Annotated in this window: 48 protein-coding genes (1 of these 48 running past the window's edge); 29 read left to right on the top strand and 19 right to left on the bottom strand. The window is 43.6% G+C overall.

Annotated elements, in window-relative coordinates:
* The 4 genes from C7Y69_RS17915 to C7Y69_RS17900 all read left to right on the top strand — a co-directional run.
* On the top strand, window positions 1-627 hold the final stretch of the coding sequence (locus C7Y69_RS17915; RefSeq protein WP_126873679.1) for an EAL domain-containing protein. The gene continues 1,317 nt to the left of window position 1, outside the view; only the last 627 of its 1,944 coding nucleotides appear in the window; its start codon lies off the left edge, out of view; the stop codon is at window positions 625-627.
* A 115-nt stretch (window positions 628-742) separates the two neighbouring features.
* Window positions 743-1,321 carry a hypothetical protein gene (locus tag C7Y69_RS17910; RefSeq protein WP_126873678.1) on the top strand — a complete coding sequence of 193 codons (579 nt, stop codon included), beginning with the start codon at window positions 743-745 and terminating at the stop codon, window positions 1,319-1,321.
* Window positions 1,322-1,385: 64 nt separating this feature from the next.
* Window positions 1,386-2,798 carry an O-antigen ligase family protein gene (locus C7Y69_RS17905; RefSeq protein ID WP_126873677.1) on the top strand — a complete coding sequence of 471 codons (1,413 nt, stop codon included), beginning with the start codon at window positions 1,386-1,388 and terminating at the stop codon, window positions 2,796-2,798.
* A gap of 77 nt (window positions 2,799-2,875) precedes the next feature.
* Entirely contained in the window at window positions 2,876-3,286 is a 411-nt protein-coding gene (locus tag C7Y69_RS17900) for a 3-phosphoshikimate 1-carboxyvinyltransferase (RefSeq protein ID WP_126873676.1), read from the top strand.
* Window positions 3,287-3,303: 17 nt separating this feature from the next.
* On the opposite strand, the gene C7Y69_RS17895 is transcribed toward C7Y69_RS17900, so the two are convergent.
* From C7Y69_RS17895 to C7Y69_RS17875, 5 genes are read right to left on the bottom strand one after another with little or no spacing between them, the layout of a single operon-like run.
* Window positions 3,304-4,077, bottom strand: coding sequence for a VpsP family polysaccharide biosynthesis protein (locus tag C7Y69_RS17895; protein ID WP_126873675.1), 774 nt, complete (start codon window positions 4,075-4,077; stop codon window positions 3,304-3,306).
* Window positions 4,064-4,792, bottom strand: a complete 729-nt coding sequence (locus C7Y69_RS17890) for a tyrosine-protein phosphatase (RefSeq protein ID WP_126873674.1) — start codon at window positions 4,790-4,792, stop codon at window positions 4,064-4,066. Before C7Y69_RS17890 ends, C7Y69_RS17895 begins: the two co-directional genes overlap by 14 nt.
* A gap of 7 nt (window positions 4,793-4,799) precedes the next feature.
* Window positions 4,800-7,016, bottom strand: a complete 2,217-nt coding sequence (locus C7Y69_RS17885; protein WP_126873673.1) for a GumC family protein — start codon at window positions 7,014-7,016, stop codon at window positions 4,800-4,802.
* A 30-nt stretch (window positions 7,017-7,046) separates the two neighbouring features.
* A complete protein-coding gene (locus C7Y69_RS17880; RefSeq protein WP_208805119.1) occupies window positions 7,047-7,547 on the bottom strand; it encodes a polysaccharide biosynthesis/export family protein in 501 nt (166 codons plus the stop codon).
* A 44-nt stretch (window positions 7,548-7,591) separates the two neighbouring features.
* The gene (locus C7Y69_RS17875; protein WP_126873672.1) at window positions 7,592-8,794 is read right to left on the bottom strand and encodes an outer membrane beta-barrel protein; all 1,203 of its coding nucleotides are present in this window, start codon (window positions 8,792-8,794) and stop codon (window positions 7,592-7,594) included.
* Window positions 8,795-9,526: 732 nt separating this feature from the next.
* Between C7Y69_RS17875 and C7Y69_RS17870 the strand changes: the two genes are divergently transcribed.
* Both C7Y69_RS17870 and C7Y69_RS17865 read left to right on the top strand, forming a co-directional pair.
* A complete protein-coding gene (locus C7Y69_RS17870; protein ID WP_013784590.1) occupies window positions 9,527-10,981 on the top strand; it encodes an undecaprenyl-phosphate glucose phosphotransferase in 1,455 nt (484 codons plus the stop codon).
* 227 nt (window positions 10,982-11,208) lie between these two features.
* Window positions 11,209-12,174 (top strand): hypothetical protein, encoded by a 966-nt coding sequence (locus C7Y69_RS17865; RefSeq protein ID WP_126873671.1) that lies wholly within the window; start codon window positions 11,209-11,211, stop codon window positions 12,172-12,174.
* Window positions 12,175-12,274: 100 nt separating this feature from the next.
* Here the strand turns inward: C7Y69_RS17865 and rplT are convergent, their stop codons facing one another.
* The 4 genes from rplT to thrS all read right to left on the bottom strand — a co-directional run bounded on the left by rplT (window position 12,275) and on the right by thrS (window position 15,523).
* Window positions 12,275-12,631 (bottom strand): 50S ribosomal protein L20, encoded by a 357-nt coding sequence (rplT, locus tag C7Y69_RS17860; RefSeq protein WP_013784592.1) that lies wholly within the window; start codon window positions 12,629-12,631, stop codon window positions 12,275-12,277.
* A gap of 17 nt (window positions 12,632-12,648) precedes the next feature.
* Window positions 12,649-12,846, bottom strand: coding sequence for a 50S ribosomal protein L35 (rpmI, locus tag C7Y69_RS17855; protein ID WP_012518091.1), 198 nt, complete (start codon window positions 12,844-12,846; stop codon window positions 12,649-12,651).
* 113 nt (window positions 12,847-12,959) lie between these two features.
* Entirely contained in the window at window positions 12,960-13,508 is a 549-nt protein-coding gene (gene infC / locus C7Y69_RS17850; protein ID WP_126873690.1) for a translation initiation factor IF-3, read from the bottom strand.
* Between the two features lie 98 nt (window positions 13,509-13,606).
* Window positions 13,607-15,523, bottom strand: coding sequence for a threonine--tRNA ligase (thrS, locus tag C7Y69_RS17845; protein ID WP_126873670.1), 1,917 nt, complete (start codon window positions 15,521-15,523; stop codon window positions 13,607-13,609).
* A 577-nt stretch (window positions 15,524-16,100) separates the two neighbouring features.
* On the opposite strand from thrS, the gene C7Y69_RS17840 reads away from it, so the two are divergent.
* Both C7Y69_RS17840 and C7Y69_RS17835 read left to right on the top strand, forming a co-directional pair.
* Entirely contained in the window at window positions 16,101-16,976 is an 876-nt protein-coding gene (locus C7Y69_RS17840; protein WP_221885334.1) for an SDR family oxidoreductase, read from the top strand.
* A gap of 19 nt (window positions 16,977-16,995) precedes the next feature.
* A complete protein-coding gene (locus tag C7Y69_RS17835) occupies window positions 16,996-18,279 on the top strand; it encodes a DUF3080 family protein (RefSeq protein ID WP_185864195.1) in 1,284 nt (427 codons plus the stop codon).
* Window positions 18,280-18,404: 125 nt separating this feature from the next.
* On the opposite strand, the gene C7Y69_RS17830 is transcribed toward C7Y69_RS17835, so the two are convergent.
* On the bottom strand, window positions 18,405-19,709 hold the full coding sequence (locus C7Y69_RS17830) for a mechanosensitive ion channel family protein (protein ID WP_126873668.1): 1,305 nt from the start codon (window positions 19,707-19,709) through the stop codon (window positions 18,405-18,407).
* Between the two features lie 376 nt (window positions 19,710-20,085).
* Window positions 20,086-20,715 (bottom strand): CPBP family intramembrane glutamic endopeptidase, encoded by a 630-nt coding sequence (locus C7Y69_RS17825; protein ID WP_126873667.1) that lies wholly within the window; start codon window positions 20,713-20,715, stop codon window positions 20,086-20,088.
* A 424-nt stretch (window positions 20,716-21,139) separates the two neighbouring features.
* On the opposite strand from C7Y69_RS17825, the gene C7Y69_RS17820 reads away from it, so the two are divergent.
* The 12 genes from C7Y69_RS17820 (at window position 21,140) to C7Y69_RS17765 (ending at window position 36,820) form a co-directional block, all read left to right on the top strand.
* Window positions 21,140-21,997, top strand: a complete 858-nt coding sequence (locus C7Y69_RS17820) for a MurR/RpiR family transcriptional regulator (protein ID WP_057792570.1) — start codon at window positions 21,140-21,142, stop codon at window positions 21,995-21,997.
* 195 nt (window positions 21,998-22,192) lie between these two features.
* Window positions 22,193-22,756: a DUF924 family protein gene (locus C7Y69_RS17815; RefSeq protein WP_126873666.1), complete on the top strand. Its 564-nt coding sequence runs from the start codon at window positions 22,193-22,195 to the stop codon at window positions 22,754-22,756.
* 262 nt (window positions 22,757-23,018) lie between these two features.
* Entirely contained in the window at window positions 23,019-24,311 is a 1,293-nt protein-coding gene (locus tag C7Y69_RS17810) for an amidase (protein WP_126873665.1), read from the top strand.
* 69 nt (window positions 24,312-24,380) lie between these two features.
* Entirely contained in the window at window positions 24,381-25,958 is a 1,578-nt protein-coding gene (locus C7Y69_RS17805) for a gamma-glutamyltransferase family protein (RefSeq protein WP_013784602.1), read from the top strand.
* A 204-nt stretch (window positions 25,959-26,162) separates the two neighbouring features.
* Entirely contained in the window at window positions 26,163-26,981 is an 819-nt protein-coding gene (locus C7Y69_RS17800; protein ID WP_013784603.1) for a sulfite exporter TauE/SafE family protein, read from the top strand.
* 9 nt (window positions 26,982-26,990) lie between these two features.
* The gene (locus C7Y69_RS17795; protein ID WP_013784604.1) at window positions 26,991-28,226 is read left to right on the top strand and encodes a pyridoxal-phosphate-dependent aminotransferase family protein; all 1,236 of its coding nucleotides are present in this window, start codon (window positions 26,991-26,993) and stop codon (window positions 28,224-28,226) included.
* Entirely contained in the window at window positions 28,219-29,451 is a 1,233-nt protein-coding gene (locus C7Y69_RS17790) for an allantoate amidohydrolase (RefSeq protein ID WP_126873664.1), read from the top strand. Before C7Y69_RS17795 ends, C7Y69_RS17790 begins: the two co-directional genes overlap by 8 nt.
* A 74-nt stretch (window positions 29,452-29,525) precedes the next feature.
* Complete coding sequence (locus tag C7Y69_RS17785) at window positions 29,526-29,891, top strand: AraC family ligand binding domain-containing protein (RefSeq protein ID WP_013784606.1); 366 nt, start codon at window positions 29,526-29,528, stop codon at window positions 29,889-29,891.
* A gap of 224 nt (window positions 29,892-30,115) precedes the next feature.
* The gene (locus C7Y69_RS17780) at window positions 30,116-31,591 is read left to right on the top strand and encodes an adenosine deaminase family protein (RefSeq protein WP_126873663.1); all 1,476 of its coding nucleotides are present in this window, start codon (window positions 30,116-30,118) and stop codon (window positions 31,589-31,591) included.
* 2 nt (window positions 31,592-31,593) lie between these two features.
* Window positions 31,594-32,967 carry a uracil-xanthine permease family protein gene (locus C7Y69_RS17775; protein ID WP_126873662.1) on the top strand — a complete coding sequence of 458 codons (1,374 nt, stop codon included), beginning with the start codon at window positions 31,594-31,596 and terminating at the stop codon, window positions 32,965-32,967.
* A gap of 257 nt (window positions 32,968-33,224) precedes the next feature.
* The gene (locus C7Y69_RS17770) at window positions 33,225-35,642 is read left to right on the top strand and encodes a TonB-dependent siderophore receptor (RefSeq protein ID WP_126873661.1); all 2,418 of its coding nucleotides are present in this window, start codon (window positions 33,225-33,227) and stop codon (window positions 35,640-35,642) included.
* 95 nt (window positions 35,643-35,737) lie between these two features.
* On the top strand, window positions 35,738-36,820 hold the full coding sequence (locus C7Y69_RS17765; RefSeq protein ID WP_126873660.1) for a purine nucleoside permease: 1,083 nt from the start codon (window positions 35,738-35,740) through the stop codon (window positions 36,818-36,820).
* Window positions 36,821-36,864: 44 nt separating this feature from the next.
* Here C7Y69_RS17765 and C7Y69_RS17760 read toward each other — a convergent pair whose 3' ends face one another.
* The 3 genes from C7Y69_RS17760 to C7Y69_RS17750 form a co-directional block, all read right to left on the bottom strand.
* Window positions 36,865-38,877, bottom strand: coding sequence for an ATP-binding protein (locus C7Y69_RS17760; protein WP_126873659.1), 2,013 nt, complete (start codon window positions 38,875-38,877; stop codon window positions 36,865-36,867).
* A 144-nt stretch (window positions 38,878-39,021) separates the two neighbouring features.
* Window positions 39,022-39,939, bottom strand: coding sequence for a diguanylate cyclase (locus C7Y69_RS17755; RefSeq protein WP_126873658.1), 918 nt, complete (start codon window positions 39,937-39,939; stop codon window positions 39,022-39,024).
* A 126-nt stretch (window positions 39,940-40,065) separates the two neighbouring features.
* Entirely contained in the window at window positions 40,066-42,174 is a 2,109-nt protein-coding gene (locus tag C7Y69_RS17750; RefSeq protein ID WP_126873657.1) for an EAL domain-containing protein, read from the bottom strand.
* Between the two features lie 365 nt (window positions 42,175-42,539).
* Between C7Y69_RS17750 and C7Y69_RS17745 the strand changes: the two genes are divergently transcribed.
* The gene (locus tag C7Y69_RS17745) at window positions 42,540-42,890 is read left to right on the top strand and encodes an Hpt domain-containing protein (RefSeq protein ID WP_126873656.1); all 351 of its coding nucleotides are present in this window, start codon (window positions 42,540-42,542) and stop codon (window positions 42,888-42,890) included.
* Between the two features lie 26 nt (window positions 42,891-42,916).
* Here the strand turns inward: C7Y69_RS17745 and C7Y69_RS17740 are convergent, their stop codons facing one another.
* The gene (locus tag C7Y69_RS17740) at window positions 42,917-43,921 is read right to left on the bottom strand and encodes an adenosine deaminase (protein WP_013784616.1); all 1,005 of its coding nucleotides are present in this window, start codon (window positions 43,919-43,921) and stop codon (window positions 42,917-42,919) included.
* Window positions 43,922-44,210: 289 nt separating this feature from the next.
* Between C7Y69_RS17740 and C7Y69_RS17735 the strand changes: the two genes are divergently transcribed.
* Window positions 44,211-45,542 carry an NCS2 family permease gene (locus C7Y69_RS17735; RefSeq protein WP_126873655.1) on the top strand — a complete coding sequence of 444 codons (1,332 nt, stop codon included), beginning with the start codon at window positions 44,211-44,213 and terminating at the stop codon, window positions 45,540-45,542.
* A 124-nt stretch (window positions 45,543-45,666) separates the two neighbouring features.
* Here C7Y69_RS17735 and C7Y69_RS17730 read toward each other — a convergent pair whose 3' ends face one another.
* Genes C7Y69_RS17730 through C7Y69_RS17720 form a run of 3 tightly spaced genes read right to left on the bottom strand, consistent with a single transcriptional unit; the run spans window position 45,667 to window position 47,551 of the window.
* Window positions 45,667-45,924, bottom strand: a complete 258-nt coding sequence (locus tag C7Y69_RS17730) for a DUF3862 domain-containing protein (RefSeq protein WP_126873654.1) — start codon at window positions 45,922-45,924, stop codon at window positions 45,667-45,669.
* Window positions 45,925-45,975: 51 nt separating this feature from the next.
* On the bottom strand, window positions 45,976-46,902 hold the full coding sequence (gene puuE / locus C7Y69_RS17725) for an allantoinase PuuE (protein WP_126873652.1): 927 nt from the start codon (window positions 46,900-46,902) through the stop codon (window positions 45,976-45,978).
* Window positions 46,892-47,551, bottom strand: a complete 660-nt coding sequence (locus C7Y69_RS17720) for a TetR family transcriptional regulator C-terminal domain-containing protein (RefSeq protein WP_126873650.1) — start codon at window positions 47,549-47,551, stop codon at window positions 46,892-46,894. The genes puuE and C7Y69_RS17720 overlap by 11 nt, the downstream gene beginning before the upstream one ends.
* Before the next feature lie 309 nt (window positions 47,552-47,860).
* Between C7Y69_RS17720 and xdhA the strand changes: the two genes are divergently transcribed.
* The 7 genes from xdhA to C7Y69_RS17685 are packed head-to-tail and all read left to right on the top strand — an operon-like array spanning window position 47,861 to window position 55,877.
* Window positions 47,861-49,336 (top strand): xanthine dehydrogenase small subunit, encoded by a 1,476-nt coding sequence (gene xdhA, locus C7Y69_RS17715; protein ID WP_126873648.1) that lies wholly within the window; start codon window positions 47,861-47,863, stop codon window positions 49,334-49,336.
* The gene (gene xdhB, locus C7Y69_RS17710; RefSeq protein WP_126873646.1) at window positions 49,329-51,665 is read left to right on the top strand and encodes a xanthine dehydrogenase molybdopterin binding subunit; all 2,337 of its coding nucleotides are present in this window, start codon (window positions 49,329-49,331) and stop codon (window positions 51,663-51,665) included. The genes xdhA and xdhB overlap by 8 nt, the downstream gene beginning before the upstream one ends.
* Window positions 51,662-52,516, top strand: coding sequence for a xanthine dehydrogenase accessory protein XdhC (gene xdhC, locus C7Y69_RS17705; protein WP_126873644.1), 855 nt, complete (start codon window positions 51,662-51,664; stop codon window positions 52,514-52,516). The genes xdhB and xdhC overlap by 4 nt, the downstream gene beginning before the upstream one ends.
* Window positions 52,513-53,031, top strand: coding sequence for a 2-oxo-4-hydroxy-4-carboxy-5-ureidoimidazoline decarboxylase (gene uraD, locus C7Y69_RS17700; protein WP_126873643.1), 519 nt, complete (start codon window positions 52,513-52,515; stop codon window positions 53,029-53,031). The genes xdhC and uraD overlap by 4 nt, the downstream gene beginning before the upstream one ends.
* Complete coding sequence (gene uraH, locus C7Y69_RS17695) at window positions 53,031-53,351, top strand: hydroxyisourate hydrolase (RefSeq protein WP_126873641.1); 321 nt, start codon at window positions 53,031-53,033, stop codon at window positions 53,349-53,351. Before uraD ends, uraH begins: the two co-directional genes overlap by 1 nt.
* Before the next feature lie 5 nt (window positions 53,352-53,356).
* Window positions 53,357-54,673, top strand: a complete 1,317-nt coding sequence (gene guaD / locus C7Y69_RS17690; RefSeq protein WP_126873639.1) for a guanine deaminase — start codon at window positions 53,357-53,359, stop codon at window positions 54,671-54,673.
* Window positions 54,660-55,877 carry a urate hydroxylase PuuD gene (locus C7Y69_RS17685; RefSeq protein ID WP_126873637.1) on the top strand — a complete coding sequence of 406 codons (1,218 nt, stop codon included), beginning with the start codon at window positions 54,660-54,662 and terminating at the stop codon, window positions 55,875-55,877. The genes guaD and C7Y69_RS17685 overlap by 14 nt, the downstream gene beginning before the upstream one ends.
* A 118-nt stretch (window positions 55,878-55,995) precedes the next feature.
* Here the strand turns inward: C7Y69_RS17685 and C7Y69_RS17680 are convergent, their stop codons facing one another.
* Window positions 55,996-57,351, bottom strand: a complete 1,356-nt coding sequence (locus tag C7Y69_RS17680; protein WP_260563651.1) for a diguanylate cyclase — start codon at window positions 57,349-57,351, stop codon at window positions 55,996-55,998.
* Window positions 57,352-57,671 lie beyond the last annotated feature (320 nt).

The following is a 57,671-nucleotide window of genomic DNA, read 5'->3' as shown; positions in this document are numbered from 1 at the left end:
GAAGGGTTCGCGCGCTTTAAAGACGTGTCTACCAATACCGATATACCTATGTCGCAGTTAATTCCTGCATCGGAGCGGCTGCACCTTATTCCTCAAGTAGATAGATTGGTAACGTCGCTGGTAGTCAGTAAACTCATGGCCTCTCCTCACACAGTAGCGGTGAACATTGCCACTGCATCAATTGCGAATGCCGAATTTTGCCAATGGCTTGGTGGTTATCTTCTTGAACACAAGTCCTTGTGCGACAGATTAGCGTTTGAAATTGAAGACTCCGCCATTATTTATTATAGAGAAGCTACCCTTAAATTCTGCGACATGGTTAAAAAAGCAGGATGCACCATTACTATTGAACATTTTGGCGACAATCTTGCATCATTAAGTGGGTTAAGGGCTATTCAGCCCGATTTTGTAAAAATATCCGGCAAATTGACCAAGGATATTCATGAAGACAAAGACAATCAGCTATTTGTTAGCAGCTTAGTAAGTATTGCTAATGGGTTACACATTAAAGTGATAGCCGAGCTGGTTGAAAGCGAGTTAGAAAGTAATACACTTAGTAAGCTGCAGGTTGTTTATCAGCAAGGCTATCACTTTGCTAAGCCCACAGCTTGGCGCTTAGGGAAATAATTTAAGTAGCTAGTTTGTTTGCGGCTTTCACAGCAAATAAAGCTAAGACAACGGGCGTTCATTTGGTATACAATACCCAATGTATGCAAACCAATTTTTCGAAGTAGGAACTATTATGCGTAATAGATTTATTTTTTCATTAGTAATGAGTGTGCTTATTGCTATTTCACCAGTGGCTATTGCACAAGACAGCGCAGGTAGCGTTCCAGGTTTGCAAATTAGAGCCCAATTAATTGATGCTATCGATGGTGGTACCGCAGCTGAAACTGCAGCCGCGTCAATCAGCAATGATGTTTTAAGTAATGGTATGCCAACCATTTCACAATCAAACCTTTCATATCTTCAAACTAAGCCGACTGAGTTTGAAAACATGACAGGTTTATTAAGCGACAGCGCGACTGGATTCGAGCTTGCAATCGCTGGGTTCGGATCTTTACCAGAGCAGCCATCTGAAGTGGTGACTATATCTATGATCTTGTTCCCTGAAGATGCCAACGAAATTTACAACATTGCTTTGCAAACTGGTGTAATTAGCGCAGAAGATGCACTTTTGGCTGCGATTAATGCAGGTATCGATACCTCAACACTTACCGCAACTGCGGCAGGGGCTGCTGGCAACGATGTATCTCCATTAGGTGTAGGTACTGGTGCTGCTGGTGCGGGTGGTGGCGATACCACGGTTTCAGCAAACTAAGTTTGTATTACATTTAAACTCTGTGTTGGTGATCGTTAGTGGTAGTAAGAAGTGGCGATAGTGAATGCTGAGTATTAATAATAGAAAAACCGAAAAGCTTCTTTTCGGTTTTCTTTTATTTACCCTTTTTTGGCTGCCTATTCCTTTAGGTGCTAACAGGCCGTGGGCTTGGGCTCTTATGCAAATTTCCATTTTTTGTATAAGTGCATCGTTAATGGCCTTTCATTTTCGTACCGTTACTGTTGTAGTTCGCCAATATCGTGTTTTTGTTCTGCTTTGGATATTGTTTCTTGCTTGGCAGTTATTAAACTTAATTCCCCTACCCGCCTCACTTGTTGCCAATTTACGGCCAGAAAAGCTCTTACCCGCTTACGCTAACGTACCGGCCGGTGCTAGTTGGTTACCCCTTAGCTTTGATGTTGGCCAAAGCCAAATAGTATTTTTAAAATCTCTTTGTTATTGCCTGCTTTTTTTCAGTGTTTTAGCCTTGGTGCGCTCTACGTCTCGGTTGAAACTAGTGTTAATAACCATTAGTGCAAGCGGTATATTTCAAGCCATTTATGGGTCGCTAGAGGTATTGTCGGGCATTGAGTACAGCCTAGTATTCAAACAACCGGTTACGCACATTGCTACCGGCAGCTTTATTTACAAAAACCATTTTGCAAACTACTTGCTGCTTTCGTTAAGTGCTGCATTAGGGTATCTGATTGCCAGTTTAGGTGATGACGATGGGCTATCAAAACGAGAGCGCCTTAGAAAATGGCTTAAGTTTTGGCTAGGCAATAAAGTGCTGTTTCGTATTGGCATAATTATTATGGTTATTGCACTGGTAATGTCGCGTTCACGAATGGGCAATACGGCATTTTTTGTTAGCATGACAATAACCGCAGCCATAGGTTTGTGGTATTTCAAACCTAGACAAAAAAGCTACATTGCCCTGTTTATTAGCATGTTAGTTATCGACATTATGATAGTAAGTAGCGTGTTTGGGTTAAACGAAGTGAAAGAACGTCTTGAGCAAACCGATTTAACCCATGAAAGCCGAGACGAAGTGGTTACCGATGCACTGCCCTTGTTAATGCAGTACCCTTTAATAGGTACAGGTGGCGGAACCTTCTATACTGTGTACCCCCAATATCAAAGTGAGAGTATTCAACACTTTTACGACCATGCTCATAATGAATACTTACAGTTTAGTATTGAGTTTGGCGTTATTGGCGCACTACTAATGGGCGTATTTGTATTAATTTGCGGCATTAATGCGTTCAATGCTTTTCGTCAGCGCCACCACCCTCTTCCACGCGGTGCGGCATTTGCGTGTTTTATGGCTATTATTGGTATGGCAATGCACACCAGCGTAGACTTTCCCTTACAAGCGCCTGCTAACACTGCTATCTTTATTACTCTACTTGCACTTGGAGCCATGAGTAATCGAATTCGGGTTCGACAATCAACAAAACGTAATCGTAAGCCGTAAAGTTAGGTTTTTTGTAAGTGCCTAATTAGGGATTTCAATAAGTATTTACTAATGGATTCAGTTATGGAAAATCAGTCGTGGTGTTAAAAGTTAATCACCCTATTCAGGAAGAACCCAACGTAAAGCACATGCTAGAAAGAATGCCCAAGCATGTGGCGAACTCGTTTAGTGAAGAACAGCTTACCCATATTAATACCGCGTTAGCAGGCAGGCGCTGGGGCAAGCATAAGTTAGATTTACGTGGCACCCTTGGCATTGGGCATAGCCGTTTTTATTTTGTGCTGTTAGGTGGTAAAGATAAACGCGATCCTTCCAGAATAGAAAGTAAAATTGGCCAACTTACGTTAGCTTTCGGCTTTACCCTGTTTATTCTATTCTCATTACTGGTGGGTATGGTACTGCTGTACATACTAAAATCGTGGCTGGGTATTAACTTATTCGAAAACTATTCACTAGGCTTATGGGATTGGTTTAAAAGTAAGTTTTAAATGCTAGTTTAATACTACTAGTCGTAAGTAATGCAGTTGGGAATGCGTTTTCTCACTGGGTAAGGGGCCAAGCGCATCCATCGGCACGCTGGCTCTTCTACATTATAACTCACAATACTTTGCACTATTGCGTCTCTGCTATGAGGGTTTATTAACCCCAACTTCATATGGTGTTTCAACGGCTGAATAACCTTAATGTATTCAGGCGACCGTGCGGCATAATTCGCTAAGCCGTACTCTACTATGAATTTGTGAACTATAGCGTCTTGTGGGCCTACCTGAATGGCTCTATTCATATATTGATAGAAAGCGTCGTCTACTTCATTACGCTTCCATTTCACCGATGCTAACCCTATCCAGCTTGCTGGCCAAAGCGGGCGCAGCAATAAGCTGTGCTGGTAATTACTAAAGGCCAGTTTCAAACTATTTGTCTTCTCGTTTTCAGCAGCGTTTTCAACAGCACTTTCAGCAGCGCTTTGATCTGCGTTTTGAGAGACAAACGCTTGCCATTCGTAAAGCTGGCCACGCATTTGATAATAAAGCGCGTTATTGGGAAACATGGAAATGGCTGAATCTATTTTAGTAATAGCATCGCTTACTTTGCTAGCAGTTACGCGCTCAGGATTATTCTGCCAAGCCTCTAATTGGTTGTTTACCCGATAATAATAGTTACCCGATATAAAAAACTGTGCGCTCCATATTACGCCCCATGCCGCTGTGATAAAAAACACAGTGCGCACCACACGTTTTATTAATAACTGATGACGCTCATACACGTTAGATAACGACACTAGGTGCCTCTACTATTTCACCCGGTGTAGTAACGAAAACTTGCTGGGCGTAAGCAGCGTCTACTGCCGACACCACCGCAAATGCCTCACCCATATCGTTAGGTCGCCTAACCGTGTCATGGGTGTCTGAAGCCACTACATGAAAGCTTTGGTTGGCAAGCAAGGTTAACGCAAAGTTCTGTACAGGCTCTCCAAATCGGCCTGTGAGAGCGCCTGCTGTCACCTGAAACCAGCAGCCTATGCGCTGCAACCAGTCAAACTTGTGTTGCTCGCGCAATAGCTCTCGGTTACGTTCAGGGTGGGCAATAAGCGGTTGCACGTTGTTTTTTAATAACCATTTTACTAACGGTTCCATTCCCGATGGCACATTACTGTGAGGCATTTCAAGCAACATCACGTTTTTGCCGTTAATCTGGCCTAAAAAAGGCACCGCATTTTGTTTTATCCATATAGGAATGTGCTCCGAGACACGAAGCTCGGCGGCATAAGATAAGGTAAGGGGAATGTTTTCTTGTTCAAGCGCTAACACAAGTTCGTTATACGCGTTTTCAATAATAGCGGGCGTATTATCGAAGAACCCTGGGTGTATATGTGGGGTACAAACTAAATGCGTCACGCCGCATTCAAGTGTTTGTTTGGCCATGTCAATCGACATGGCCATGGTTCTGGCACCATCGTCAATGCCAGGTAATATATGACTGTGAAGGTCTATCAATTAATTATTAGCTGTCCTTATGACTAGTATAATCATACTGATCATAAAACCCGCCGTACCTCTGTGCTACATCAGACTTTCGTAAGTCTACTTGATTTAGCACTACGCCATCAAGGCGATGTCCCACTTGTAAGAAACGAGACAACCCAGTATTAATCACTTTTTCGCTGGTACTGTCGGCGCGTACTACGTAAATAATAGAGTCGCACGAGTTAGCAATTACCATTGAATCACTTACCGCTTGAGTAGGCGCGGTATCTACTACCACATATTTGTATTGGGTTTTTAATTCTTTAATTAACGCATCGAACCCTTTATCCGCAAGAAGCTCTTGTGGGTTAGACGGTATTGTACCTGCCGAAAGAATATCGATATTCGCTTGTTCGTCACGCACCAAACATTCATCGAAACTGTGAGTTTTAAGAATAAGGTTAGCAACACCTGGCTGGTAATTTGGAATATTAAACTGCCTACCAATGCTTGGGCGGCGTAAATCCGCATCTATAAGAATGGTTTTATCTAACTGACCTAACGCGAACGCTAGGTTAATAGACACAGTAGTTTTACCTTCTTTAGGCACACTAGAGGTAACCATAATAGCCTGATTGTCTTTATCTAAATTTAACAACGACAAACTGGTACGTAAGGTTCTAACCGACTCTGCAAACTGATGCTTTTTACCGTCGAAATAAGTGCGAATAGGTAAATTGGTTTTCTTTTTATGGGCAAGCCAAGGAATTAAACCCAACATACGCTGGCCTAACTTACGCTCTACATCTTCTACCGAACGAATACCGCTATTAAGTGTTTCCATGGTAATGGCCAAGAACACACCAAACCCAATACTAAATACAAAAGCCGCCCCAATTAGCAATTTTTTATTCGGTTCAGAAGGTACCGATGGCACTACAGCGCTATCTAAAATTCTGGCGTTTGCCGATTCAAAACCACCTAGTTCGTCGGTTTCTTTTAAACGGGTAAAGAATGAATTGTACAACTGCTGATTAATATCAACATCGCGCTGAAGGGCTTTACGTTGATTGTCTAACGCAGATAAGCCACGGAATTCAGCTTTTGCCACTTCAACTTCTTGTTTCAATTGCGCAACGCGCTGCTCTGAAACTTGGTATTGGGTAGTAATACTAGAAATAAGATCGCGAGTTTGGGTAGTTAACGTTTCTCGAATGGAAGACAACTCAGCATTAGCAGCTATCATTTTAGGGTGCTTAGGGCCGTAAACTTTGCTAAGTTCAGACACGCGGGTCATAGCTTTCGCTTCGTCGCGGCGTACACCTTGAATGGTAGGGTGATTCAGAACTTCAGGTAACCGTGCAATGTCTTCAAGGGTCACATTGTTACGCGTTTGACGATATATTACCGCGTTTAACTTTAATGCGGTTTGTGCATCAAGCAATTGCGTACTTAAACGCTCTAGTTCGTCGGCAGCAAGGCCTACTACGCCATCTATGTTTACCACTTGATTACGTTCATAAAACTGCGAAAGGTTCTTTTCAGCAATATCTAGCTTATCTTTCAAGCCTTCTAAGCTTTCGGTAAGAAACGACGTTGCTTTTGCTGTCATATCTAGTTTAGCTTGAAGGTAATTCTCGATGTAAACATCGGCAATAGTATCGGCAATTTGAGCCGACAAAGAAGCAGATTCGGTAGTAACGGAAATCTTCATTACCTGGGTGTTATCCACCATACTGACTTCTACGGCACGCATTAATCTGAATACTGCGGAACGTTTTTTTGCTGCAATAATTTGTGCTTCGGTACGCTCTACCACTTCTTCTTGCGGTAGAAATGGCAGCATATCTTTTGCACTGTCTATTAGCGAATCGATAGCACTTGGGCCTTCTTCAGGCGGCATAAACTTATCGTTTAAGTGTAAATTCATCCCCTCTACGGTACGCTCGGCAATTTGGCGCGAACGCAATATTTCGTATTGGGTTTGCATGTAGTCTTTACGCTTAGTGTCTAAGCCATACACTTCTTCTATAGATACCACATTGGCATTTTCAGAATCGACCAATATAGTGGTAGACGACGTATAAAGTGGCGTCATCCGCATTACCAGCAAAGCCACCAATATAGTAAAAGCGATGGCTAACGAAACAATGCGAAAAGCGTAGCGTTTCAATATGCCAAGATAGTGTGCAATATCGATAGTTTCACTATCTAGCACGCCATGATTCACGTCGTCCCTATGATTTACTGCCATGTTATTTTTGTATCCTGAAATTTTTGCTAATTAGAAAAAGCGTTGGTTAACAGTAATAATGTCACCGGGCTGTATCATGTCGCTTACCGTTACGGTAAAACTACGTGTAGTGCCATCTTTTTCTCGAACTATTGTTATTTTGTCTCGTGCGGCGCGCTCGGTATAGCCGCCTGCTAACGCTGCAGCTTTGTTTACCGACAAACCTGGCTGGTAAGGGTAACCACCTGGGCGTTTTACTTCACCGTCTATAAAGAAGGGGCGGTAATCGATAATGGTTACTGATACCGACGGGTTTACTAAGTAATCCCCTTTTAAACCTTCATAAATAAGCTGTTCTACTTCGCCTAGTGTTAACCCTACCAATTTAACTTCACCCATAAACGGGTAATTAATAGTGCCAACATCGGGTAAACGTACTTCCATCGACAAGTCGTCTTGCCCAAATACATTTATACTAATTCTGTCACCTGAGCCTAATTGGTAGCGGCTCATGCTCAAATTACCTTCCTGTGCTAGAGCATTGAACGACATCACTACAACAAAAAGGAAGGCGAAAATACTGTTTACACTTTGCTTCACAGGCTAACCTCGGCAGATAAACCAATTACACTTCTGTCGTAACCAATGGCATCTCGGTTACTGTCTCTGTCATTTAATGTGTAATACAGCGAAAAGCTTAAATAACGGCGTGCTTGATAGTTTACTGCAGCGGTATAACGCATTAAGTCATCTTCACGGTTAGCAATGCCTTCATCGTCTAATACATATTCATCAGTAAGTTTGCTGATACTAGTAGACGTGCTTAAGCGCTGAAGCCATTCATGTTCCCACGATGCTGTATAATCGCGACCACGAATAAAGTTACCCTCACCGTTGGTTTCACGTGTATCGGCACTGGTAGAAAAACGAAACGTTGAATAAGTAACAGGCTGCCATTCAACACCCGCTTCCCAATCCACCCCATAGAAAGTACTACGGGTTGCAGATTCAAAATCTTTTTCTGTGTAACCTACTTTAGCAAAGCCTGTAGTTGCAGCGGTGCTTTCCCAGGTAATACCGCCTAAAACACGTAGCGTGTCACTGTCTAGACTAGATGCTTCTGACAACTGGCGGTCGTAGCGAGTGTATGTATTGGTTACATCAATCACCAACGCTGTTGAAGGTGCAATTTTATAAGCAAACTCAGCACCTATTTGATTCTTGGCACGATCACGAAGCAGGTAAGCTTGTTCTTCTCGGTCATAATCTAACGTTTCACGATTTGCCTTGAGCGTTAACATGCCGTTTGAGGTTAACGCGCCGTAACTATATTCTCCACCCGCATACATACTTTTAAAGGTATCAGGCGAAGTAATGTCGTCGCCGGCACCTAGTGAGAACCCCGTACCACGGTCTTCGTGACCATCTTCATATTGCGCGGTGCCGCTTAAGCGATGACGGCTATTTAGTTCGTATTCACCGGAAGCTTCAAAAAAGTGATCGGTGTAATCGTCGGCGCTGCTTGAAAAATACACACCACGCTCTAATCGGTATCCAAATTGAACAGGGTTACCATCAATTTCTGTGGCGGCAATAATTTCTGGCGAAAATGTGGCGCGCCAGCTATAAATTTTAGGTTCACCATCGCGAGCATAAGCAACGTTATCTACATAACTCATCGATGTATTGAATGTGGGGATAATGTCGAATTGGCCTGCTTCAATACGGCCAGCCTCTTGTGCGTTCGATATGGCGCTAATTACCGACAGTGCAACAAGGCTTGTTGTCCTTTTAAACATACTCGCTCCTAAAATTTTTGTCTTATGCAGTTAAATATTGGGGTAAAACAGTGCAACATCAGTTTTGATGCTCACAAAAGCAACACCAATATATTTATTTAACCGCTTTGAGTGTGATATTTATAATTTTTCAGCTATTGGCCGGATGGCATGCTAATTCTGTGCCATACAGGGCGTAGTGCGCGTGCAAACACTTTGCTTTAATAACGTTTTATTGCCAACACATTCAATTATTCCCGTTAGCTTAACGAAAAATTATTGCAGCAATGTGTCTAACTTACAGGCTTGCTGGTTAAGCAAAAACAACGTTTTACTACATGACCTAATAAACGATTCAATACATGATCTAATACATAATTGAATACAAGACGTAGCGTTAATTTAATTGCTGTAAGTTTAAAATCTTTGGCACGCAGTATAATGGTTATATGTTATCTTACAATATCAATTGGGTAATTGCTTTCAATAGTTTTGTAATAAAATTACAACCTGCTTATACTATACTTTAGCAGTACAGGGATTGATGCTTTTTCGCGGGTGACAAGTTTTTTATCTTCACACCCTTTCGTTAGTATATGTTTTTGCACCAAATGTCATTTTTCTTTTTTTCACTTTTTCGGTACATTTTTTGCTTTATCTGGCTATAAGTTAAAGCTAATAATTAACGCAGTGGTCTTTTGCTTTATTGACAATTGAAGTCGGCGTGACTTTTTATTTTAAAGAGATACACACATGGATAATAAAGTAGCACCTAACCAAGTCCTCAAATCTCACGAGGTTGAACCCAATGCTTCGGGCGGGCTAATAGTTAGGAACCAAAGTGGCTTTTCAACCATTTATAGGCTTATCGATTTATGCCTTGTCACCTTACTTTATTACGCTTCAGCATTTTATTACGACAGCCCTGTAACGGCTGGTAGCCTTCTATTCCTGTTTGTTTACGTTATAAGTTTCCAATTTTCTGGTGAATGCGTAGAGCTTTATCGTTCTTGGCGTGGTCACAGAACGAATGAAATGCTTCGTGCAGCTGCTATAGCATGGGCACTGAGTATGTTAGCTACGACTGCTTTTGGTTTCTTTTTCTTTGGCGATTTAAAAATTACGCCTCCCGGCGTTTTACTGTGGGCCGCATCTTCATTTGTTGTTGTACTGGCTTGGCGCTTCGTAATGCGAAAATTTCTTTTTCGACTTCGCCGCAGCGGGTTAAACTCTAGAAAATCGATTGTTATTGGTGCAACCCAGTTGGGTTACAACATGGCTAATCAAATCGTTTCAAATGAACATTTGGGTATTCGCTTCTTAGGGTTGTTTGATGATAGAGGCGAAGACCGCTTACCTCATGAGTTTAAAAATCAAGTACTAGGTAATATTGAATCGGCCATTGAAATGGCTAAACGCAATGAAGTGGATTACATCTACATTGCCCTGCCAATGAGTGCAGAGAACCGTATTCGTCACATTCTTGAAAAGTGCAGCGACACAACGGCTAATGTTTATATTATCCCTAACTTCTTTATGTATAACTTGCTTAATGCCCGCTGGCAATCGATTGGGTCGGTACAAGCGTTAAGTGTGTACGACACCCCGTTTCAGGGTGCTAGCGACGTTTTAAAACGCTTTGAAGACATTGTGTTAAGCATCTTAATATTAATGATGTTAGCCATCCCTATGTTAGGCATAGCGGCGGCGGTTAAACTGACTTCTAAAGGCCCCGTTATTTTCAAACAAAAGCGTTACGGCCTAGATGGAAAACAAATTACCGTTTATAAGTTCCGGTCTATGACTACGCAAGACAACGGGGCAGTGGTTAAACAAGCCACCAAGAATGATGCGCGCCTAACCAAGATTGGTGGCTTTTTGCGACGCTCTTCTATTGATGAACTTCCGCAGTTTATTAACGTTCTGCAGGGCAGAATGTCTATTGTGGGCCCCCGCCCTCATGCAGTAGCCCACAACGAAGAATACCGTAAGCTTATTACCGGTTATATGCTACGCCATAAGGTGAAGCCAGGCATTACCGGCTGGGCCCAGGTAAACGGCCTACGTGGCGAAACAGAGACAGTGAACAAAATGGTACAACGTGTAGAGTACGATTTAGATTATATTCACCGTTGGTCTGTTTGGTTCGATATTAAAATTGTATTCATGACGGTATTTGGTGGGTTGGCGAATAAGAACGCCTACTAATACTGTTCGTTCCCATTTAGTTAGTTCAGGATTGTAAAATTTTGAGACACAAAGCCTCTACACCCTGTGTTGAGGCTTTTTTGTTTTTACAGTGTTGGGCCCGCGTTTAACGTTAATTGCAAAGATCAGCAGCAACGCTCAGGCCGTTTGAGTGGTTATTTTACATTGAAGTTTTCAGTGCCTTGCGTGTATAAATAAGCAACACCTATTACATTTTAAGGCACGTAATGAAGTACCTATTACTGGTTAGTACGTCATTTTTACTCACTGCGTGTTACTTATTACCCACACAAAAGCCATCGCCTTGGCTGGTGATTGATACTTTTAATACTAAAACGCTAACCGGTTGGCAATTAGCAGACACGCAAAATAACACTATCCCCTTTTTAGAGAATGCCCAAGTTACTGAAATTCGGCCTTTCGATTTAACTTCAGATTTAGCTTCAGCGTCAGATTCAGTATCAGCTTCAATTAAAGGTGCCACAGCTAATGCGCCCACTACTGATAATGCGCCCACAGCTGAGCCTAGGCCTGTGCCTAATCCAGTTCTAAGTGTTAACAACGGCTACCTAATTAAAAAGCCCGCGCCAGATGGTGTGGTAGGCAATAGAAAAGCCCTTTCGTTTAAAGCGTTACCCAAGCCCGTACCTGTAGGTGAAACTTATACTTTTTATACCAGAATTCGCGTTGAGCGCTTTCCTAATAACCATGCTTTTGGGATAAGCAACATGCACCCTGCCGACATAATCAAACATGGTTACAACGCGTTTGAACCTACCCTACGGGTTACCGACAAGGCCGAATCTAATGGTTTTAAAAACAATGGTAGTCTGATGGTTAAAATAGATAGCGAGGACAAATACCGCCAATATGCCAATGTAAAAAATATTGACACCAACAAGGATGCTAAGCCTTTGCAAGAAGGTGAATGGTATAGCATTTGGTATGTGGTTAATAACGCCACCGTTAAAAATGGTGGGCAAGTATATAGTGTTTATGTAAAAGGCGGCGAGTTCGCAAGCCAGTCGTTAGTTTACGAAAATGCCAATTTTAGAATGAAGCGAGAGTTACCGCTTATTTACTTTTTGGCTAACTGTAATACAGGGCCACTTAAGCAACCTTATGGCAATGGGGGTTTGGCTTATGACGATATTTATATGAGCGAAGGGATAAATTTAACCGTGCCCTACTAAGTTAAAATTTAACATAGCGTTTCATAAACGCCAGAAACGAAAAAAGGCGAGCATCCTGCTCGCCTTTTTCCGAAAGAACTTAAACTTAATTAGTTAATAATTAAGCTAATGCGCCTTTAGCCGCATCGACTAGTGCGCTGAAAGCCGCTTTGTCATGTACAGCGATGTCGGCAAGGATCTTACGATCGATTTCAACAGACGCTTTTTTCAAACCGTTAATGAAACGGCTGTATGACATACCATTTTGACGTGCCGCAGCATTAATACGTGCAATCCACAATTGACGGAATTGACGCTTGCGCTGACGACGGTCACGGTAAGCATATTGACCAGCTTTAGTTACGGCTTGTACCGCTACGCGATAAACACGTGAACGAGCACCGTAATAACCTTTTGCCTGCTTGAGGACTTTTTTGTGACGTGCACGTGCTACCGTGCCGCGTTTTACTCTAGCCATTAATCAGTCTCCTAAGTCTATACGTACGGCAACATGCGCTGAACCAATTTGGTATCAGAATCATGAACCAGTTTTTTGCCACGAAGGTGACGTTTACGCTTAGAGCTCTTCTTAGTCAAAATGTGACGTAAGTGAGACTGTTTGCTTTTAAAGCGGCCAGAACCCGTTTTCTTAAAACGTTTGGCGGCACCGCTTACAGTTTTCATTTTAGGCATTGCTAAAACTCCGCATTGTTAATATCGACGCTAGGTATGCAGTTACCGGTTGTCGGTTAATGTTTAGCCGCAGGGTGTTTTGAGATTGCAGTACCTCAAAAACTTTTAGACCACTACGACTTCTTAGTTGGGGCTAGCACCATGATCATTTGGCGGCCTTCCACACGACGTGGGAAAGACTCGCACACAGCAATCTCTTCCAAATCCGCTTTAACACGGTTAAGAAGTTCAATACCGATCTCTTGGTGCGCCATTTCACGTCCGCGGAAACGGATCGTAACTTTGGCTTTATCACCACCTTCAAGAAAGCGACGCAGGTTGCGCAGTTTTACCTGGTAATCGCCTTCATCAGTGCCAGGGCGGAACTTAATCTCCTTGACCTGAATTTGCTTCTGTTTTTTCTTCTGCTCTTTTTGAGCTTTACTTTTTTCAAAGAGGAATTTGCCATAGTCCATAACTTTACAGACTGGCGGCTCAGCATTCGGACTGATTTCTACTAGATCAAGACTGGCTTCCTCAGCAAGTTTCGTCGCTTCTGCTAACGTCACAATGCCGGCTTGTTCACCGTCTTTACCAATTAAGCGAACTTCTTTGGCTTTAATTTCATCGTTTATGCGGGCTTTGTCGCCCTGAGCCTTGTTATTAGCGCCTTTAATGTGCATTCCTCCAAACATTTAATTCTTCTGTTTGCTTACCATCTGGATAATGTTCAGTACTGGTAAGCAAACACCGTCGTGTAGTATACACGAAAACCCTCAAACTACTTAATGGTCTTTTCTGCCACTTCCTGATTTGCCATGGCAATAAAAGATTCCAGGCTCATTTTGCCTAGGTCGTCGCCACTGCGAGAGCGTACTGCTACTTCGCCAGCTTCCATCTCTTTATCACCTACTACTAGCATATACGGAACACGCTTGAGAGTGTGCTCGCGGATTTTAAAGCCAATCTTCTCATTTCTCAAGTCCGACTTTGCTCTAAATCCACTTTTTTGCAGTTTTTTTACACATTCCTGTGCATATTCGCCTTGGCTATCGGTAATATTTAGAATTACCACCTGCTGAGGGGCTAACCACAGCGGGAAAAAGCCAGCGAATTCTTCGGTAAGAATACCGATAAATCTTTCTAATGAACCTAAAATAGCTCTGTGGATCATAACAGGCACTTTACGTTCGCCGTCTTCAGCTACGTAAGTTGAACCTAAACGACTCGGCATAGAGAAATCTAGCTGAACCGTTCCACACTGCCATGCCCTATTTAGGCAATCGTGCAATGTGAATTCAATTTTAGGGCCATAAAACGCACCTTCACCTGGCTGATATTCAAATTCAATATCGTTGGCTTTAAGTGCTTCGGCTAATGCTGCTTCCGATTTATCCCAAATTTCGTCACTGCCTACGCGCTTTTCAGGGCGAGTAGATAGTTTAACCGCTACTTTTTCAAAACCAAATGCTGCATAAGTCTCATACACCATCTTTATACAGCCACTTACTTCTTCTAGGATCTGTTCTTCGGTACAAAAAATATGAGCGTCGTCTTGAGTAAACCCACGAACGCGCATTAAACCGTGTAGCGCACCAGAAGGTTCGTTACGGTGACAGCAACCAAACTCAGCCATACGCAACGGAAGGTCACGGTAAGACTTCAAGCCTTGGTTAAATATTTGAACGTGGCCTGGGCAGTTCATTGGCTTAATGGCATATTCACGCTTTTCTGATTCGGTAGTGAACATGTTTTCGGCATACTTTTCCCAGTGACCCGATTTTTCCCACAACGAACGGTCCATCATTAATGGGCCTTTTACTTCGTCGTAAGTGTAGTCGCGTAACTTTTCACGCACGAACTTTTCAAGCTCGGTGTAAATAGACCAACCATCGTTGTGCCAAAACACCATGCCCGGTGCTTCTTCTTGCCAATGGAACAAGTTCAACGCTTTACCAATTTTACGGTGGTCGCGCTTTTCAGCTTCTTCTAGGCGCTGCAAGTATGCTTTAAGTTGCTTTTTGTCAGCCCACGCGGTGCCGTAAATACGTTGCAACATTTTATTGTCGCTGTCGCCACGCCAGTATGCACCGGCTACTTTCATAAGCTTAAAGTTTTGGCAGAATTTCATGTTAGGCACGTGAGGGCCACGGCACATGTCTACGTATTCTTCGTGATGGTATAACCCTGGACGATCATCATGACTGATGTTCTCGTCTAGGATTTCCATTTTATAGGTTTCGCCACGTGCTTCGAATGCATCACGAGCTTCTTGCCAGCTAACTTTGTTTTTAACCACGTTATAGTTAGTTTTAGCTAGCTGAAGCATACGCTTTTCAAGCTTTTGGATATCTTCCTGAGTTAGGCTCTCTTCCATATCAACATCGTAGTAAAAACCGTTGTCGATAGTAGGACCAATCGCCATTTTGGTGTTTGGCCAAAGTTGCTTAATAGCATGGCCTAACAAATGCGCGCAGCTGTGACGAAGAATTTCTAAGCCTGCTTCGTCTTTAGCGGTAATGATTTGTAGTTGAGCGTCTGACTCAATAAGGTCAACAGCGTCTACCAATTCGCCATTCACTTTACCCGCAATGGTCGCTTTCGCTAAACCTGGGCCGATATCGTTGGCAACATCTAATACAGAAACTGATTGGTCGAAAGCGCGCTGGCTTCCATCAGGAAGGGTAATTACTGGCATGATATATCCTTTACAGTGGTGACGCCTACTCTGCGCCACTTGCATCTTTAATTATAAAAACACTCATTTTGGTGTTTACGCGTAGTTGTTATATTCATTACATAGGCTGAAAGTGCTATATAAACCATATAAGCCTTATAACCGTTTACTCTTTGCCAACACACATACTTGGGTTGGCGGTATAAACAATTATCGATGGGCGATTATAACGGCTGTAAACACACATGCAATGGGCAAGCGTATTTTCGATGCCTTGCGAGCTATATTTTGTGCGTACGGGGTATAAACAACACGTGAAATATTCCACCAGCAGCTGCAAAGCTAACTTATTCTTATCTTTAAATTGTTGGAAATGCTGTCAAACTTGTGCAATCAAACTTATATAAACACGCTTATGCGAACAGGCTTACGTGAACGAGCTTTTGCAAACAAGCTAGGCCAAAAGTAACACCGAGCAAAAGTTATACTGAATAAAAAGTTACACTGAATAAAAAACCGAACAATGGAGTAGTGCCTGCCAATGCCTAACGAACAAAAACTTGCCAACAACACTATGGATGAAGCCGCGAATGCAGACATGGCTACCGAATTAGCGCTTGAAGAAAATTCGCCGGTAGCGCTCATAACCGGTGCAGCGAAACGCATTGGTGCCACCATGGCAAAAACCCTTCATAGTGCAGGTTATCGTGTAATTATACATTACGGCCATTCAGCAGAAGACGCTAACGCATTGGTGAATTCATTAAATGCCGAACGGCCTAATAGTGCTATTTGCTTACAGGCCGACTTGTGTAAGTTAGAGGATATTACCCGCCTAGCTGAACAAGCCACTGCACCAGACGCTTTTTCGTTGGGCAGTAACACAGTGCATGCCGACTCGAACCTGAAGGCTGATTCAAGTGTGGAGGCTGATTTAAACGTGAAAGCCGACTCAAATGTGAAAGCCAAGGCCCGCATTGATGTATTGATTAATAACGCATCTAGCTTTTACCCAACTCCCCTTGGCGACATTTTTGCCAACGACTGGCAAGCATTAGTGGGCAGTAACGTACAAGGCCCTTTGTTTTTGTCGCAAGCGTTATGGCCTACTTTAAAAGCAAGCAACGGCTGTATTATCAATATGGTTGATATGCACATAGACCGCCCACTACCGCACCATACGGTATACGGCCTTGCTAAAACGGCGTTGGCGTCTATTACTCGTTCACTGGCGGTTGAAATGGCACCCGAGGTGCGGGTAAATGGTATTGCACCAGGCGCCATATTGTGGCCTGAAAGAGAATTGGAGCACGACCAAAAGCAACGATTACTCGACAGCATTCCATTGGGTGGTCTTGGCTCGCCTGAAGATATAGCAAACACCGCAACATTCTTAATTTCAGCTAATTATATTACGGGGCAAATTATTTATGTGGATGGTGGCCGAAGCCTACACACGAATGCGTCGGCATAAGTACGTTAATGTAAAAAGCATGATTGATAGCAAGTGCCTTTATGACGCGAACCGTTGCGCTGCAAACGTGATGGTTGGAAAAACCATACGGCTAGTTAGCGTTGTGATGGCGGTTAGCTTATTACAAGGGTGCTTTGGTGCGCCTAGCATTGATGACACCATGGACGAGTACACCGCCCGTTTGTCTAGGGTGCTGGATAAGCCTTTAACACACGAGGCTTTGTCACAAGAAGCATTGCCAGACAGCACATTGGCGACAAGTAATATCGCCCTACCTTCTCACACCTACCCAACACTTGCTGAACTTGGCAACAACGTGACCCCGTTGAATATTAATATACGAGAATTCTACGCCATACAAGATTGCGAACTTGGCCGAATAGTGGCAGAAAGAAACACGGCCTTGGGTAAAACACAGTTACCTTCACAGCGTTTACAGTACGAGCATCGCCTATTGAACGTATTGGCAAATTGCGAAGCTAGGTTACAGGCCGCTGATAACCCCATTGCTAGTACCGTGGCGGCATGGCGTAAGCAAAAGCAAGCTCAATATCAAAGCGTGTGGGCAAAGGTAGTGCAAACCAGTACTGAGATGAAACTAGGGCTAAGCATGGCGGGGGCGCCATTACAGGCAAGTGAAAATAAAGATGCCAAGGCATCGGTTAATGCGCTTAACTTTATCAATGGCTTAGCAAAAACATTGAAGCATGAAAGTGTTGTTGAAGGTAAACTTCAAGCGACTCATGAAAGCGCAGGCGATGGTAGCGTTGCTAATGCTAGTTTTGAAGATGCTAATTTTGAAGGCGCTAATTTTGAAGCCGCTAACATTGTTGAAAAGATTGATAAAGTTAACGTTGAAGTTAGCGCGAGCGACAGCGGCGAGCTTGAGCAACAATTACAGATTATTGCGTCTTCCCGGCTTCCGGCAAAGCTATGGCAAACACAAGCTATATTGCACAACCGCTTAGTTTCACTGAACCAAGTGTTAGCGCCTGCGCTAAACAGCGTACAGTGCAAAAATGGTGTAACAAGCGACAAAGCCACCATTCTTCGAAATGTGTTTTACTTGTACTTTATAGAAGAAATTCAACCCATTGCGAGCACGCTAAATAGTTACCACTACCAGCTACAACCTTTATGGAAACAATGGGCAGAAAACGCCGCGTTAAGCGCCCCCTTTAAAGCGCACATACGCACCCACGCTATTGATAATTTTGTACAATACAGTGCCACAATGAAAGCCCATGTTTCCTTATGGCAAGACTTTCTAGGTCGCTGCAATTTATCACCCACCGCGCCCTAGCTTTACTTATCACATTTGTAGCGTGGTACAGATTAACCTGGCATTATTTAATGTGCATAGCTTAGCCAATGCGGCTAAACGTTATGAACGTTCAACACCCTTGTACTGACGGTATCTTAAGTAAGCTAAAGAATATTTTCACCGCTTTCAGGGTCGCGGGCTTTCTTCGCTTGCTCTCTAATATCTTCGGCCTCACTGCTAACGTCTTCGTTTTCATTTTCAAGCGCTGAATTAGCACTATTATCCGATGTATTGGTCTGCGATTTAGATGCGGCAAGACTCGATGAAGACGCATTATTCTCTACAGGTTTACCTGTTATTTCTAAGGCTGGCTTTTTGCTGCCTGCTAATTCGGTATTTTTACTTTCACAAAAGGGTTTATTTAGCGACGTGAAACCGCTGGCTTCATTGATTGTATCTTCTTTACTAACCGATTGATTAGACACTATGGCTAACCCATTGGGGAAAACACGTTCGCGGGCATCATCTGGCATACTAATATTTTCTTCAGTGAAACGCCCTACAATTTGGCGCATAAGCAGCGACGACATTTTAAGCACGCTGGTGTCTTCAACATTCACCCAAAAATACACTTTTAAGTTGTAAGTGGATGCCCCCAAATTATCTATTAACACTTGGGGTTCAGGATCTTTAAGTACCTTTGCGTGGCCCGATATTATTTCAACTGCCAAATTCTGTGCATTACGAATATCGGCGTCGTACCCTACTCCCAATACAAAATGACCGCGCATAAGTGGGTTGGCGGTTAGGTTTTTAATCACCCCTTTGTAAATTGTCGCGTTAGGTATTTGAATATGATTGCCGTCGAAATCGACCATGGTAGTGGCACGCGACGTTACCTTTTGAATAATGCCCGTAAACTCGTTTATCTCAACAATATCGCCTATTCGAAATGGTCTTTGAATGGTAAGCAATAAACTAGAAATAAAGTTTTCGGCAATATCACGAAAGGCAAAACCAAGAATTAACCCTACTACGCCAGTTCCGCTTATAACCGCCACCGCAAAGCCCGTTAAACCTGCCATAAACAGGAATAAATACACCCCAAGCAATATAATAACCAAGCTAATAGAACGTTGCGCTACCGACTTAATTAACGGGGTCAGCGAAGAGAAAGAAAACGGCTTGAGCAGCAACCGGGATAGCGGGCCCGCTGCAATAATAAACAGCGCCATAATTAACAAGCCTACACCAAGGCCGGGTAAGCGATACAAAAAGCCATGCCATAAATCTAACAGCACCGACTGTGCTTCGGAAAGGTTTTCTACTCCTGTGGAAGGCGCAACAGTATCTGCGGCCAATAACGCCGTGGGCAATATGTTTGTTAGAATGAAATTTGTTACGTCGAGCTTTGTTAGGGAGAAATCGACTAGGTTAAAAAAAGCCGCTAAAGAATTGATGATGCCCACCTTCGCTCCTTGAAATGAGGTTACTTACCACGGGTGCAGCCTAACAATATGACCATCCCACGCTAACTGCTAACTGCTAACTGTTAACTGCTAACAAATACAAGCTACTATAATTATATATATGATACGCACAGGTTCATGAACAGGTTTACGCTCTGGTATAAAATCTGGCTTAAGCTTAAATACAGGCCTAAATATAGCCCCAGATATGAACTTAGATACAGCCTTTGAAACAGCTTTTACTCAAGCTTTACACACTCTCATTGGAGGTCGCATTGATTAACGCATAGGTTAACGTATTGATTAACGCATTGGCTTAAACCTAACCGCTACTTAGCCTTTGCTTTTGCTTTTTGCTTTTTGCTTTTTGCTCAGGCTAAGGGCCAGCCACTACCAAATATGAGCCTAAGCCAATGGTAAAGAGAAAACTTCCCCAAATAGCATGTTCTATTACTACAATGGGGGTTGAGTTTGTTTGCATGTAGCGATAGCCAAATATTGCGCCACCACACCAAGATATAACCACTGCCACCCAGTTCCCGTAAATTAGATGCGCTAAACCAAACACAAAGGTACTTATAATCCAGCGTGCATTACGAGAAGGTAAAATGCGTTTATAGCGGTGGAAAAAGAAGGTTCTAAAAATGATTTCTTGCGGAATAACCGACACCACAGGATATACCAATAAGGTGACTACCCACATCCATGGCTCGTTGATGGGCCAGTGCAAAAATAGCTCGGGTTTAACTAAGTAAACGCACAGCGCAAGCAAACTTGCCCATGGTAAAAAGAACTTAAGAGTACTTTTTAAATGAGGCCCATAATCTTCCCAATGCCATAAACGAATTCGTTGGAATTGTTTATCGGCTAACAGCACACTTAAACAAAACAAACACACTATAGCTAAAATAGGCATAAGCCAGTCGGCGACGTGGTTAATCCAGTAAAGCACGGCAATGGGCAGTACAACGAACAAAATGACCAATTCAGACCACAGCTTTACCACGAAGAACCCCTACTTAATTGCAAAATGATGACAGAAATATGAACTATAAAAGATAATGAAATTATAGTGCCAATTCGCTTAGAAGTCTTACACTGCGGCGTTATACATTAGGCGTAAATAAGTAAGTTACCAAAACGCAGCGTGTTTTTTGAATTTCTGGCAGTGGAATAAAGTGTGAGAATAGAACATGATGGCACGTGACGATGGTATGTGACGAAGGTACGGCGGTTGCGGTTTGCTTATTAACACGCAATAAACGCTCACTTCGTGTGTATAAATAACACACAAATAAGCACTGTTGCTGAAATATTTTCCTTCACGGTAATTTTCCTTCAGGGTAATGTTGTTATTTGCTAAAAAGCATCAATATAGTTGCCAACCCAAAAGAACGCGACACACACTGAGCAGTTGAAGATTATTCCTTATGGCCAAAAATTCGAATGATGTTATTAAGCAAATAGAGAAGCATTACGCGTCTTTATCGCCATCAGGCCAAACTATTGCTCAGTATTTACAGCGCAATCCTATTGCGGTTGTTACCCAATCAACCTCTCATATTGCTGAACAAACCAACACCTCGAAAGCCACGGTAAGTCGCTTTTTTCGTCAGCTTGGTTTTGAGTCGCATCAAGAAGCAAAAAATACCTTGCTTACCCTACGCGAACAGGGCGTGCCTGTTAGCCCTAGCACCACAGCGGTTCTTCAGCACGAACAAGAATTGAATAATATTTCGCAAACCTTCGACAATATTGATATTGCTACCCTTACTGCCATTGCTGAAAAGCTGGCAAACGCGCAACAAATTACACTTATCGGGTTTAGAAACGCTTATCCATTAGCGCTGCATTTTCGTCAACAACTTAAGCAAATTCGCACCTCGGTAAGGCTTTTGCCTCAACCTGGGCAAACCTTAGGGGAAGACTTAGTCGATTTAGGTAAAGATGATGTAGTGGTATTGTTTGGGTTTCGTAGGCGCACTCGCCAGTTTAAACATGTGTTACATACCCTATCTCATTGCCAAACCATTCTTATCACCGACCCTACCGGGCAAGTATACCGAGATAACGTAAAGCATTTATTGGTATGTCATTTAGGCAATCATTTAAGTTCACAGGTAGATAACTACGCACCATTCGACAGTTATGCTGCCCCAATGAGCTTGGTTTCTACCCTATGTAACTTTACGTATTCTGCCTTGGGCGACAGCGCATCAAAGCGTGTTAAGGCCATTACTAGCCTGTATGGCGACCTGGATGAATTAGAGCCTTCCGAGCGAAAGTAGTATGTAAAGTACGATTTAAAATAACATGCAAAGTAGTATTAACTACTTTTAATTGGTTGCTTTTTAAGCAAGAATAAAAGATCGAATTACTAAATAAGCACGTATAACAATTCGTGTTGCCACACGAGGTACAAAGAGACAACTGCGCTGTTCTCCCGTAAAAAAGGCAACTAAGCATTTGATGTTGGAGTTGAAATGGATAAATCCCACCTTGTTATAGAAGAGTCTAGCAGAGTTTTAGAATTTTGGTTTAATGAACTAACCCCTTCCCAGTGGTTTACTCAAGACTCCGCTCTTGATCGCACTATTGCATCGCAATTTTTAAACTTGCACCGCGCTGCATCACAAGGTGAACTATGGCCCTGGCGAGCAACGCCTACAGGTCGGTTAGCGGAAATTTTATTGCTTGATCAGTTTTCAAGAAATATATACCGAGACACGCCCCACGCTTTCTCGCAAGACCCCATGGCTTTAGTATTGGCCCAAGAAGCGGTGAGTGTTGAGGCCGATAAAACCCTTACGCCTCAGCAATGTATATTTTTGTACATGCCATTTATGCATAGCGAATCTTTGGCTATACACGATATTGCGCTTCAACTTTTTGCGGTTCCTGGTTTAGAACAACAATATGAATATGAGTTGAAACACGTGAACATTATTAAGCAATTTGGGCGATATCCGCACCGAAACTTAGTGTTGGGCCGAACCAGTACGAAAGAAGAAGAAGCGTTTCTTTTGAAGCCTGGCAGTCGGTTTTAATACGAACCACAGCTTCGCCCTTGTATTGGTTGTTCACCCACTTCTCGCATCGTCTATAGTTGGGTTATTGAAAACACTTCATACGCTACGTCACAAAAGATACGTCAAAAAAGCTAAGCCACAAAAACTAAACCACATAACCAAACCACAAAACCAAACCAAAAAAAAAAGCATATTACACGCCAGTAACAAACGTTTCACTTGACAATAAAGAGAGACGATTGTTTCATGGAGGTATATTTTTATCTATTGCGAATGTGCCGTGTCTTCTCCTTTTGTTTCGATTCCTGCTGATAGTAAAGTAAACGCCAAGAGCGCTTCAGATTCTGGATCAAGTTCTGTGACAGCTAATGCTTCATCAACAGCTTGCGAATTAACAGGCCATGCTCTGAAAGGCTATGGTTTAGCGGTAAAAGACTTATTTCACATTGAAGGGCTACCAACCGCAGCCGGGAATCCCGATTGGTTGGCCACACACCCTGTGCCAACGGCTAGCAATAGCACAGTTGAAAAGTTACTTGATGCAGGCGCGACATTTAAAGGTAAAACAATTACCGATGAACTGGCTTATAGCCTTCACGGTCAAAATAAACATTATCCGCAGCTGGTTAACCCCATTGCACCTGCGCACATTCCTGGCGGTTCATCTTCAGGTTCAGCCGTTGCTGTGTCGGCACATTTAGCTGATATTGGTTTGGGTACAGACACAGGTGGCTCTATTCGCGTTCCTGCCAGCTATCAAGGGTTGTGGGGGCTGCGTACTACCCATAATGCTATACCGTGTGACAACATGGTGGCGTTGGCACCGTCTTTCGACACCATAGGTTGGATGACTCGCGATCTCGACACCCTAGAGAAAGTCAGCCAAGTTTGTTTAGTTGATGCTCCGCAAAACGAAATCGGTGCAGATAAAACCGACGTAGCCAACGGTGACTCAAATATAAGCTTAGTACGAATTGGTGCCGTTCAACACTTACTACAAAGTGCTAAACACGGTGTTTTGACCACAAAATGGTTAGAAACACTTAATGAAAAAGCAGATAGCGACAATGCGGGTTTTACTATTACCCCGATTACCGAACACGAATTAGATTTATCGGCACTGAATACTGCCGCGACTTTTCGCGTATTACAAGGCGCTGAAATTTGGCAACAGCATGGCCAGTGGATAACAGATACATCCCCTGACATTGCTCACGATATAATGCTTCGACTAAATTGGTGCGAAACGATTTCTGAACAGGAAGTTGATGACGCCAAGAAGCAGCAAGTGGCGTTTCAAGAATACATAAACAGCTTATTTGAAACTGTAGACGTATTATTGATACCCACTACCCCCGGTATTGCACCCCGGTGTGATGCTGACGAAGAAACATTAGCGAACGATAGGAATGCCCTGCTGGCGCTTACCTCAATTGCAGGTTTAGCAGAGCTTCCACAAATTCATATGCCGCTATTTACCCTACAAAATGCCCCATGTGGTTTATCACTGGTAGGCAAAAAAGGCAGCGATCTTGCACTCATTAAGCTAGCGAAAGCACTGACAGCAAATTAATTGGTCATACTAGGCTTATTGAATATACAAGGTTGCATTGGCCAAATAACAAATGGATAAAAAAAGACAATGAGTGAAAAGCATAACGTCGGCTTTACAGCCCCTCACTTTGCGGCATCGCAAGTGGGTTTGAATATTTTAGAAAAAGGCGGCACCGCGATTGAAGCAATGGTGGCCGCCGCTGCGTCTATTGCCGTTGAATACCCTCACATGAATGGCATGGGTGGCGATGGGTTTTGGCTAATTAGTGAACCTGGCAAAGCCCCTATTGGCATTGATGCTTCGGGCGTTGCCGCATTAGGTGCTACACCTGAATTTTATAAAGACGAAAGTGCCATTCCTAGCCGAGGCGGAAAATCAGCCTTAACTATGGCCGGTGCTGTTGCTGGTTGGAATGAAGCATTAAAAATAAGCCACCAGTGGCAAGACGGCCTATCGCTTAATACGTTGTTTGATACCGCCATTAGCCAGGCTAATTGGGGTATCGAAGTTACGCAAAGCTTAGTAGACGCCAGTAATAAAACCTTTGACGATTTAGCCGGCGACCCAAATTTTGATCAGTTCTTAATTAAGGGCAAAGCACTTAAAAAAGGCAAAATTCTTAAACTGACGGCCTTGTCTAAAACACTTAGCCACTTAGCGAAAGCAGGGCTTGATGACTTTTATCATGGCGAACTCGCTAGCAAACTGGCTACCGACTTGGAAGCCGCTGGCTCACCTATTCGTATTGAAGACTTTAACCAATACAAAGCACAAATTGTAGAGCCGCTTTCGGTTACGACCAGCAAAGGCACCTTGTATAACTTGCCTGCGCCTACCCAAGGTGTGGCGTCGTTAATTATTTTAGCGCTTTACGACAAGGTGCAGCACTTAGGTTCTACCGATGCTGATATGGTGCACTTGTTAATTGAATGCACCAAACAGGCGTTTATTGCACGAAATGCGAACGTTACCGACCCATCACGCACGCCTGTTGATTTGTCTAGCTTATTAACTGATGAATCGTTAGATGAAATGGTTAAACACATTTCGGTAGAAAAAGCACAGCCATGGCCGCACGTGGCGAAACCTGGCGATACCATTTGGATGGGTGCGTGTGACAGCGAAGGCCGAATGGTAAGTTACATTCAATCGCTTTACTGGGAATTTGGTTCAGGCATTGTTAGCCCACAAACCGGCATTGTATGGAATAACCGAGGTACTTCGTTCTCGTTAGATCCAAATAGCAACCAATACCTAAAGCCGGGGTTGAAACCGTTTCATACGCTTAACCCTGCGTTTGCCGATTTAGCCGATGGGCGACGCATGAGTTACGGCACCATGGGCGGTGAAGGTCAGCCACAAACACAAGCGGCTTTATTTGCCCGCCATATTTATCACAACCAACCTATTGATAAAGCCATTGCCCTAGGCCGCTGGTTATTAGGCCGTACTTGGGGTGATGAAAGTAACAACTTAAAAGCCGAGCGTGACTTAGCCGAGTATGTAGGCGAAAGCCTTATTGCCCGAGGTCACGACATGGTGACTGTCGACCCTTGTAACGAATTGATGGGCCACGCTGGCGCGGTTATTCGCGCGCCAACAGGCACAGTAAGCGCAGCAAGCGACCCGCGAAGCGACGGTAAAGCGTTCACTGATAAGGTGTAACGCCGCGAAAAATCTAAATTCTAGGTTTAATCAAACGATAACATCTAGCAGCAACATTACCCCAAGCCGCTTTATCGGTGTGTTGCTTTTGGCTTGTTTTTAAAGGACGTCCACCCCTTTTAAGATAAGCCAGAGCAACCCGCCATAATTTCATTGGGCATACATGTTTTAGCAAGCACACATTCACAACGAGATCTTTAATTTATGCAGTTTTTACTCGATAACATGACGGTAATTTTATCGTTAATTGGTACAGGCGTGTTCGCCGGATTATTGGCTGGCCTATTAGGTGTAGGCGGCGGTATTGTTATAGTGCCGGTCCTGTTTTTCTTATTTCAAGCACTAGGGGTATCGGCTGAAAGCGCCATGGTGATTGCAACTGCAACATCGCTAGCCACTATTGTACCTACGTCTATTAGCTCTATTCGCGCTCACCATAGCAAAGGCAACGTAGACTTTGCCCTACTTAAGGCTTGGGCAGTGTTTATCTTAATTGGTGTATTAGCAGGTAGTTACTTAGTCACGGTACTGGACGCTAACTTTCTAACGTTGATGTTTGGTGTTATTGCCACGTTATCTGCTATTAACATGCTAGTTGGTAAAAAAGATGCCTTGTTTAACGGCCTACCAGGTCGTGTTGGACAGTCTATTATGGCAGCGTGTATCGGCTTTTTTAGTTCCATGGTTGGCATTGGTGGCGGCACGCTTACCGTCCCTACACTTACCTTTTGTAATTACCCAGCGCACAGAGCAGTAGGTACAGCAGCCGCTGTTGGCCTAATTATTTCGCTGCCTGCCGCTATTACTCTTTTATTCGTAGGCACTACGCCTGTTGATGCGCCGTTTGCTACCTACGGTTACGTTAACCTACTTGGTTTCGCGTGCATTGTGCCGCTAACGGTAATTTTTGCGCCAATTGGTGCAAGCATCGCCAACAAGTTAGATGCTGGTCTGCTTAAGAAAATTTTTGCTGTTGTTCTCATTATTACTGGCCTGCGCATGCTTGCGCAGGTGTTTATCTAGGAGCCTATTATGACTGGTTTTGCACCATTAACACCTCCACCACGCCTTTTAATGGGCCCAGGCCCTATTAACTGTTATCCGCGTGTATTGTCGGCCATGTCTACTCAGCTAGTAGGCCAATACGACCCTGTAATGACAGGCTACATGAACGAAACCATGGCGCTGTACCGCACGCTATTTAATACCAAAAACCAACAAACCATGTTGATTGATGGTACGTCGCGGGCAGGTATTGAAGCGGTGTTAGTGTCGGCTATTGAACCTGGCGATAAGGTGCTAGTGCCTATCTTCGGGCGTTTTGGCCACCTATTGGCTGAAATTGCAGAGCGCGCCGATGCAGAAGTTCACACTATTGAAGTGCCGTGGGGTGAAGTATTTAAACCCGAGCAAATAGAAGCGGCCATTAAGAAAGTACAGCCTAAACTATTAGCCATAGTACAAGGCGATACGTCTACCACTATGTTTCAACCTCTTGAAGACATTGGCGCTATTTGTGAAGCCAACGACGTGTTGTTCTATTGCGATGCCACCGCATCGGTAGGGGGTAACCCGTTAGAAGTAGACAAGTGGAAGCTAGATGCAGTGTCAGTGGGTTTGCAGAAATGCTTAGGCGGCCCTTCAGGCAGTGCGCCCATTACCATGAGCCAAAAGTTTGTTGATGTGGTGCGTACTCGCCATCACGTTGAAGCTGGTATTCGTGATGCACATCATGAAAGTGCCCGCGGCCCGAAAATTCGGTCTAACTATTTCGACCTTGGCATGATCATGGATTACTGGGGTGACGAACGCTTAAATCACCATACCGAAGCCGCAACCATGCTTTATTGCGCCCGTGAATGCGCTATTTTGCACCTTGAAGAAGGCCAGCAAAATGTTATTGCACGCCATAAAGTGGCTGGCGATGCCATGCTAGCGGGTGTTCAAGCCCTTGGCCTAACGCCATTTGGCGACCTTGCCAACAAAATGAGTAACGTTGTGGGCGTGGTTATTCCTGATGGCGTACACGGCGAACAAGTACGTGAAGACCTGCTACTGCGTTTCAACATTGAAATTGGCACCAGCTTTGGCCCCCTTAAAGGGAAAATTTGGCGAATAGGCACCATGGGTTATAACGCGCGCCAAGATGCGGTGTTGCATACCCTTCAGTCGCTAGAAACCGTATTACGCAAGCAAGGTATGTCGCTACCGGCTGGTGCTGGCGTAGACGCTGCACTTGCTGTGTATTCGGGAGCCATGAATGTCTGAATTTTCTGATGCGGCCGCGCTAGTAATGGCGCGCTGTGAAGCACTAGGTTCACTAAGCCAAAACCCAAGCTGTTTAGACAGGCGCTATTTAACCGAACAACACAAACTGGCCAATCAGCTAACATCCGGCTGGATGATAGAAGCCGGTATGACAACCTGGCAAGACAGCGTAGGTAACATTTGGGGCCGCTATACATCAGCCGTACCCAATGCACCTCGCTTAATTATTGGCAGTCATTTAGACACGGTGCCAAATGGCGGTAAATACGACGGCATGTTAGGTGTAGTTGCACCGGTAACGCTCATGGCCATGTTCAGCGGCGAAGGTCGACAGTTTCCTTTTCACATTGATATTGTTGGCTTTTGTGACGAAGAAGGCACCCGTTTTGGTACTACCCTATTAGGTAGCCGTGCGTTAACAGGCAAGTGGCAAGACGAATGGCGCAGGCTAAAAGACGAAGATGGCATTTCCCTAGAAGATGCGATGAAAAACTTTGGGCTGGATTTTGATGCTATTAACAGCGCCACCATTGCACAAACTGACTTGCTGGGTTACTTAGAACTGCATATTGAGCAAGGCCCAGTGTTAGAGCAAGAGAACTTACCTGTAGGTGTAGTAAATGCTATTGCTGGTGCGAAACGCTTTTCATTAACGGTTACCGGCATGGCAGGACACGCGGGAACTGTGCCTATGTCGATGCGCCACGACGCCTTATGCGCCAGCGCCGAAATGATTTTAGCGGTAGAGTCTATTAGTCAACAGCGTCCAGGTGTTGTGGCTACCGTGGGTAAAATTGAGAACGCGCCCAATGGCGTGAATGTGATTTCTGGCCGATGCCAGTTCTCTTTAGATATTCGCAGTGAAGAAGACCCATTGAGAGATGCCGCATTGGCAGAGATTTTGCAAAAAATCAACGACATTGCCGTGTTACGCAATGTGGAATTGAAGGTAGAGCAAACACACAGTGCGCCAGCGGTTCATTGTGATAGTGCCCTACAAAATACATTGCTTAAAGGTGTAACTGAAGCAGGCATAGTACCCAAAGTACTGGCCTCGGGTGCAGGGCATGATGCAATGGCAATGGCTGAAATATGCCCTGTTGCTATGTTATTCACACGCTGTAAGGGTGGCATTAGTCACCATCCGGCTGAGTCTATCACCACAGACGATGTTGCCGCGAGCTTAGCGGTAATGCACCATAGTCTTCGCACGTTAAAGTACTAAAACTTAGTTCTAGCCTACGCAAGGTTCACGTTTAAGCATTATTCGTTAAATGATAAGAAACAGGTATGAGTAAGATGAAGATAGCAAGGATATATAACGACGATGAAGGCAAGAGCCACTTTGGAGAAATTGATATTCCACTGAAAGATGGTGGGCCTATTGGACTGTTATCAGAAAAGTTTGGCGCCGATAAAATCATCTTTAGGGAAACGCCAGCAGACTATGACTTTAAATGGCACCCTGCGCCAGCACGCCAACTTCTGTTTATCTTAAAAGGCCGCGCAGAGTTTACGGTTTCTAACGGTGAACGCCATGTATTTGGTTCTGGTGATGTTATCTTGCTAGAAGATACGGAAGGTGAAGGTCACTGCTCAAAAGCCATGTACAACGAAGTGCGTCACTCCATCTTTGTTACGCTAGATGAAGGTGTTGAATTTTAATTACTTTCATCGCCTTGCTGTTAATTTGAGCGCGTCATATTGGCGCGCTTTTCGTTTTAGAGCACCAACTTGGTGCGACATATCTTTAGAACTCGTTCCTTTCCACCTTTCTTCTAAATAAAAATAGCGGTTAATCATTGAGTTAACCTTCTTATAGACCATAGACTAAGTGGTCAGCTTCTTGCAAAAACTCGCATTATAATTTTAATACTGCTGTAGTACTCATGCGTTTGCGACTTACCTTTTTGCCTTTCTATCTTGTTGTATTTATCTCTCTTACCAGTTTTGCTTATAAAAGTGTTGCCGCACCCAGTGCCGTAGCCAATTCTTCATCTTCTACTTCTACTCCCTTTTCTATGCCGTTGTGGTTTGAAGCTTTCAAAAAAACAGCGACACCACGCCAGATGTATCAATTTTTACACACCATGCCAAAAGGCGGTGATTTACATCATCATTTGTCAGGTTCAGGGTTTAGTGAATGGTGGTACGAACTGGCGGCCGATCCTACAAAAAATGGTGGGTATACCTATTACACCCAGGTAAGTATCAAACCATGCCATTCAGACCCACAAAGTGCCTTACGCTTTCATACCATCAGCGAAACGACATGGGCTAAATTACCTCAGTGCATTCAGAAAAATTACACTGAATTAGGCTTGCTTGATAACAATTTAAAACGCGAGTTTATGGATAGTATTCGCTTACATACGGCGTCGGAAGGACGAGAAGAATTCTTTTCTACCCATTGGCAACGGTTAAACGAATTGACCGCAAACCCCACGTTAGTGTCAAAAATATTGCTACGTAATATGCAAGCTTACCAAAAGGAAAATCTGCAATATTTGGAAACCCAGGTAAATGTTCGCTATACAAAAAAACCTGATGGAAGCACTTATACGCCCGACGAAGCATTAGCCATTTATACCGACATGCTTGCCAGTGAAGAGGCGCAAGCCACGCAAGTTACTGTTCGTTTTCAATATGCTGTTGTTCGCTTTTTACCCGACGCCGAAGCACAACTAGAATGGATTTATGACTTTGTAGATAGCCACAGAGAATTGTACGTAGGCATTAATTTAGTAGGCAGAGAAGATGATATAAACGGGCAACCGAAACGGTTTGCATCAACACTTCGTAAGCTTCGTGCTACATACCCTAAAGTTTCATTGGCTTTTCATGCTGGTGAGTCTGAAACCGCCGATTCAAATGTGCGAGACACCTTATTGCTTGGTGCAGAGCGCATTGGGCACGGGTTAAATACCATTTTCGACTCAGATACTCTATTGCTAATGAGAAACAGCCAGTACCTTATCGAAATTAACCTTATTTCCAACTTACTGCTTGAATACATTCCCAGCTACGATACCCACCCCTTTCCAGAATATTTGCGAACAGGTATCCCTACCGCGCTATCTACCGATGACAGAGGCATGTTCGACTCCACATTAACCGATGAGTTTTATGTCGCGGTAACCGAATTCAACTTAAGCTGGGAAGAAGTACTCACATTAAGCACCAACAGTTTGCAGTACAGCTTTTTACAACCAAATGTAAAAGCGCAGCAGCTTACTTTATTTCATCAACGTGTTGCTGAATTTGAAACTCAGGTGGCATCAGATACTGTGCCTACCTCTCCCCCAATGTTTCGTGCATTCATCTGTAAATTTGAAAGCGAACTGTGCAGCGGCAATAAGGATTAATCATGCAAGAGAAACATCAAGATTTACTCTATAGCCTGCACGACAAACCCAATGCGGTAGCGTGCTTAACCGCTGCGTTTCAGCACATGCTGGCGAGCTTTATTGGCGTGATAACGCCTACATTAATTATCTCTGCCACCTTAGGGCTTACAGAACACACTGCCTACCTAATTTGCATGGCGCTTTTTGTTAGTGGTGTGGGCACCTTTATTCAAACTAAAAAATTTGGCCCAGTGGGCAGTGGCTTGGTGGCCATTCAGGGCACCAGCTTTGCGTTTATCAGCGCGTTGCTTTTGGCTGGCATGAAGGTAAAAAATGAAGGTGGAAGTAGCGAAGAAATTTTATCACTTCTTTTTGGCCTTACATTGGCGGGCGCCTTGGTTGAGGTGGTGTTTAGTTTATTTGTTACACAACTTAAACGCATTATCACACCATTGACGACTGGCATTGTGATTACTGCCATTGGCTTATCACTGATTAATGTTGGAATGACAGATTTAGCAGGTGGGTTTAATGCTGAATCATTCGCAAGCTTAGATAATTTAGGCTTAGGAGTAAGCGTTTTACTTATTATTGTATTTTTGAACGCGTCGAATAATCATTGGGTAAGGCTATCGGCTATTTTTATAGGCATGACCTTGGGTACCGCCTATGTGTGGTTTACTAAAGGATTAGACTTTTCCCACTTAAATGATTTACCCGCTATTGCCGTTCCCCAGCCTTTTGCGTTTGGTATTAGCTTCGACATTACCTTGTTTTTACCTATCGCACTTATCTACTTGTTTACCGCAATTGAAACCGCAGGCGATTTAACCGCGAATAGCTTGTTTTGCAAAGAGCCCGTGTCAGGCCCACTTTACCTATCGCGTATAAAAGGTGGCATTTTAGGTGACGGACTTAACTCTATGATTGCGGGCGCCTTTAATACATTTCCCAATACCACCTTTGGCCAAAACAACGGCGTTATTCAGCTAACAGGTATTGCGAGTAGAAAAGTAGGTTTCTTCGTGGCGGGCATGTTTGTATTTGTTGGCTTGTTCCCTGCGGTTGGCGGAGTGCTACAAGCTATACCTAAGCCGGTGTTGGGCGGGGCAACGTTGGTTATGTTTGCCATGGTGGCCGTGGGTGGTCTGAAGCTACTTGCCAGCTATGCGTTAGATAGAAGAAGCAGCTTAATCACCGCGTGTGCGTTAGGGATGAGCATTGGTGTAATGATGGTACCCAGCGCATTATCACAATTACCCACTTGGCTTGAAAACGTTTTACTTTCACCGGTTACCTCTGCGGGTTTAACCGCTATCATTTTAGATCTCACCCTACCCAGTGCACCGCAAAAAACTTCCAGCACGGCGTCAAAGACCCAAGGTGAAGTGTAAAGAGCGAAATTGGTGCAATACTCACGCTAAATATCACAATGCTGGTGCAGAGAGCCACCAGCATTGCAACACTTCACAATAAAATAACATTATCTATTTTCACTACTCCAAAAAAGTTCAATAAAATCATAAATTTAATTTTATTTAATTTCCTGACCAACTGGACAAGAAGCTGGCACTCATTGTGCTTTTACCCAGACAGAAAAATAAAAAAGTATAAAAGGCCTTTTAAAAGGTTATTAAAAATAGAGGAAACCATGATTAACACTACATTCAAGCTTAACCCACTAGCCCGTGCGCTAGCATTCGGTCTGACATTGTCAGTGCCTTCAATCGCACTTGCACAAGAGTCTGAATCTGCGCCGAAAGACGCTGACGTTGAAAAAATTGAAGTAACAGGCTCTCTGGGCAGTTTGCCTGGCCAAGATGTTGAATCAGTTTTTGGTTTTGGAAAATCAATTCTTGAAACACCGCGTTCTGCATCAACGATTTCTCAAGAACAAATGGAGCGTTTTAACGTTTCAGATATTGATGAACTAGTGGCATTTGCACCTGGTACATTTACCCAATCATTCTTTGGTGTTGCAGGATCACTTGATGTACGTGGTACACCTGGTGAAACCTATTTCCGCGGCGTTAAACGCCTAGATAACCCAGGTAACTACCCTACGCCAATTGGTGCTTCAAGCCGAATTGATATTGTTCGTGGTCCAGCCTCTCCTATTTATGGCCCGTCTAAGATTGGTGGTTACTTAAACTTTAACCCTAAATCTGCTCGAGCTTCTTCTGGTCAGTATTTAGAGAAGCCTGAAGGCGCAATTTCTTATACTACGGGTTCGTGGGATAAGAGCGTACTAACGGCAGAAGTTGGTGGTCCAGCACAAGTTGGCGACAAAACAGTAGGTTACTACCTGTACGGTGAAGTTGAAAACTCAGATAGCTATTATGAAAATACGCAAACTGACCAAACTATTCTACAAGCCGCTTTCAACATAGATATTACTGATAACCTACGTGTTGAATTTGGTGGTATGTATCATGATTACGATGGTAACCAAGTTGCTGGTTGGAACCGTTTAACACAAGATCTAATTGACGACGGTACGTATATAACAGGTACTGCACAACCGCTTGATACAGACGGTGACGGCTCAATTAGTCACGAAGAATATGGCGCCGTAAACATTGCGGGTAACAGCTTCTTCTACGTGCCTGGTGCTGCATTTACCGATGATGAAGCGACTGCCCTAATGGCACTTGAAAACGTAGGTACGACTACCCTAAGCGGTAGCCAAGTATTGGTTGCACCAGATGACCAATTGGGTAACGAAGCGATTACTTTCTACTTCGATACCATCTATTACGCAGACAACTGGGAAATTCGTAACCAGTTCTTCTACGATTCATACGATAACATCAACGAAAATGCGTACGGCTTCTCTCAATTCCACGATAGCTGGGTAATTGAAGATAAGATTGTTTTCGCTACCGAATATGAAAACGACAGCTTGTTAGCACAATTTCAAATTTCACCGTCAATTCGTTACACCGACTTTTTACACGGTGATGACTTTACGTACGAGTACTTTAACCGTCGTGATTTAACAATGCCGTCATCTGCACTAGACAAGCGTTTGCTTTCTACTCGTTCAGGCAAGAATTTTGATAACTACGATGAAGGTAACTACCTTGATTTAGGTATTGGTGCCATGACCGACCTTACGTGGGATTGGGGCTTAAACCTTGTACTTGGTGTACGTTACGACACCATTGATATTGAAAGTACTTCACGTACTGACCTACTACTTGGTGCAACAGGTGATGAAGTTCCTTTGTATGCTGAAGACACTGTAGGCGGTTGGTCTTGGAATACCAGTATTTCTTACGAACTTCCGTTTGGCCTAATTCCTTACATCACGGCTGCTGAGCAAGCAACGATTGTTGCGGGTCAAGGTGCTGAAATTGGTGTTGGCCAATTAGAAAGCGGTGCGTTCGATACCTCAGAACTTTTCGAGTTTGGTATTAAAGGTTCATTGCTAGACGATACCCTTTACTTTGCACTTTCATCATTTGAAATGGAAAGAACCGACTTTAGCAGCCAAAACACAGTTACTAACAACACCACGAATAACAAAGGTACTGAATTTGAACTTCGTTGGGTTGTTAACGAAAACTTAGTAATGTCTGCAGGCTACACAAACATTAAGGTTATTAACCTTACTGCACTTGAAAACGGCAACCAGTTTGGTTTCCTTGGTGCAGAAGACTTAACAAGCCTTACCGATCCATCGCTTGTATTTGGCGGTAACGTGATTGGCTTGAACTTAGTTGGTGACGGCTTCGCTAACTCTGATGCACGTAAAGCAGGTATTCCTGAAAATGTGTACACAGTAACGGCAACTTACGACTTCCAAAACGGCTATGCAGCTAACCTAAGTGTAGTTGACGTTGAAGAAGTGGCTTCTGGCTTCTCTGCTTCGGTAATGCTTCCAGCATACACGCTAGTGAATGCAGGTGTTTCTTACCAAGCTGACGACTGGTCTGTTAATTTAACGGTTAAAAACTTAACGGATGAGCGTTACTTCCGCGCTAACTTCCCTGACTTGTTTGGTAGCCAGGTTGTACTACCTGAATTACCACGTCATTGGAGCGCGAAGTTCGCCTATAAGTTCTAAGATACTGTCTTAATGCTGTTGTAATAATAAACGTTATAAAGGTAAATCTACCCTCGTAGATTTACCTTTTTTTATACCTAAGAGGACAATTATTAATGCGCTATTTTGCTAATGCTATTCTCGCCCTTTCTTTCTTTGCTTCTGCTGGGCACTGCGCTGAAACAACCGATACTTCCCCTATTGAGATTAAAACCGTTGTGGTTGCCATGTTTGAAATTGGTGAAGACGAAGGTGACAAGCCCGGCGAGTTCCAACTTTGGAAAAAAGGCCAAAAGCTTTCAACCCGCTATGCCCTGCCCCATGCTCACCATGATATTTTTGTTAATGAAGAAACTGGCGTATTAGGTATTGTAACGGGTATGGGTATCGCTCGGGCCTCGGCTGCTATTATGGCACTTGGTCTAGATCCTAGATTCGACCTAACGCATGCTTACTGGCTTGTAGCCGGCATTGCAGGTATGGATCCTGCTGATGGCACCATTGGTTCTGCTGTCTGGACTGACTACGTAGTGGATGGCGACCTTGCCCACCAAATAGATGCACGTGAAATTCCAAGCGACTGGAAAACGGGCTACTTCCCGCTTTTCACCCACTCAACTTACGCTAACGCCGAGTCGGTAAACCCAGAACAGGCCCCTAACGGTGAAGTGTATATTTTAAATGCCAGTTTAAGAGATTGGGCGTTCAACCTAACTAAAGGTACGTCATTACCGAACACGCCAGCTATGGATAAACTACGAGCCACCTATACGGGCTATCCTAAAGCACTTGAGAAACCAAGTATTATGACAGGCTCGCATTTATCGGCTTCGACCTTCTGGCACGGCAAATTACTTAATGACTGGGCAAACGATTGGGTGGGCTACTGGACGCAAAGCAAGGGTAACTTTGTGACTTCAGGCATGGAAGATTCAGCCACACTACAGGCGCTGACTTACCTAGACAATGCTAACTTGGTTGATAAAGACCGTGTTCTTATTCTTCGCACCGCCAGTAACTTTACTATGCAGCCAGCAGGGCTAACGGCAGCTAAGAACTTAGAGCTAGAAAGCTCTGGCGAAGGCTACGCGGCACTTCAGTCTGCTGTAGAGGCTGCCTATGCTGTAGGGTCGGTGGTGATTGAGGAAATTACGACAAACTGGGATACTGTTAAAAACGAATTACCTGTTAAGCAGTAGTAAAACTGCAATTACAAGCCATTTGTGACAGCGGGCTTCCGCTGTCACTGATGTATTGCAAATGACTTACTAAGCAATACTTTCTTAAGCTCTAACGTAACATTGCGTTGATCGACGGGTTTACACAAAAACGCTGACATTCCCGCCTCTTTACACGCTTCTCTGTCTTCTTCAGACGTATTAGCCGTTACTGCTACGATACTACCTTGACTGCGTATCAATCCTTCTTCAAGTATGATTTTTGTGGCAGATACACCATCGAGCACCGGCATTGCACAATCCATGAAGATAAGATCGTAGTCTTTTTCTCTGGCCTTTTGTATTGCCACTTGACCGTCTTCAGCTTCATCGGCAATAAAGTTATATTTTTCCAACATCGAAGCAAGCACAATGCGGTTAATATCATTATCGTCCACCACCAGAATAGACAATGGGATAGAGAGTAAGCTAGATGATAAAGCATCGTCGTGGTCTAGAAGACCTTGCTTAGCGTCTGTCAGGGTAACAGGAATGACTACATCAAAGGCAGTGCCTACATTTATTTCAGAGCGAATATCTATCTCACCATCCATTTTATCAACTAGTTGTTTTACGATAGAAAGGCCTAAGCCTGTTCCACTGCCTTTAATTGCCGATTGCTTTTGCCCTTGTATGAAAGGAGTGAACAACGAGGTTTTAGTTGCCTCATCCATACCCTCACCCGTGTCTTCTATAGAAATAAGCAAGTTAGGCTCAGTCAACGCTTCTCTAAGCGTTAATTGGATGGAAATGTGCCCTCGTGAAGTAAACTTAATGGCGTTGTGCAGTAACTTAGAAATAATCTGACCTATTCTATTGGCATCACCATTTATATAGGTATTCTTAGGCAACGACAGTGCCGCGTATAAACGAAGGCTTTTCTCTTTGCACAAGGGTTTAAATACGTCAATCAACTCTTCTACCATTGCACGCACGCAGAAGTGACTTTTATTCAGTGTAAGCTCGCCACTGGAAATTTCGGTATAGTCTAAAACATCATCTATTAGCAGCAGTAAGCGGCCGGCGCTCTTAAGTGCCAAATCCGTTTTTCGCTCTCGAATATTCACTCGCTGCTCAAACTTTATGGCCTGTAACATTCCCGTAATACCATTTAGCGGCGTTCTTAATTCATGACTGATACGAGATAATAAGTTGCCACGCTCTTTAAATGCCATTTCTGCGTCTTTCTGTCTTGCTTCAAGTTCCAAGCGAAGTTTTACAGGCTTATCAACATTTTGAAACGTACCGAAAAGCCGAACACATTGGCCTTCAAACATTTCGACCATACCGTGATTTTCTACCCACACCGGGTTTCCCTTCGCGGTTATTATCTGCAAGGTAGCGGTCCATGGTTCGCCTGTTTCTATCGCGTGCTTGACCAACCTTGTGATTTCATCGCGATCTGCCCCCTCTTTATAGAACTCAATGGCTGAGCCAAGCGCTGGCATATAATCTTGAGGCACTTCATGGATAATACGGGTTTGAGAGGACCAAAAAAGGGCATTTTCAACGATATCAACTTCCCACACACCGATATTTGCCACTGACTGTAGCTTTTCAAATAACTCGGCATGTTTAAGTGAATTGTCGTCTGCTCCACGTTCTTTTTGTAAAACGCTTTCCAGCCAGTTATCGAGCAACGATAACTTCCCTTTATCGTAGGAAAAATCGACATCTTCTATGCTGTTTGCCAGTATTAACACAACGTGGTAGTGACCAACACGGTGAATACGGCCAATAATAAAGTCTTTCGCCGATAAATTTTGCTTTGCCCATAGTTTAACCTCAGCGCAGCTTTCTAACTGACTGGAAGGAAGAGAGTCAATATCAACAGGAAAAGGGGGTAGTAGGTATTTATTAGGCGCTAGAGAGGCGGTGGCTTTAGCGATAACGTCTATATGCTCACCCGTAACGTGCAAGAGTAAGCCTTGCTGCATGGATAATATGTCACAACCAGATTTAAGTACTTTTTCAAAGTTAAGCACTGTTGATGAAACGGTAATAGGGTACTGTTCTTTACTATCGAATTGTTGAGACATAGCAAACCGCCATTAAAATCAAGAAGCCCTCTAAGGGAGAGAGGAGCTACTACAGCTTTTACACTGCTCCATTAAGGCAATAATAGTGGTTTTAGAAAAGAAAAAAAATTAAACAATAGGCTATTATTCTAAGGGAGAAGCCGATTAACCTATTGCGCGATTACGCCCTGCTTCTTTGGCTTCAAAAAGAAAAATATCAGCTGATTCGATAAGTGAAGATATGCCGGTGTCTTGCAATTCATTAGCAGGCCTTACAGCATAGCCAGCGCTAATACTTAGCTTTCCATCCTTGCCCGCATAATGCGTGATATTCTCACTTCTTATTGCAGACACAATGTCTTCAGCAACTTTCTTAACCCCGTTCATGTCGGTATACGGCAATACCAGCATAAACTCTTCACCGCCAAATCGAATGGCTGCATCTTTGGGACGGCGCGCATGCTCCTCAATAATGGCTGCTACTTGTTGAAGGCAGATATCACCTTGAAGATGGCCATAGTTATCGTTGTAGAGCTTAAAGAAATCGATATCCATCATGATGACGCCGAGCGTGCTATGGTCACGAGCCACTTGTTTTACTAATAATGGAATTTCATTACTTAAGTACAGCCGGTTGTATAAGCCCGTTAATTGATCGTGAAACGTCAATCTTTCAAGCAGTTCTGTGCGTAGCTTGCCTTGCAAGTGGTTTTTTATGCGGTGAACCAGTGTAGAGGCGGTAACCGGCTTCAACACAAAGTCAGAGGCTCCCACTTCCCAACACATATTTTCAGTTTCGACATCAATCGTAGAGGTGACAAAGACAACAGGTATCTGGGCGGTATCAGCTTTGTCTTTTAAGGTACGACAAACAGTAAGGCCATCGACATCCGGCATATTCATATCTAATAGAATGAGATCAGGCTTGTGCATCACACATTGGTCAATGGCCTCTTCACCGTTTGACGCAGCAATACAGTTAACAAAAGACTCAAGTATAGAAGTAAGCAGCATTCTGCTAATAGGCTCATCATCGACCACGAGTACCTTGCATGCCGAGTATGGTTTTAGTTCTAACTGCATAAATTTAACAGGACTGTCTTAAGAGAGTGAAGGGAAAAAAGCATAAATTGATATTACATCATTACTTAAAAGATATTAAGCCAAAAAAGACAAACTGCCATCTTTTCAAGTTTTTATACTTTGCCATTACGTCATTATAGGCGCCTGATTCAAAAATCGTTCAGTAAATTCATCTTCTGATACCGGTTTACACATGTAGTAGCCTTGACCATATTCACAGCCTAACTGCCTAAGCGAGTGAAACTGCAATTCGGTTTCAAGCCCCTCTGCCACTAAGACCATGTTAAGGCAACTACCGAGACGAACAATAGCCGTCACTATATCAAGCGCTTGGGGTTCGGTATCCATGTCTTTTATAAAAGATCGATCAATCTTAAGTACGTTTAAAGGAAACTGACGTAAGTAAGACAAGCTTGAGTAGCCAGTGCCAAAGTCATCTAGTGCTAGCGAGAGCCCTAACGAGGAAAGCGCTAATAATACGTTTCGCGTTTGATCGAAATCAGCCATCAATGCAGACTCCGTTACCTCTAATTCTATTAGCCCTGGATCGATTCCGGTCGACACAATAACTTCCTCAACTTCTTTTGCAAAGTAAGGGTTCGCTATTTGCTGCGCTGACACATTTACCGCAATTTTAAACGGTTCATTCGCTTCAACGCATTTAGCAATAAACTCACAACTTTTGACCAAAACTTGCTTACCTAACCGATGTATCAACCCTGTTTCTTCAGACAAAGGAATGAATTCATCTGGTGGCGTTATGTTGCCATCTTCATCGATTAGTCTAACTAGACTTTCCGCGCCAACGACTTTATTTAAATTCAAATCATATTTAGGTTGGAAAAATACCGTCAGGCTATTGTTATCAAGCGCGGTGCGAAGCTTTATTTCGGTTTCAACCCGCTTGCGCATGGCAAGTTTCAAATCTTTTGAGAAGAAGCTGAATTTGTCCTTACCTGTGGCTTTCGCGCGATACATGGCCGTGTCTGAGTGACGCATCATTTCTTCTGCACTAGCAGCATCTTGAGGAAACAAACTTATACCAATACTTAAACTAAGTTGGTGATGCTTCCCATCAATATGAATAGGCTCTCTTGCACTTTGTAAACAGCTCATTGCCACTTCATCTGCACTTAACCCACTATCTTCATGGGTTAATAAACACGCAAACTCATCTCCGCCTACCCTTGCTAGCGTTACTGTCGAACCGCATGCATGTTGAAGACGTTTCGATACAGATAGAATAATGGAGTCGCCGACTTTGTGGCCTAGCGCATCGTTCAAATATTTGAAATTATCAATGTCTATAAGTAACAAAGCGACACTATGCTTCGCTTTGTCGGTGCGATTAATAGATTGAACAATTTTGTCGTGCAATAACACCCTATTGGGCAAGCCAGTAAGTTGGTCGTGATTAGCGACATGGGTCATTTGAACGGCCATCGCCACCGATTCAGACACATCTTGGAATACAACGACCGACCCTTTAACTCTCCCTTGTGTGTCTAATATCGGTGAAGCGGTATCTTCTACCCTGCACTCTTTACCTTGCTTGCTGATTAATTTTACGTTGAACGCCATAGAAACCGGCCGCTTAACCTTCATGGTATATAGCGCAGGGTTAATCATTCCGGCATTAGTCGTGGCGTCTCGTAAATCCATAATTTCATCAACCATTCGCCCGCACGCCTGAAATTCATTAAAGCCAGTTAAGCGCTGAGCAACTGGGTTAATGAAAGTCACAACGCCTTCTGCGTCGGTGGCAATAACGCCATCAGCGATAGCATTAAGCGTAATGTTTAATTGTTCTTTTTCTTCAAGTATTCTTTCGTTGTAAATAGATAACTGTGATTTTTGACGTTGTATTAAAAGGTGATTTTTTACCCGCATCCTACAAATTTCTATATCGATAGGCTTAGCAATAAAGTCAATTGCACCCAATTCAAGTGCTTTTCGCTCGTTCTGACTGTCGGTAAAAGACGTCACAAAAAGTATCGGTATATCTCGCAAGCTCATATCAGCCTTAACCGCTCTACAGATGTCGAACCCTGAGCGCTTAGGCATACTAATATCAAGTATAATTAAATCAGGTTTATGAATTTCAATAAGATGAAGGGCTTCTAAGCTGTTGCTGGTGCTAATTACGTTCGCTAAACTACTTACAGCAGATTCTATAATGACGATATTAACGGGTTCGTCATCAACAATAAGCACTTTTTGCGCTCGCATATCCATAGCTATCGTTTCTCCTTATTTACCTTTTTCTCTATCAAGTATCGGCCATGCTATGCTTTTCGTTATTAGCCTTTAGTCTACATTCAACTGCACTTATGTTGTCGGCATTGTTCTTGCTGATTTTAATTGCTGATTGTAATTGCTGATGCATTTACAGTACCGATTATGTCCTAAAGCGCTACTGAGAAGTCGTTGTTATACGATAAGTGCCACAAGAGCGATAAAGAAATACTTAAGTCTGTCTTCATTAAAACAGCCGAAATCTCGCTAGAACTGGGTTCACATTTAAATTTTTTTGATATACAGTTTCTGTTCTACAGTAAATGTTCTCACTACACACTTGGTTTACAAGGCAAAAATAACTTATGAGTTTTGAAAGTACGTCGCTTTGGCAACGTGAAAAAGCACTGCAACGCTTGGCAGGAAACCACGCGCTTTTAAAACGTGTTGTTGAAATGTTCATTGATCAAATCGATGAAAAACACTTAACGCTTACTACAGCGGTTTCAAATAGAAATTTAGAAGACGTTCGCTTTACCAGCCATGCTATTAAAGGTGTATCGGGTGATGTGGGCGCCGAGGCATTGCGCCAGAAAGCCTCATCCATCGAAATATTGTCGGCATCAGGTGATTGGAATGAAATTGAAGTAAACGGTAGCGCGTTGGCGTCAGTAATCGACGCCACCAAATCAGAAATGGCTGCCGCCCACGCCTAGAAAGATGAGATGAGCGGCTTATCATTTTAGCGTGTTAACGAATGTATATGCGCAATGTGTTGTTGTTTAATGTCATCCGGTAAAAAGCTAGCCGCAAAACTATTAATAGCAAGTTGCTTCACGTGTGCTTCGGTTACAGGCAACGCATCACACAGGGCTATATAGTTATCATTCAAAAACCCACCAAAATACGTAGGATCGTCCGAATTCACAGTAACCATTAAACCCTCATCGAGTAGCGATAATATATTGTGTTTGGCTAAGTCATCTACCACACACAATTTCAGATTACTTAATGGACACACGGTAAGAGGAATTTGATTGGCGTTTATGTAAGCCATTAACTTCTCGTCTTCCTGACACCTTACGCCATGATCAATTCGGTCAACGTTAAGCAAGTCTAATGCTTCCCAAATATATTCTGGCGGCCCCTCTTCACCTGCATGCGCGACTATTTTAAACCCAAGAGCTCGCGCTTCTCGAAACACCCGTTCGAATTTAGATGGTGGATGACCCAGTTCAGAACTGTCTAAACCCACCGCATCTATAACACTGTAATAAGGTTTGGCAGCTTCAAGTGTGGCGAACGCGTCGCTTTCTGGTAAATGCCTTAAGAAAGACATAATTAAGTAACTAGAAATACCGTACTGCTTTTGTGCATCTTTCATGGCCCGTAAAAAACCTGGCATGAATACATCAAATCCTATACCTCTTGCGGTATGGGTTTGCGGGTCGAACATGATTTCAGTGTGAACCACGTTATCTTCATGACAGCGGGTGAAATACGCCCACATTAACGCGTAAAAATCATCTTCATCAATGAGCACGCCCGCACCGGCATAGTATATGTCGAGGAAGCTTTGCAAGTTAGTAAATTGATAGGCAGCAGCTATCTCTTCAATGCTTTTATATGGCAACGTGATACTATGTTTACTTGCCAGGTGCCACATAAGCTCAGGTGTTAGGCTGCCTTCTATATGCAAGTGCAGTTCAGCCTTCGGGAGTTTTTGAATTATTGTTGATAGCGACATGGCCCCTCACAGTTAGAAGCGCACCATTTTGATGCAATTTGCATCTTAATTAGTGCGCAACTTCTTTTCTAGCGTTGATTTAGTCAGGCGTTTTTATAACGCTTCCAATGTGAAATACGCGGTTTTTAAAACCTTTATTAGTTAATTTCACTGGCGTAACACTGACTTTGCGTATTCTGGCTATGTTTACCGTAGCACAAAACGCACCAACAAACTGACTAAGTGGTCAAGTTTTTGCTTCATGCAACAACAAATAATGATAAATGACTCAACGCATAGAGAAATCTACATGTCTAATAACGTATTAGAGCGCCTTTTTAAGCTTCAGGCGCATGGAACCACAATAAAAACAGAAGTGGTAGCGGGGCTAACCACTTTTGCTGCCATGTCGTACATCTTAGTGGTAAACCCTGGGATCCTTGGCTTAAGTGGCATGCCTATCGAAGGGTTAATAACGGTAACCGCCCTAGCTGCCTGTTTGGGCACTCTATTGATGGCGTTTATGACTAACTACCCCATTGCGCTTGCGCCAGGTATGGGTTTAAACGCTTTTTTTGCTTTCACAATTTGTTTATCTCGGGAAATTCCTTGGGAAGCGGCTCTTGGGATAGTATTTTGGAACGGTATTCTCTTTTTAATTCTGTCCTTAACTGGGGTGAGGACTAAAGTTGCTGAGTCTATTCCCCCGGCCCTCAAAATTGGTGTGCAATGCGGCATAGGGTTATTTATTGCCTTTATTGGCCTTAAAAATGCGGGGCTGGTTGTAGACAATCCGGCTACCTTTGTGGGTCTTGGTGATTTATCTGACCCTGCGGTAATGCTTGCGCTACTTGGTATTATTTTTACTATTGTGATGGTAGTAAAAAAGGTTACCGGAGGCATTCTTATATCTATTGTGTTGCTTACCGTAATTGGTGCCTTCGTGCCAACCGAGAATGGCATGTTAACCGCAACGCCTGAAGCCATTATCGGCTTACCAGAACCAATTTCGAATACCTTTATGGCAATGGACTTTTGGTACCCTATTGACCATATCGCTGAAACTTGGGATTTAATATTTGCACTAATGTTTGTGAATATGTTCGACACTATAGGTACGTTAATCGGTGTTTCTCGCCGTGCAAACTTGCTAGATAAAAACGGAAGATTGCCTAAAATTGGCCCTGCCATGACCGCCGATGCGTCTGCCAGTGTGGTAGGTGCATTTATTGGTACATCACCAGTAACCAGTTACGTAGAATCTGCTACTGGGGCGTCTGCAGGTGGTAGAACAGGATTAACCGCGGTAGTGGTTGCACTGTGTTTTATTTTTGCCTTGTTCCTTACCCCTTTAATGAAGGTTATTCCTTTGATGGCCACTACTCCAGCGCTTATCATGGTAGGCATTCTAATGATGGAAGCCATTCGCCAGATAGATTTCGACGATTTAGGTGCTCTTGCTACCGCAACCGTTGCGCTATTAGCTATGCCGCTCACGTTCAGTATTAGTGAAGGTATTGCACTAGGTTTTATTACCTACGTTGGCATTAAGGTGGGGACCGGTAAATTCAGAGAAGTCAGTGGGTTAACCTACGTGTTAGCGGGTGTGTTTATACTGCGCTATATATTTGACTTAAAATAGCAAGCGGTAGCCTATGCTTAACAAAAAAAACGGTGAAGATAATCTTCACCGTTTTTTTTATGCTTTGGGTAATCTATTCAGGCAACTTAGATTACATAGCTCATAGAAATTGAGCTTGCTAACCCTACTCTAAACCATCGTAGCTAAAGGTAACGGCTTTATCGCCCATAAAGACTATCTTTACATGCTTCGCTTCTTCGTTACCCCAAACGCAAGATACTGCGCCCATGGTTTTTGAGCAATTATCTGCCGCCCCAATTACCGATGAGACTTCATCTTTAGACATACCCATTTTTAATTTGTCGTAGTTCTCTTTATTTAGCTTTGAACAGCCCGTTAATACGAGCGCAGTTAATAAACATAAGGCAATTTTTACTTTCATTTTTATATCTCCACTTTATATAGCGTAGCTTGCTTCTTATAGCTTTACACTTTACTGGGATTTTTCAACTAAAGGATGTTCGGCTAGCCAATGTCGGGCAATGTCTTCACGGGTAGCAAGCCATACTTTGTCATGAGATTGCACATATTCAATAAAACGTTTTAACGCCGCCATTCTCGCTGGCCGCCCTAAAATACGGCAATGCATGCCTATCGACAGCATCTTAGGTGCTTCGCTGCCCTCGTCGTACAACACGTCGAACGCATCTTTAAGATATTGGAAGAACTGCTCGCCACTGTTAAAACCTTGTGGGGCAGCAAAACGCATATCATTGGTATCTAGCGTATAAGGCACCATTAAAAGAGGTTTGCTGTAATGGTTATCAAAATAAGGCAAATCGTCGGCATAAGAGTCGGCGCAGTAGAGAATGTCATCACGCTCAGCAATCAATTTGAGCGTATTAGGGCTGGTTCGCCCCGTGTACCAGCCAACCGGTTTCTTACCAGTAAGTTGCTCATGCAACATGATAGCGTCGTCTATTTCTTTTCGTTCAGTCTCTTCGTCCATATCTTGATAATGAACCCAACGCATAGCGTGACTGGCAATTTCCCATTTAGCATCTAACATGGCTTGCACGGCATCTGGGTGACGTTGCATGGCCATAGTGACACCAAAAACCGTTACCGGAATATTGTAGCTGGTGAGCAAACGATGAAGTCGCCAGAATCCCGCACGACTCCCGTATTCATAAATAGACTCCATACTAAGGTGCCTATCATTAAATGCTTGCGCACCAATAATTTCAGACAAAAAGGTTTCGGAGTGCGCATCACCATGTAGTACGCAGTTCTCACCACCTTCTTCATAATTTAAAACAAACTGGAGCGCAATTTTAGCGCCGTTCGGCCAATTGGCCTTAGGTACATCAGCCCCGTAACCAATAAGGTCGCGAGGGTAAGTATGGGAATTATTCGGCATCAATATTCTCAATATAACGACTTGGCACTGGCAGGTTGCACCCACCTAGCACCAATTGAATTAATTGGCGTGTGGCCGTTTCAAAATCAGCTTTAATCATTTTACGGCCACGAAGACGAGTAATTTGAGCGGAGAAGTCTGCATAATGCTGGGTGCTAGCCCAAATCGTGTAAAGTAAATATTCACCATCAAGCTGAGGGAGTTTACCTACTTCAATCCATTGGTCGATAAGTGCTAATCGTCCTTCCATCCATTTGGCATGTTCTTCGTCAAAATAACCGGTTAAGTTCTGCGCACCGTTAATAATTTCCATCGCGAAGATTTTAGAAGCTTGTGGATGGGTACGAGATACTTCCATTTTTTCTGTAATGTACGCCGCTAACACTTCAGCAGGATCGTCATCTACAGTGGCTCTGTCGAAATGGGAATTCCACAACGACAATGTTTCTTCTAGCACTGCCACATACAATTCTTGCTTCGTTTTAAAATAATAAAGCACATTGGTTTTAGGCAGGTTCGCTTCATCTGCAATTTTTTGAACCGCAGTGCCCTTAAATCCAAACTGGGCAAAACATTTTTCAGCGGCTTGCAGAATATTTCTTTTGTTTGTGGCACCTACGCCTGCGTCCGTGTCTCTTAATTTGGTCATCGTTATTTTTTTATCCTTCACTACACGTCTGGCATCCGTTTGTATTACGTTATCACGGTTTTAGCGTAAAATAGAAAACGTAATCACTATACCGTTACCCCTACTTAACTTTGTGTTCTCTATGTTCAACCTTGCACGATTCTTGCCTGTATTACACCAACAAGTATGCAGTTTTGCTTACCAAATTAGGGGCTATTCTCAGGGAAGCCTTTTTTTTAAAGCAATTATTTGACCAAATGGTCTACTTTTCTATCAAGAATACCGTTATATTAATGGATATATCAATGAAAATAGTGATGAGGTGCGGGTATGATTCGCTTTCTTATTAATCAACAACTCGTTGAATTGGACGATACCCGGGCTGACCTGACGTTACTTCAATTCTTACGCGAGCACAGAAAACTTACCGGTACTAAAGAGGGTTGTGCAGCAGGCGATTGCGGTGCATGTACCGTAGTGATTGCCGAGCCTAACCCACAGTTCGATGGGTTACATTACCGCACGGTAAACAGTTGTATTACCTTGATGTCGGCTGTACATGGCAAACAACTTATTGCGGTAGAGCATTTAACTCAAGACAACACCTTACACCCTGTACAACAAGCACTTATCGACTTTCATGGTTCGCAGTGTGGCTTTTGTACGCCAGGGTTTATCATGTCTATGTTTGCGTTGTATCATCAAGATGGCACGCCAAATCGCGATGATGTATTGCATGCATTGTCCGGTAACTTATGCCGCTGCACTGGCTATCGCCCTATTATTGATGCGGCATTATCTGTGTGTGGAAACACGCCTGATGACACATTCGCACGTAATGAGTCTTCTACGCTAAGCGCGTTGAAGGAACTAGCCGCTACCCCCGTACTTGGCTCCAGTAATTTACTTGTTCCAGACTCTCGCTCGGCCTTAGCCAATGCTATCGCTCAGCACCCAGATGCGCTTTTAGTAGCAGGTAGCACCGACTTAAGCTTGATGTTTACTCAACAACTGAAAGATGTGAACACGCTAATTAGTTTAAGTGGGGTCAAATCATTAAATGGATGCACTACAAACGAACATTCGATCACGTTTGGTGCAACCACGCCGTTAAGTGATTTGACGCAACCTTTGTTAGGGCACTTTCCTCAATTAGCAGAATTAATCACCCGCTTTGCTTCGTTGCCAATACGTAACCAAGCCACCTTGGGCGGTAACGTGGCAAACGCTTCGCCTATTGGCGATATGCCGCCTGTATTGCTAGCCTTAAAGGCCGTGCTGCATATTGATAATGGTACACAAACTCGCGCTATACCTGTAAGTGAGTTTTTTACTGGCTATCGCCAAACGGCGCTAGGAAAAGGCGAATGGCTATCTGACATTGAAATACCCTACCTGACGGCCAATGAGTTAGTGGCCGCGTACAAAATTTCAAAACGCATGGAAGATGATATTTCTGCCGTGTGTGCTGTGTTCAACGTAACCTTGAATGACGGTAAAGTTGAACACGTTAGCACTGGGTTTGGTGGTGTTGCCGCAACGCCAGTTAGTTGCGAAGCATTAAATAGCGCATTAAAAGGCAAACAATGGGCAAGTATCGAATGCTTGAGTATTGGTAAACAAATTTTAAGCGAAGCATTTTCCCCAATAGATGATGTGAGAGCGAGTGCAGAATACCGTAAAACTGTACTGGCTAATTTATGGCATCGATTCTGGCTAGAGCATCAAAACACTAGCCAATCAGCCAGTGGTACAAGCAGCCATGTAAAAAACAAGATTGAAACTCGGGTGGTGCAACATGCGTAAGCTTATCGATAGCGCGAAAGATTCAGCCTCAACACAGGTTGTTCATACGTCGGTAAAGCATGAAAGTGCTGCCAGACAGGTTCAAGGAAGCGCGAAATATATTGACGATTTGGTAGAGCCGCAAGGCACGCTTTACGCCGCTGTAGGGACCAGCAGGTGCGCGGCGGGCATTATTGAATCAATAGATTTATCTGCCGTAAGTGCAAGTGAAGGTGTGGTCGATGTTATTACCATCGACGATGTTCCTGGCCATAAAGATATTGGGCCGGTTTTTGAAGGCGACCCCCTTCTCGCTAATGGCGAAGTAAAATTTTACGGCCAGCCTTATTTTGCAGTGCTTGCAACTTCGGTACATTTAGCCCGTAAAGCGGCACTAAAAGGCACTATTAAGGTTATTCCTACCGCCGCGGTATTTACCACCGAAGAAGCGCATAAACATGAACGCTTTGTGCGCCCTACTCACAGGTTTGGCCAAGGTGATGCTGATACTCAACTTGCCACTGCACCTTTAAGCTGTAAAGGCCACCTTTCTATTGGCGGCCAAGAGCATATGTACCTTGAAGGGCAAGTGTCGCTTGCCATTCCCGATGAAGACGGGCGAATGAAGGTATATACCTCAAGCCAACATCCTAGTGAAGTGCAAAAGCTAGTGGCTGAAGTACTCGATATTAAGCTGCATCATGTGATGGTAGATATGCGCCGCATGGGTGGCGGTTTTGGCGGTAAAGAAACCCAAGCCGCTCAGTGGGCGTGTTTAGCGTCTTTGTTAGCTTCTCGCAACCAGTGTGCAGTGAAGTGTCGTTTACCTCGCAGCACTGATATGCACGTGACAGGCAAGCGCCATCCTTTCGATAATAGCTTTGAGGTTGGCTTTAACGAAAACGGTAAAATTGTTGCCACAAAAGTAGATATAAACGGTAATTGTGGGCATTCACCTGACTTGTCTGACGCTATTGTCGACAGAGCCATGTTTCATGCCGATAACGGTTACTTTTTAGGTGCAAGCAACATTGTAGGTCACCGCTTGCAAACTAACATGGTATCGCACACGGCGTACCGTGGTTTTGGCGGGCCGCAAGGTATGATCATGGCTGAAGCCATGATGGATGCCATGGCACGCAAGCTAGCAGTAGACCCGCTTACCGTACGTAAACAAAATTTGTACGGGCCAGAAACTGGTACCACTACTCCTTATGGCATGGAAGTAGAGCACAACCTACTGACAGAAATGATCGCAAAGCTTGAAAAAGACGCCGATTATTGGGCACGTAGAGACGCGATTACCGACTTTAACCGCAATAGCCCTGTCATTAAGAAAGGCCTAGCTCTGACTCCGGTTAAGTTTGGTATTTCCTTTACCGCAAAGCATTTGAACCAAGCAGGCGCACTGGTACATATTTATACTGACGGTAGCATTCAAGTGAATCATGGCGGCACAGAAATGGGCCAAGGCTTGCACACCAAAATAGCCCAAATTGCGGCGAATGAATTTGGTGTGTCTATGGACATGATAGAAGTAACTGCCACCCGCACCGATAAAGTACCCAACACATCTCCAACGGCGGCGTCGAGCGGTACAGACCTAAACGGTAAAGCGGTGCAAAATGCATGTATTACGTTGAAGGAACGCTTAGCACTGTGCTTTGCTACCGAGCTAGGCATGCCAGAGCAAGCTGAAAAGGTACAGTTTACTGCCGGTAACTTAGTATTAGGTGAACACCAAAAAGCGTTTAGCGATTTAGTTCAGGTGGCGTATTTTGACCGCGTGTCATTATCGGCCAATGGCTACTATAAAACCCCTAAAATACACTACAATCGCGAAACTGGCGATGGCCGCCCGTTTTTCTATTTCTCTTATGGTGTGTCGGTAAGTGAAGTATCTGTTGATACCTTAAGTGGTGAGTACTGCGTTGATAAAGTAGACGTACTTCATGATGTGGGTAATAGCTTGAACCCTGCTATTGATATTGGCCAAATAGAAGGTGCCTTTATTCAAGGCATGGGCTGGCTTACTACCGAAGAACTGGTGTGGAATAATGATGGTCGCTTAACCAGTGAAAACATGGCCACCTACAAAATTCCTGCTATTGGCGATACCCCTAAACATTTTGATGTAAAACTGTTTGGCAGAGAAAATGCTGAGGACAGTATTTACCATTCAAAAGCGGTAGGTGAACCGCCATTTATGCTAGCAATTTCAGTATGGTGTGCTTTGAAAGATGCCATTTCAAGTATTTCTGGTTACACCCAAGACCCGCAACTAGATACACCAGCCACGCCAGAGCGTGTACTGAATGCTGTAATGCAGTTGCAACAGGCACAGCAATGAAAGCGAGTACCTGGTATGAAGCGGTAGCGCAGTGTCAACAAGACGGTGCGCCCTACGTTATTGTGACGGTGATTAGTATTGCTGGCTCTACTCCCCGTGAAGCCGGTAGCAAAATGGTAGTTACCGATGCACAAAGCATAGATACCATTGGCGGCGGGCATTTAGAGTTCGATGCAATCAACACAGCCCGTGAGATGCTAAGTGGCGGTACTCGTGGTAAAAATAATACTAGCACCGAAATACGCTCATACCCTCTTAGCAGTAAGCTAGGCCAATGCTGTGGCGGCGCTGTTAAAGTATTGTTTGAAGTGTGCAATCGCCATGCGCAGCACATCGCTATTTTTGGCGCAGGGCATGTAGCAAAAGCTTTAGTACCTATTTTGGCCCAGCTTCCACTTCGTATTTCCTGGATTGATAGCCGTGAAGATTTGTTCAGCCACCCGCTACCAGCAAACGTAAAAATGGTGGTAGAAGAAGCGCCAGAGACTGAAGTGCGTGGGCTGGAAGAAAACACCTGGTTAGTAATATTAACTCACGATCATCAGCTCGATTACCGCATTACCGAGCAAGCATTAAAATACCCTGCGTTGCCCTTTGTTGGCCTTATTGGTTCACAAACCAAAGCCAAGCGTTTTATCACTAAATTGGAACATCGCGGTTTTGATGAAAATGACTTAGCTCGATTAGCAACCCCTATTGGCGATACTTCAATACCCGGCAAGCGTCCTATTGAAGTGGCGGTATCAATTGCTTCACAAATTATTCAGCGTTTACACGCCGGTGAAGACAATGTTGAAGGTGCTACGGTGACTAACGCCGATAGATTTAACACTAAGGAACATAATGTATGACCTTAAACGAACTTAATACCCTATCGGCCAGCGATGCTAGCGATTGGTTTCAACAAACCTGCGCAGCACAGTCGTGGATATATAGCATGGTTAACGGCCGCCCTTTTGACACCGCTAACGATGTAAAAGAATATGCGAAAACCGCTTGGTCAAAATGCGGCAAAGACGATTTTTTAGAGGCTTTCACCGCCCATCCAATGATTGGCGATGTTGATTCGTTGCGTAAAAAGTTTGCCAACACGAAAACCATAGCCAGCGGCGAACAATCAGGCACAGCCAGTGCATCAGAAGCGACGCTGCTTACATTAAAAGAAGCGAATCAAGCGTATCTTGATAAGCATGGTTTTATTTTCATCATTTGTGCCACTGGGCTTTCGGCCGACGCGATGCTTAACGCCTTGCAAACGCGATTACCGAACAGCACCGATGAAGAAATTCGCACCGCCGCCCAAGAACAAATTAAAATTACCCTGTTGCGCATAGACAAAGCGTTAACTGCCAAGGACGAAAATTAATGAATACCTTATCAAGTCATGTATTAGATACTACATCGGGCAAACCCGTTGAAGGCATTGCGCTTACCCTTACCTTGCCTAATGGCGACGTACTTACTGGTAAAACCGATAACGATGGACGTTTCAATCAATGGGGTCAGAAGTTTGAAGCAGGTGTGTATACACTGCGTTTTCATAGCCATGACTACTTAATTGCTACACATGGCAAGAGTTTTTACCCTCATATTGATATTGCGTTTGAACTTGAAAGCGACGGCGGCCATTACCATGTGCCTTTGCTTATCTCTCCTTTTGGTTTTAGCAGTTACAGAGGCAGCTAATTATAATGCAGCTTTTTCGTGCGAATATTGCACACTTTCCAACGCCTAATACTGCGTCATCCACGTTTGCCGAAGATATTGTCGTTATTCACGATGGCGGCTTGGTAATAGATGGTAAAAAAATTATCGCCACTGGCTCGTTTTCTAGCATGCGTGAGCAGTACCCCAATGCATTGTTACATGATCATAAAGACAGCTGGATTTTACCTGGGTTAATCGACAGCCACTTGCACTACCCGCAAACTGAAAGTATTGCTAGCTATGGCGAGCAATTATTAAGTTGGCTTGAAAACTATACATTTCCTACCGAAAAACAGTTTGCTAACGTGGAACATGCCCAAAAGATTGCCAAGGTGTTTTTGCAACAGTTGTTGAAAAACGGCACGACCACTGGCTTCGTTTTTTCATCGGTACACCAAGGATGTTGTAACGCCTTATTCAGTGCCGCCAGCGAAATAGACATGGCTATTGTGGCAGGTAAAGTGTGTATGGACAGAAACTGCCCTGCAGACTTACAAGATTGCCCAGAAACCGCCCAAAAAGACAGTGCTGTATTAATAGAAAAATGGCACAACACAGGCCGAAATCGCTATGCAATAACCCCAAGGTTTGCGCCGACTAGCTCAGAGGCGCAATTGGCCGCTTTAGGTGAACTGGCAACCCAATACAAAGATGTCTTTGTGCAAACCCATTTGTCTGAAAATGTAGATGAAATTGCATGGGTGAAATCTTTATTCCCGAAAGCATCTGGCTATTTAGATGTTTACGATAAGTACAATTTAGTGCGCCCACGCGCGGTGTTCGGTCATGGTATTCACCTTTCTAGCGAAGAATGGCAGCGCTTAGGTGAAGCAGACGCTACATTGGCGTTTTGCCCCACATCAAACCTATTCTTGGGGAGCGGATTGTTTGATTTGCAAACCGCACGAGCCAATAATGTGCATGTTGCATTAGCTACCGATGTAGGCGCAGGTACGAGCTTTAGTATGTTAAAAACCTACGGCGATGCCTATAAGGTTAGCCAATTGCGCCACGCGCCTATCGATCCTATTGAAGGGTTTTACTTAATGACCCAAGGCGCTGCGGTAGCACATAAACTCGATGACGAAATTGGAAACTTAAACCCTAATACGGTTGCCGATTTTATTATTGTAACGCCCCGTTACGATGAACTCATGGAATTACGAATTAAGCCCAATGCAGAATTTGACGATGTCTTTTTTGCACTCAGTATTTTGGGTGATGATCGCGCTATTGCAGAAACCTGGATAAGCGGTCAATGTTGTTATAATAAGAAGGAAACACACTATGCCATGGCTTGATTGGATAAGCTTATTTGTACGCTGGTTTCACGTAATTGCCGGTGTGGCGTGGATTGGTGCGTCGTTCTATTTTGTCTGGTTAGACAATAATTTGCGCACCCCACCTAAGTGGAAAGAAGATAAAGGCATAAAAGGCGACTTATGGGCGATACATGGCGGCGGCTTTTATGAAGTAGCCAAATATGCTTATGGCCCAGAAAAAATGCCTGAAACCCTACACTGGTTTAAATGGGAAGCTTACACCACTTGGCTATCAGGCTTTGCGCTACTCATTATTGTGTATTACTTTGGTGCTTCGGCATACTTGATTGACCCTCAAGTTAATAATATGTCGCCTACTACTGCTATTTCGTTAGGTTTAGGGCTTATTTTTGGCGGCATAGCCATTTACGAATTTGCCTGTAGAAGCCCGCTAGCTAAATATCCTATTGTTTTTGCGTTATGTTTGGTTACGCTTATTTGTGTAGTCACTTACCTTTCAACACAATGGTTTAGCGGCCGCGGCGCTTACATTCATGTTGGGGCATTAATTGGCACCATTATGGTGGGTAATGTGTTTTTCAACATTATGCCCAACCAACGTAAAATGGTTGCTGCAGTACAAGCGAAAGAAAGTATCGACCCTCAATGGGGCGCGGGCGCTAAATTGCGTTCCATGCACAATAACTACTTCACCTTGCCGTTATTGTTCATCATGATTTCAAACCATTACCCTATGACTTATCAACACGAGCAAAATTGGTTAGTGCTTATTGCGCTAATGGCGGCTGCCGCATGGATTCGTCACTTCTTCAACCTACGTCATGTTGGCAAAACTAAACCATCGATATTAGTCACAGGTGCTGTTGCTATGCTTGCCATTGCGTTATGGGTTTCGTGGCCGAAAACGCCAGCGAATGTTGAGGTAGCGGGTACTGAAAATGAAAGTGTAGCCGTGGTAACTGATGAACGCGTGGCCGAGCTTGTGAATACCCATTGTGTAGGCTGTCATTCACGCACCCCTACCGATGAAATTTTTAAAGTTGCGCCATTAGGTGTGGTGTTAGATAGCTGGGAAGGTATCACGCGGTATGCGCCTCAGTTAGTAAGACGCACTACCGTGACCAAAGACATGCCATTTTTAAATAAAACCGGCATGACAGAGGAAGAGCGGGCTGAAATAGCGGCGTGGTTTGCTACTACGCATGCCAAAAGAGAAAATTAAAATCTGATGGGGCAATGTAGCATTGCCATTCATGTTATCGTATACCTTCACTGCTTCTAAGTTAAGAGGTTTAGCGTAATTGGATTAGTTTAGAATAAGCCAATGTTTCAACCTATCTTTAAACGTCAGCATGCCTTTTGTGCTGGCGTTTTTGTTTATACATGGCTTCATCAGCGGCATCTACCCAGTTTTGTGCCGTCACAATATTTGCATCCCACGTGTGCCAGCCCAAGCTAAATGACAGAGAGGTTCCGGTGGTAGTGATACCATCACTTCCACTATTCACGCGACTGTCTTGGTTAGCGTCGGAATCTGCTAATTCACTGTCAAACTCACGGCCAAATTCAATATCGAATGAGGTTTCTGCTAAGCGTTCGAAAAACACCTCGGCATCGGCGTCATCTGAACCAAATAAAAGCACAACAAATTCATCGCCGCCTAAGCGAGCAAAACGGTCGGTTTCTCGCAGGGTATTTTTCATAATGTCTGAAAAACCCACCAATGCTCTATCTCCGGCTTTATGGCCAAAGGTGTCATTGATACTTTTGAAGTCGTTTAGGTCGATAAATACAAGCGTTGACGGTTTCTGACCGCGGTTCATTCGTTGTATTTCTCTATCTAGCTGAATGAACACTTCTCGTCTATTTGAAATGCCAGTGAGTGGATCTGTTTTAGAGAGGTACTCAAGTTTAGAAATTGCTTCTAACAATGCTTGCTGTTGCTCTTTTTCATGAGAAACATCGTCAGCGGTGCCTACCACCAATATCTGTTGCCCGTTCTCGTCAAACAGGGGCATGCCCCTATCGTGAATATACTTTATTTCTCCGCTACTATTTTTGATGCGATATTGTAAGTCCCAACTTTCTAGCGGTTTCGCTTTATATACCTTTTCTACAAACAAACGATCGTCTTCATGCACATAAGATAAAAACGCATCGGGCTTAGCATGCAATTCATATTCATCACGCCCGTAAATATTACGATAACCTTCGTTAATGTAATGAATTCGGGTTAATTCTGGGTTCGCTACCCAAACAAAAGAATGCGCAGAAAACGCGGCCACTATTTTACTGAACAGTGCTTCTGCTTTATATAGCTCTGATTCGATGCGTTTCTTATCATCGATATCTTCGACGACCGAGATAAAATAATCAGGCTCACCGTTTTCATCACGAACCAAAGAAACTGTTAATTTTGCCCAAACGTGATGACCTTTAGCATGAATGTATTTTTTTTCTATGCTGTAAGTGTCTATTTCGCCGCGAAGCACTTGGTGAAGAAGGTATAAATCCTCTTGAACGTGTGAAGCTTCGGTAATGCTTTGAAACGACATTTTAACAAGTGTCGCGCTCTCATATCCTAAAAAACCACTTAGCTTACTGTTCACACGGATAAGGTCACCATGCGGGCTAACATGCGCTAATCCTACGCCACATTGTTCAAATGTTTTTTCAAAAATATCCTTTTCTCTCATTAGCCCCGCATTATCCATTCACTACCCACTACGCTAGAAATTAAATGTAAAATTTAAGTGTAGCAACATTTTCAGATTGCGTTGGATTATGATGCATTACACTTTATTAACGTAATAATTGAAGCTTTTTTGACAAAGGTAAGGTTGGCAACCTTGATACAGAGAATTAGATGCTATGACTGATGAGTAGAGATAACCCTGCTATTTGTAGCGTTCACAAAGCAAACTAGGTATGTAATTTTACAACCATGATGCAAACAATATATGTTCAATTTATAACAATTGAGTAAGTATTACTTTCTAGGGCCTGTTGATCTTTG

It is taken from the genome of Alteromonas sp. KS69 (genome assembly GCF_003989595.1).
Lineage (GTDB): Bacteria > Pseudomonadota > Gammaproteobacteria > Enterobacterales > Alteromonadaceae > Alteromonas > Alteromonas naphthalenivorans.
The sequence above is the reverse complement of the archived record's forward strand: the minus strand, read 5'-3'. Positions and strand labels throughout refer to the sequence as shown.

Bases quoted from the DNA above. Each gene is read 5' to 3' on its own strand.
- C7Y69_RS17910 (WP_126873678.1), top strand. From the start codon at position 743: ATGCGTAATAGATTTATTTTTTCATTAGTAATGAGTGTGCTTATTGCT.
- C7Y69_RS17905 (WP_126873677.1), top strand. From the start codon at position 1,386: ATGCTGAGTATTAATAATAGAAAAACCGAAAAGCTTCTTTTCGGTTTT.
- C7Y69_RS17885 (WP_126873673.1), bottom strand. From the start codon at position 7,016: ATGGCAGTAAATCATAGGGACGACGTGAATCATGGCGTGCTAGATAGT.
- C7Y69_RS17880 (WP_208805119.1), bottom strand. From the start codon at position 7,547: ATGTCGTTCAATGCTCTAGCACAGGAAGGTAATTTGAGCATGAGCCGC.
- C7Y69_RS17875 (WP_126873672.1), bottom strand. From the start codon at position 8,794: ATGTTTAAAAGGACAACAAGCCTTGTTGCACTGTCGGTAATTAGCGCC.
- C7Y69_RS17870 (WP_013784590.1), top strand. From the start codon at position 9,527: ATGGATAATAAAGTAGCACCTAACCAAGTCCTCAAATCTCACGAGGTT.
- C7Y69_RS17865 (WP_126873671.1), top strand. From the start codon at position 11,209: ATGAAGTACCTATTACTGGTTAGTACGTCATTTTTACTCACTGCGTGT.
- rplT (WP_013784592.1), bottom strand. From the start codon at position 12,631: ATGGCTAGAGTAAAACGCGGCACGGTAGCACGTGCACGTCACAAAAAA.
- rpmI (WP_012518091.1), bottom strand. From the start codon at position 12,846: ATGCCTAAAATGAAAACTGTAAGCGGTGCCGCCAAACGTTTTAAGAAA.
- infC (WP_126873690.1), bottom strand. From the start codon at position 13,508: ATGCACATTAAAGGCGCTAATAACAAGGCTCAGGGCGACAAAGCCCGC.
- thrS (WP_126873670.1), bottom strand. From the start codon at position 15,523: ATGCCAGTAATTACCCTTCCTGATGGAAGCCAGCGCGCTTTCGACCAA.
- C7Y69_RS17840 (WP_221885334.1), top strand. From the start codon at position 16,101: ATGGCTACCGAATTAGCGCTTGAAGAAAATTCGCCGGTAGCGCTCATA.
- C7Y69_RS17835 (WP_185864195.1), top strand. From the start codon at position 16,996: ATGATTGATAGCAAGTGCCTTTATGACGCGAACCGTTGCGCTGCAAAC.
- C7Y69_RS17820 (WP_057792570.1), top strand. From the start codon at position 21,140: ATGGCCAAAAATTCGAATGATGTTATTAAGCAAATAGAGAAGCATTAC.
- C7Y69_RS17815 (WP_126873666.1), top strand. From the start codon at position 22,193: ATGGATAAATCCCACCTTGTTATAGAAGAGTCTAGCAGAGTTTTAGAA.
- C7Y69_RS17805 (WP_013784602.1), top strand. From the start codon at position 24,381: ATGAGTGAAAAGCATAACGTCGGCTTTACAGCCCCTCACTTTGCGGCA.
- C7Y69_RS17800 (WP_013784603.1), top strand. From the start codon at position 26,163: ATGCAGTTTTTACTCGATAACATGACGGTAATTTTATCGTTAATTGGT.
- C7Y69_RS17795 (WP_013784604.1), top strand. From the start codon at position 26,991: ATGACTGGTTTTGCACCATTAACACCTCCACCACGCCTTTTAATGGGC.
- C7Y69_RS17790 (WP_126873664.1), top strand. From the start codon at position 28,219: ATGTCTGAATTTTCTGATGCGGCCGCGCTAGTAATGGCGCGCTGTGAA.
- C7Y69_RS17785 (WP_013784606.1), top strand. From the start codon at position 29,526: ATGAAGATAGCAAGGATATATAACGACGATGAAGGCAAGAGCCACTTT.
- C7Y69_RS17780 (WP_126873663.1), top strand. From the start codon at position 30,116: ATGCGTTTGCGACTTACCTTTTTGCCTTTCTATCTTGTTGTATTTATC.
- C7Y69_RS17775 (WP_126873662.1), top strand. From the start codon at position 31,594: ATGCAAGAGAAACATCAAGATTTACTCTATAGCCTGCACGACAAACCC.
- C7Y69_RS17770 (WP_126873661.1), top strand. From the start codon at position 33,225: ATGATTAACACTACATTCAAGCTTAACCCACTAGCCCGTGCGCTAGCA.
- C7Y69_RS17765 (WP_126873660.1), top strand. From the start codon at position 35,738: ATGCGCTATTTTGCTAATGCTATTCTCGCCCTTTCTTTCTTTGCTTCT.
- C7Y69_RS17760 (WP_126873659.1), bottom strand. From the start codon at position 38,877: ATGTCTCAACAATTCGATAGTAAAGAACAGTACCCTATTACCGTTTCA.
- C7Y69_RS17755 (WP_126873658.1), bottom strand. From the start codon at position 39,939: ATGCAGTTAGAACTAAAACCATACTCGGCATGCAAGGTACTCGTGGTC.
- C7Y69_RS17750 (WP_126873657.1), bottom strand. From the start codon at position 42,174: ATGGATATGCGAGCGCAAAAAGTGCTTATTGTTGATGACGAACCCGTT.
- C7Y69_RS17745 (WP_126873656.1), top strand. From the start codon at position 42,540: ATGAGTTTTGAAAGTACGTCGCTTTGGCAACGTGAAAAAGCACTGCAA.
- C7Y69_RS17740 (WP_013784616.1), bottom strand. From the start codon at position 43,921: ATGTCGCTATCAACAATAATTCAAAAACTCCCGAAGGCTGAACTGCAC.
- C7Y69_RS17735 (WP_126873655.1), top strand. From the start codon at position 44,211: ATGTCTAATAACGTATTAGAGCGCCTTTTTAAGCTTCAGGCGCATGGA.
- C7Y69_RS17730 (WP_126873654.1), bottom strand. From the start codon at position 45,924: ATGAAAGTAAAAATTGCCTTATGTTTATTAACTGCGCTCGTATTAACG.
- puuE (WP_126873652.1), bottom strand. From the start codon at position 46,902: ATGCCGAATAATTCCCATACTTACCCTCGCGACCTTATTGGTTACGGG.
- C7Y69_RS17720 (WP_126873650.1), bottom strand. From the start codon at position 47,551: ATGACCAAATTAAGAGACACGGACGCAGGCGTAGGTGCCACAAACAAA.
- xdhA (WP_126873648.1), top strand. From the start codon at position 47,861: ATGATTCGCTTTCTTATTAATCAACAACTCGTTGAATTGGACGATACC.
- xdhB (WP_126873646.1), top strand. From the start codon at position 49,329: ATGCGTAAGCTTATCGATAGCGCGAAAGATTCAGCCTCAACACAGGTT.
- xdhC (WP_126873644.1), top strand. From the start codon at position 51,662: ATGAAAGCGAGTACCTGGTATGAAGCGGTAGCGCAGTGTCAACAAGAC.
- uraD (WP_126873643.1), top strand. From the start codon at position 52,513: ATGACCTTAAACGAACTTAATACCCTATCGGCCAGCGATGCTAGCGAT.
- uraH (WP_126873641.1), top strand. From the start codon at position 53,031: ATGAATACCTTATCAAGTCATGTATTAGATACTACATCGGGCAAACCC.
- guaD (WP_126873639.1), top strand. From the start codon at position 53,357: ATGCAGCTTTTTCGTGCGAATATTGCACACTTTCCAACGCCTAATACT.
- C7Y69_RS17685 (WP_126873637.1), top strand. From the start codon at position 54,660: ATGCCATGGCTTGATTGGATAAGCTTATTTGTACGCTGGTTTCACGTA.
- C7Y69_RS17680 (WP_260563651.1), bottom strand. From the start codon at position 57,351: ATGAGAGAAAAGGATATTTTTGAAAAAACATTTGAACAATGTGGCGTA.